A 56,299-nucleotide genomic window follows, 5' to 3' on the forward strand; every position below is an offset into this window, starting at 1 on the left:
TCGCGCTGGACCTCGTTGGTACCGCCGCCGAAGGTCAGGATCAGCGACGACCGGTGCATGCGCTCGACCCGGCCGCGCAGCAGCGTGCCCTTCGAGTCCTGCCGCAGATATGCGTTGGGGCCGAGGACCTCCATCAGCAGACGGTAGGCCTCGGTGGCGAACTCGGTGCCGTAGACCTTGCAGGCGGAGGCGTCGCCGGCGCTCGGCGCGTTCTCGACGCTCCAGGCGATCTCCCAGTTCATCAGCTTGAGGTACTCGACCTTGGCGTGCACGCGGGCCAGGTTCATCTGGACCCACTCCTGGTCGATGACCCGCCGGCCATCGCCTAGCTTGGTGTTCTGCGCCCACTCGATGACCTCGCGCAGGCAGCCCTGGATCGGCGCCGCCGACACCAGTGCGACGCGCTCGTGGTTGAGCTGGTTGGTCATCAGCGACCAGCCGCCGTTCTCCTCGCCGACGAGTGCCGACGTGGGAACGCGCACGTCCTGGTAGTAGGTCGCGCTGGTGTCGGGGCCGGCCATCGTGTGCACGGGGGTGTAGGAGAAGCCCTCGGCGGTCGTCGGCACGATGAGCATCGAGATGCCGCGGTGCTTCTTGGCATTCGGGTCGGTCCGGCAGGCCAGCCAGACGTAGTCGGCGTAGGCGATCAGCGAGGTCCACATCTTCTGACCGTTGATGACGTAGTCGTCTCCGTCGCGGACCGCGTGGGTGCGCAGACTGGCCAGGTCGGTGCCGGAACCCGGCTCGGAGTAGCCGATCGAGAAGTGCAACTCGCCCGCGGCGATCTTCGGCAGGAAGAACTTCTTCTGCTCCTCGGTTCCGAAGTGCATGATCGTCGGCGCGACCGAGTTGATCGTCAGGAACGGCACGGGCGCGCCGGCGATGGCGGCCTCGTCGGTGAAGATGAGCTGGTCGAGCGCCGAGCGTGCCTGGCCGCCGTATTCGGTCGGCCACCCCAGTGCGAGCCAGCCGTCGTGGCCCATCTCCCGCACGATGTCGCGGTAGACGGTTCCGGAGCCGTACTCGCCCGAGGTGCTGCTCAGTGCCTCGCGGCGCTCCGGCGTGATGAGTTTGGCGAAGTACGCGCGCAGTTCCTCGCGGAGTCCTTGTTGCTCCGGCGTGTACGTGATCCGCATGTGACCTCCTGGCGCTGCCCGGCGACCAGAATGGACAGTCCTGCAACGCGTTCTAGTGATGGAAGGGGGCTCGAGGGCGGTGGCGTCGAGGTCCGCGCCGCGGCGCGTGCGCGGCTGCCCGCCGTTCGCTGCTCCGATCATTGCATACGGGTGTAACGCGTTCTAGTCTTAATGCGGAATTTCCGGAGCCGCGTTTCGATGCCCGGCGAACGGTCGATCACGTTGATGGGAGTGTTCATGGAGGTCAGGGTCGACAGGGACCTGTGCGAGGCCAACGCGGTGTGCTGCGGACTGGCGCCGACGGTGTTCGAGCTGGACGACAACGAGGAGCTGCAGATCAAGGTCGAGCAGGTGCCGGCCGAGCTCGAGGCGCGGGTGCTCAAGGCGATCGACCGTTGCCCCAAGAATGCGCTGAGCGCGCACTGACATCCTTGCCTCAAACAGGAACAGGTTCTACAGTGATCCACATCATGCGCGAATTGATCTGTGCGCGAATTGATCCGAGAGGGCCTGTGACCGTTGAGCAGCAATGAAGTAGTGAGCCTGGAGGGCAAGACCGCGATCGTCACCGGCGCGGGCGCAGGGCTCGGACGGGCCGAAGCGGTCGGACTGGCACGGGCGGGCGCGTCGGTGGTGATCAACGACATCGCCGACGGCGACCATGTGGCGCAGACCCTCGCCGAGATCGAATCGGTCGGCTCGAAGGGCGCTTTCGTCGCGGGCGACGTCGGCGAGCGCTCCACCGCGGACGCGATGATGAACACCGCCCTCGAGCGCTTCGGCTCGGTGGACGTCGTCGTCAACAACGCGGGCATCTGCCGCGACAAGATGCTGTTCTCGATGAGCGACGAGGAATGGGACCTGGTGCTCAAGGTGCACCTGCGCGGCCACTTCCTGCTCAGTCGCAACGCGGCCACCTACTGGCGCAACAAGTCCAAGGAGGCGGGCGCACCGGTCTTCGGCCGCCTGATCAACACCTCCTCGGAGGCGGGCCTGCTCGGCCCCGCGGGGCAGCCCAACTACGGCGCCGCGAAGGCGGGCATCACTGCGCTGACGTTGTCGGCCGCGCGTGGCCTGTCGCGGTACGGCGTCACCGCCAACGCGATCTGCCCGCGGGCGCGGACCGACATGACGGCCGGCGTCTTCGGGGATGCTCCCGAGGGTGAGATCGATCCGCTGGCTCCCGAGCATGTCGCCAACTTGGTGTCCTACCTCGCCTCGCCGTCCGCGGCGGCGGTCAACGGGCAGGTCTTCGTGGTCTACGGGCCGATGGTCGCACTCATGGCGGCCCCGACCGTCGAGCGGCGTTTCGACGCGTCCGGAGTGAGCTGGTCGCCGGAGGCGTTGGCCGGCGAGATGGGCGGGTACTTCGCCGATCGCGATCCGGAGAAGACCTTCTCCGCGTCGCAGGCGCTCAAGCTGGACTGAGGCCGCTGCGGCCTCGGCGTTCTTCCGTGTCATCTCGCGCGATTCCACGCGCAGTCTTCAGGTACGACACCCCGCGCCCGGTGCGACCGGGCGCGGGGTGTCGTGCGACGATCATCTCGGTTTCCTGGGCCCGGATTGTGATCTACACAGTCTATTTGGCCGTGAAACTTGTATCTGTTATAGGCCGCAATCTGCGGTCTCAACTGCACTTTCTTGCATCTTTGACTCGCGAACACGTTCTAGTTACTATGGCCCGGATCACAAACCGGCGCACGGCGTCCGTGAAGTCGAACACACAACCTGTACGGTCTGAGCGGACCGCTGACGATTGGGAGGAGGGCTGGTGAAGAACCTCCTTGTCGTGCCGACTCGCGCCGTCGGTGGATTCTTCGCGTTGTCGCTGGACACCTTCCGGTTCACGTTCGCCCGGCCGTGGCAGGTACGGGAGTTCATCGAGCAGTCGTGGTTCATCGCGCGAGTGTCGATGATCCCCACGGTGCTGGTGGCCGTGCCGTTCACCGTGTTGGTCAGCTTCACGCTCAACATCCTGCTCCGGGAGATCGGCGCCGCCGACCTCAGCGGCGCGGGCGCGGCGTTCGGCACGATCAGCCAGGTGGGCCCGATGGTGACGGTGCTCATCGTCGCCGGCGCGGGTGCGACGGCGATCTGTGCGGACCTGGGTGCCAGAACGATTCGTGAAGAGATCGACGCGATGGAAGTCCTCGGCATCGACCCGGTCAAGAGACTGGTCGTGCCGCGCGTCTATGCGTCGATGATCGTGGCCCTGCTGCTCAACGCGATGGTGTCGACCATCGGCATCTTCGGTGGCTTCGTCTTCTCGGTGTTCCTCCAGGGTGTCAACCCCGGTGCGTTCGTCAACGGCATCACGCTGCTCACCCACCTGCCCGATCTGATCCTGTCCGAGGTGAAGGCCGGATTGTTCGGCCTGGTCGCCGGCCTGGTGGCCTGCTACAAGGGCCTGACCGTCAAGGGCGGACCGAAGAGTGTGGGCGACGCGGTCAACGAGACCGTCGTGTTCGCCTTCATGGCGCTGTTCGTCATCGACGTCATCCTCACCGCGGTCGGCATCAAGGTAACGGCGGGCTGACCTCATGGCATTGGCAATGAAGTTCCCGCGCACCCGGCGGCGGATTCAGCACACGTCGGACTGGGTCGACAGGCTCGGCGAGCAGGCACGCTTCTACTGGCAGGCGATCGCGCACGCGCCCCGCGCGGTCATGCACTACCGCCGCGAGACCCTGCGCCTGATCGCGGAGATCAGCATGGGCACAGGTGCGCTCGCGGTCATCGGTGGCACCGTCGTGATCGTCGGCTTCCTGACCCTGATGTCCGGCGGCGTCATCGCGATCCAGGGCTACAGCTCGCTCGGCAACATCGGTGTCGAAGCGCTGACGGGCTTCCTGTCCGCGTTCATCAACGTGCGCATCGCCGCGCCGGTCATCGCGGGTATCGGCCTGGCAGCCACTATCGGCGCCGGTTCGACCGCGCAACTCGGCGCCATGCGCGTGAGCGAGGAGATCGACGCGCTCGAGGCGATGGCGATCCACTCGGTCCGCTATCTGGTCAGCACCCGCGTGGTCGCCGGCATGATCGCCGTCATCCCGCTGTACTCGCTCGCGGTCATCGCCTCGTTCCTCGCCAGCCGGTTCGCGACCGTGCAGATCTACGGGCAGTCCGGCGGCGTGTACGACCACTACTTCTCCACGTTCCTGATCCCGACCGACATCCTCTGGTCGTTCTTCCAGGCGATCGCCATGGCGATCGTGGTGATGCTGGTGCACACGTACTACGGCTACACGGCCAGCGGCGGTCCTGCGGGAGTCGGTGTGGCCGTGGGCAATGCGGTACGAACATCACTGATCTGTGTCGTCACGGTGACACTGCTGATCTCGTTGGCCATCTACGGCACGTCCGGCAACTTCAACTTGTCGGGATAGGGGGAGACGTAGATGAGTGCACCCGCAGGTAAGCGGCAACACAACAAGCTGGCGGCCTTCATCTTGGTCGCCGGGATGGCCGGCATCGTCGCGATCGCCTTCACGATGTTCGCCGGGGGCTTCACCTCCACGGTGCCGGTCACCGTCACCGCTGACCGATCCGGCCTGGTGCTGGAGAAGGACGCGAAGGTCAAGATGCGCGGCGTCGTCGTCGGGCACGTCAAGGACGTCCGCCAGGACCTCGGCGGCGCGGTGCTCGACCTGGCGATGGATCCGTCGAAGCTCAGCCTGATCCCGTCGAACGCGAAGGTGGACATCGCCTCCACCACCGTGTTCGGCGCGAAGACCGTGAACTTCTCGGAGCCGAAGGATCCGTCCCCAGATCACCTGCAGCCGGGCGCGACCGTGGGCGCGAACAACGTCACGGTCGAGTTCAACACGCTGTTCCAGAACCTGCAGTCGGTGCTCACCGCGGTGCAACCGGAGAAGCTCAACGCGACCCTCGGCGCCATCTCGACCGCGCTGCAGGGGCAGGGCAAGCCGCTGGGCGAGACGCTGGTCAAGGCGGACAAATACCTGGCCGACATGAGCCCGAGCCTGCCGGCACTGGAGACGGACATCAGGAAGGCCGCCCGGGTCAGCGACATCTACGCCGGCGCCGCGCCGGACGTGATGAAGATCCTCGACAACGGCACCGCGTTCGGCAACACGATCACCGACGAGAAGGACAACTTCAACACGCTGCTGCTCAACGTGATCGGCTTGGCCAACACGGGCAGTGACCTGATGAACTCGAGCGGCCAGAAGCTGGTGTCGGCGACGAACCTGCTGACCCCGACGACCGGACTGGTGAGCCAGTACCACGAGGTACTGACCTGCTTCCTGGACGGTCTGAGCAACGCGTTGCCACAGGCGAACAAGGCGTTCGGTGGTTCGCAGCCGGGCCTGAACCTGGTGTCGGGCTTCCTGCTCGGTGCCCCGCCCTACAGCTACAAGACCAACCTGCCGAAGGTGAACGCCAAGAACGCGCCGAACTGCTACGGGCTGCCCTGGGTCGATCCGACCAAGAACGCCCCGTACGTGGTCACGGACTCCGGTGTGAACCCGACGGTGACCAAGCCGCGCGTGAACACCCCGTCGCTGTGGGCGTTCCTGCTCGGTCCGCCTCCTCCGGGATTCAGTTGGTGAGGACGACAATGCGCGCTACAACTATCAAACTGCTTGTCTTCGCCACCGTGATGGTGCTGATCTTCGCCGGGCTCGTCGTGGTGTTCAGCCAATACCGTTCCGGCGACACCAAGGGTTACCACGCAGTGTTCTCGGATGCCTCGGGACTCAAAAAGGGCGACAAGGTCCGGATCTCCGGGGTCGTCGTCGGCAGCGTCACCGGTGTCTCCATCAACGGGGTCGACCAGGCGGCCGTCAACTTCAACGCCGACGCCAAGTACCCACTGCTGCAGAGCACACACGCGGACGTGCGGTACGAGAACCTGACCGGCGACCGGTACCTGGAACTGACCCAGGCGCCCGGCTCGGCCAAGGAACTCGGGGCGGGCGGGACCATCCCGGCCTCGCAGACCGCACCGGCGCTCGATCTGGACGTGCTGCTCGGCGGGTTCAAGCCGCTGTTCAGCGCGCTCGACCCCGACCAGGTCAACAGGCTGGCCGCGTCGCTGCTGCAGGTGCTGCAGGGTCAGGGCAACACGTTGGTGTCGCTGCTCAGCGGCACCAGCGAGTTCACCAAGACGCTCGCCGACCGGGACCAGCTTATCGGTGAGGTCATCAACAACCTGAACACAGTGCTGGGCACCGTCGACAAGCACAACGACCAGTTCTCGGACATCATCAACAACCTGCAGCAGGTGATCAGCCAGCTGGCGGCGAGCCGGGACCCGGTGGCGAACTCGCTGACCGACATCGATCACGCGACGGGGACGTTGGCCTCGCTGCTGACCGACACCCGGCCGAACATCAAGGACGACGTCAATCAGTTGAACCGCACCATGAGTGTGCTCAACGCGGATTCGTCGCAGAAGGAACTGAACTGGGTGCTCGAGAACATGCCGGCCGCCTACCGGCAGCTGGTGCGGGTCGGTTCCTACGGATCGTTCTTCAACTTCTATGTCTGCAAGATGGCGTTCCAGTTCGACGGGCTCGGCGGCAAGCCGATGACGCTCGTGATGCATGAGCAGAAGACGGGGAGGTGTGCGCCATGAGTCGCTTGAGTCGTATCCGTGAGATGCCGCGCTTCCGCGACATGAACCCGGTTCCGATCGCGGTGGTCGGACTGGTGCTGACCTTCCTGGTCGTGCTCGCATCGCTGCAGTACGACCGGCTGCCGTTCCTCAACTCCAGCGCCACCTATCAGGCGGCCTTCACCGATGCGGCCGGGCTGGCCTCGGGTGACGACGTGGTGGTCGCCGGCATCAAGGTCGGCACGGTCCGCGGCATCGCGCTGGACGGCAATCAGGTGGTCGCCACCTTCACCGTCGACAAGGACATCAAGCTCGGCGACGACACCGCCGCCGACATCAAGACCGCCTCGCTGCTGGGCAAGCGCGAGTTGCGGGTCCGGCCCGAGGGACAGGGCAAGCTGACCAAGGACCAGGTGATCCCGACGACCCGGACCACCACTCCCTACTCGCTCAACAGCGCGCTCGGCGACCTGACCGACACGATCAGCGCGATCGACACGAAGACCGTGAACAAGTCGCTGTCGGCCTTCTCGGACTCGCTCAAGGACACGCCTCCGGAGCTGCGTTCCGCGCTCGACGGGGTCACCGCGCTCTCGGAGTCGCTGAACAAGCGCGACGAAAGCCTCAAGGAGCTGCTCAAGAACGCCAACGGCGTGACCGGGGTGCTCGCCAAGCGCAGCGACCAGCTCAACGCGCTCGTCGTCGACGGCAATTCGCTGTTCTCGCAACTCGACGACCGTAAGCAGGTGCTCAACGAGTTGATCGTCAACATCGGGGCGGTGTCCCGCCAGCTGACCGGCTTCGTGCAGGACAACGAGCAGCAGATGAAGCCGACGCTGGACAAGCTCAACAGCGTGCTGGCGATCCTGGAGAAGAACCGGGACAACATCGGCCAGTCACTCGACGGCGTGACCAAGTACGAGTACGCGCTGGGCGAGTCGGTGGGCAGTGGTCCGTACTTCCAGGCCTACGTGCAGAACCTGGTCAACCTCGGTCCCCAGGGACTACCCAACACCGATTGGCTCAAGCCGTTCCTGCGGGCCAACGCGAACAAGACACCGCCGGCGGCGAAGCCCGCGAACGGCACGGCGAAGCCGAAGCCGGCTTCCGGCAACGGTGCGGCGCCGAAGCCCGCGTCCGGTGACGGTGCGTCCGGTGGAACGGGAGGTCGCTGATGCGTAACCGCAAGAAGTTGCTGCAAGGCGGAATCGCGGCAGTGCTGGTCGTGCTGCTGGGTATCAGCATCTACTACGTCTGGCCCGGCAACCAGCAGAACAAGATCGTCGCCTATTTCCCGACCACGACCGGCATCTACAAGGGTGACGACGTGCGGGTGCTCGGGGTCAAGGTCGGGTCGATCGACTCGATCCAGCCGATGGGCACGCAGGTCAAAATGGTCATGAGCGTCGACAAGGACGTCAAGGTCCCGGCCGATGCCAACGCGATCATCGTGGCCCAGTCGCTGGTCTCGTCGCGGTTCGTGCAGTTGACCCCGACCTACAACTCCGGGCCGGCGCTCGCCGACGGCGGGACGATTCCCCTGAGCCGCACCGCGGTTCCGGTCGAGTGGGACGAGATCAAGAAGGAACTCGACAAGCTGTCGACTGCTCTCGGACCCGAGGGCGACGACCCGGGTGCGCTGAACAAGTTCATCGGTACGGCCGCGGAAAACCTGGACGGCAACGGCCAGCGCATCCGCGACACGCTCAAGCAGCTGTCGCAGACGATGAAGATCATGTCCGACGGCCGGACCGACCTGTTCTCGACGGTGCGCAACCTGCAGGCGTTCGTCAGCGCGCTGTCGGCGAGCAACGAGCAGATCGTGCAGTTCGGTGGGCACCTGGCCTCCGTGTCGCAGGTCCTGGCGAACAGCAACCAGCAGCTCGAGGGTTCGCTGAAGGACCTGAACGTGGCGGTCGCCAACGTGCAGCGCTTCGTGACGGACAACCGTGAGGGCCTGAGCAAGTCGGTGCAGCATCTGGCCGATGTGACCCAGGTGCTCGCCGACAAGAAGGGGCAGCTGGAGAAGATCCTGCACGCGGCCCCGACCTCGCTGGTCAACTTCTACAACATCTATCAGCCGGCCCAGGGCACCTTCACCGGTGCGATCGCGCTGAACAACCTGGCCAACCCGGTCGACATGATCTGCGGCGCGATGGCCGGCCAGGACGGCAAGACCGTGGACCAGGACGTGGACCTGTGCCGGCAGCAGCTCGGGCCGGTGCTGAACACCATCAAGATGAACTACCCGCCGATCGGGACGAACCCGCTCACCGGCGTCACGGCCCTGCCCAACCAGGTCGTGTACACGGATCCGAGCCTGAAGAACGTGCCGCACATCCCCGATCCGCAGTTGCCGCCCAACGGAACTCCGGCGTCGCAGGCGAACATCCAGCGGGTGCCGGCATCCGGACTGCCCGGACTGCTGGTGCCGTCAGGGGGGACGAAGTGATGAAGAGCGCCTTCGCCAAGGGCCGCCGGATCGCGCTGTGCGCCGCGGCCGTGGCCTCCACGCTGGCCATCAGCGCCTGCAACTGGAACGGGTTGAACTCGTTGCCGATGCCGGGCACGCAGGGCACCGGCGACGGCTCCTTCACCGTCACCGCGGTGATGCCGTCGGTCGGTACCCTGACGCAGAACTCGCCGGTCAAGATCCACGACGTGACGGTGGGTAGCATCCGCGACATCACGCTGGACAAGAACTGGCATGCGGTGGTCAAGGTGTCGCTGAACCCGGGCACGCAGTTGCCGGGCAACGCGACCGCGATGGTCGGTCAGGCGAGTCTGCTCGGGTCGCAATACCTCGAGCTGGCGCCGCCCGTCGGCATCGCGCCGCAGGGCACGCTCAAGGGCGGCGACCTGATCCCGCTGAACCGGTCGACCGCCGCGCCGACGACGGAGCAGACGCTGTCCTCGCTGTCGGTGGTGCTCAACGGTGGTGGGATCGCGCAGATCCACGACATCACCACGGAACTGAACGCGGCGCTGGACGGCAACCAGGGATCGATCCGAGACCTGTTGCCGCAGTTGAACAACATCGTGGGCAGTCTGGATCGGCAGCGTGGACAGATCGTCGCCGCGATGGACGGGCTCAACCGGCTCGGCGGCACCGTCGCGCAGCAGAACAACGTCCTGGACAAGGCGCTCACGGACCTCGCGCCGGCGACCGACGTACTGGCGCAGCAGAAGAAGAACCTGTCGGACGCGCTCGACAGTCTCGGGAACTTCAGCGGACTGGCCAACCAGGTGCTCACGCAGAGCCGGAGCGACCTCGAGGCGAACATCAAGAACCTCGGACCGATCCTGGATTCGCTGGCCAACGCCGGTAACGGCCTGGTGAACTCGCTCAGCGTGATCTTCACGTTCCCGTTCCCCATGCACGTGCTGTTCAACGCGCTCAAGGGCGACTACACGAACCTCTACGAGACTGCAGACCTGACGGTGAACCGGATCCAGAAGAGCATGTTCATGGGGACGCCGTTGGCGGCGAATCTCGGTGGCATGGACGGGATCATGGGCGCGTTCGGCGGCGCCAGCGGGCAGAAGGGCAATCCCTTCGAACCCAATGACCCGACGGCTGCGAAGCCCGGACAGCAGGACAACTACGGCCCGCCGGCGACAGGAGCAGGCAAATGATGCTCACTCGCTTCGTCCGCATCCAGCTGGCGATCTTCCTGGTGCTCACCATCATCGGTGTGTCGGTGATGGCGCTGAGTTACGTGCACCTGCCCGCGCTGTTCGGCGTCGGCCGCTACGAGGTGACCGTGCAGATGCCGCAGGCAGGCGGTCTGTACAAGTACGCGAACGTCGCCTACCGCGGTAACAACGTCGGCAAGGTGACCGCGGTCGACCTGACCGACAAGGGTGTGGACGCGAAGCTGTCGATCAACAGCGACGTGCACATCCCCAAGGACACGCTGGTACAGATCCGCAGTGTCTCGGCCATCGGCGAGCAGTACGTGGAGTTCCTGCCGAAGACCGACAGCAAGCCGTACCTGAAGGACGGCTCGGTCATCCCGCAGTCCGCGGTGCAGATGCCCGACGCGATCGGCCCGATCCTGGACCAGGCCAACGCGCTGCTGGCGAGCGTGCCGAAGGATCAGCTCAACACGGTCATCGACGAGTCGTTCCTGGCGTTCAACGGGGCCGGACCCGACCTGCACAAGCTGATCGAGTCGACCCACGCGTTCGTCGACGAGGCCACCAAGAGCGCCGATCCGACGAAGACCCTGCTGGCACAACTGGGCCCGCTGCTGAACACGCAGGAGGTGTCCAGCGACGCGATCCGGCAGTGGACGAAGAACCTCGCCTCGGTGACCGGGCAGCTGCGCAAGTCCGACCCGGACATCCGTTCGCTGATCGAGAAGTCGCCGGCGGCGATGCAGCAGGCGACCCAGCTGATGCAGGACATCAAGCCGACACTGCCGATCCTGCTGTCGAACCTGATCAGCGTCGGGCAGGTGGGCGTGACGTACAACGCCTCGATCCAGCAGTTGCTGGTGGTCTACCCGGCCCTGACCGCGGCGCTGCAGACGCTGGTGCAGTACTCGGCCACCCACGACAACATGCTGCCGCTCGACTTCCACCTCGAGCTCAACGCGCCGCCCGCCTGCACGACCGGCTACCTGCCGGCGGACCAGCGGCGGTCGCCGAGCGATCTGTCCGTGCCGAACACCCCGGATGGCCTGTATTGCAAGGCGCCGCAGAACGATCCGTCGGTGGTGCGTGGTGCACGTAACCTGCCGTGTATGGATCACCCGGGCAAGCGCGCCGCGACGCCCGCGGAGTGTGATGACCCGCGCGGATACGTGCCGGAGGGCACCAACCCGCCGTTCGGGCCGCCGCAGCCGGTCGCGGGTTCGGGTGCCGCCCCGGCGCAGCCGGCGTCGTCGACGACCAAGCCGACGTACGACACCGCAACCTATGACCCCGGCACGGGCCGGTACGTTGGACCTGACGGAAACATCTACGCGGATCGTGGACTGGTCCAGACCGCGTCCGGAGGCACGTCCTCCGAGAAGGGAATGTCGTGGCAGGCCATGATGACGAGCCCGACAGGGTAGTGCAGGACAGTCCGGACGCCGGTAGGTCCGACACCGGTAAGAAGACGCGGCGGCGTGCGGTCCGCAGGGCCGGTCCGCCGCCCGCGGATGCGAAGCAGTCAGCGGCAGAGGCGGCTCCGGTGAAGTCGGCTCCGGAGAAGTCTGCGGAGTCGGCCGGCGCAGCCGCGGAATCGCCCGGTGGGTCGCCGTGGCAGCGGGCCGCTTCGGCCCAGTCGGATGCGGCGCCGGTCGAGGCGCCCGCTCCGGCCGACGCGCCCGCGGTGTCGCTCGCCAAATCCGCGAGTGGGGAGTCCGGGGCGGCCGAGGCCGTGCCGGGGGAGTCGTCGCCGATGGAGTCCTTGCCGGCGGAGTCCGTCGACATCGAGGGTGCGGAAGGCGGGAATCCAGAAGGCGAGAGTCCCGACGGTGAGAGCGCAGACGGTGTGGCGAAGCCGTCGCGGATCCGCCGGATCTCCCGCGGTGCACGAGCATTCGTGTTCTCTCGTCGTGGTGGTGCGGCCGCTCTGGTGATCGTCGTGCTCGCAGTGCTGGGCACCGGCGGTTGGCTGTTGTGGGAGAACCACCAGCACAACCAGCTCGAGGCGAAACGCAACGCGTACATCGCCACGGCCACCCAGGAAGTGCTGAACACGCTCAACATCCAGAAGGACTCCGCGGATGCGGACGTCAAGCGGATCCTGGACAACGCCAGCGGCAGCTTCTACGACCAGTTCAACTCCAACCGCGATCAGTTCGTGAACATCGTCAAGGAGGCGGAGGTCAACTCGAAGGGCAACGTGATCCAGGCTGCGCTGCAGGACATCTCGGGTAACACTGCGCGCGTGCTGGTGGTCGGCTCGTCCGAGGTGACCAACAAGGCGTCGCCGCAGGCCTCTCAGCGCGACTACCGGTTGCGCGTGACGGTCACCGACGACGGCCACCGGATGACGGTGTCGGACATGGAATACGTGATGTCATGAGCGATGAGCAGCAGAAGACGGAGCAGGAATCGCCCGCGGACGGTGTGGTCGGTCCGGAAGCCGTGAACGCCGACGCCGCGAGTGCGGATGCCGTCGGCGGTGACACCGTGAGTGCCGATGACGTCGTGGTCGCCGATACCGCGCCCGCGGGCCGCAATCGTCGCAAGGTCCTCCTCGCGTCGGTCGTGGCGGTCCTGGTGCTCGCGCTCGCGGGCGGCGTGGCCTACCTCGGCTGGAACCACTACCAGGTCAACCAGGCCGAGCAGGCACGCACCGATGCCACGAGTGCGGCGAAGGCGCAGGCGGAGAAGATGTTCTCGTACGACTACGGGAACGTCGAGAAGGAGATGGCCGCCGCCAGCAACGGGCTGACCGGCGACTTCAAGAAGCAGTTCGACACCCTGGTCAAGCAACAGGTGGTGCCGGCGGCGAAGGAGAAGCAGCTCACGGTCAAGGCGATCGTGGTCGGTCAGGCACCGATCTCGACCACCCCGGACTCGGCGGTGGTGCTGTTGTTCGTCAACCAGATCGCCAACGGCAACACCGGACCCAACGCGTCGTTCACCCCGAGCCGGATCAAGATGGACATGAAGAAGGTCGACGGCAACTGGCTCGTCGGCGGGCTCGAGACCATCTAAGGACAGCTCGCACCATTCGGGCGCCTCACCCGGTTCCGTCAACGGACCGGGTGCGGCGCCCGAATGCGTCAGCGCCCGTTGCGAAGCGCGCTGAGGAACGACTGGGCCCAGCGGTCCACGTCGTAGGCGAGCACCTGGCGCCGCAGCGACCGCATCCGCCGGCGACCCTCCTCGCGGTCCTGGGTCAACGCCTCGATCATGGTGTTCTTCACACCGTCGAGATCGTGCGGGTTCACCAGATAGGCCTGGCGCAATTCCGCTGCCGCGCCGGTGAATTCGCTGAGCAGCAGGGCGCCGCCGAGGTCGCTGCGGCAGGCGACGTACTCCTTGGCCACCAGGTTCATGCCGTCGCGCAACGGGGTGACCAGCATGAGGTCGGCCGCGACGAAGAACGCGATGAGCTCGTGCCGGTCGATCGGACGGTGCAGGTAGTGCACGACCGGGTGCCCGACCTGTCCGTACTCGCCGTTGATGCGCCCGACCTGCTCCTCGATGGCGCTACGCATCCGCACGTAGTGCTCGACGCGTTCCCGGCTGGGGGTGGCCAACTGCACCATGATGTTCTGCGCGGGATCGAGCCGGTCCTCCTCGAGGAGTTCGCGGATCGCCCGCAGCCGGATGTCGATGCCCTTGGTGTAGTCGAGCCGGTCGACGCCGAGCATGATGCGCTCCGGGTTGCCCAGTTCGCGGCGGATCTCCGCGGCGCGGTTACGGACGGCCCGGCTGCGGGCGAGCTCGTCGAGACCGCTGGAGTCGATCGAGATGGGGAAGGCGCCGACGCGTACCGAGCGGAAACCGACGTTGATCTCACCGAAGCGCGAGCGGGTGCCGATCGAGGCGCGGGTGGTGTTCAAGCCCAGTAGATTGCGGGCGAGATACATGAAGTTCTCGGCCCCGCCGGGCAGGTGGAAGCCGATCAGGTCGGCGCCGAGCAGGCCCTCGATGATCTCCCGCCGCCACGGCAACTGCATGAACAGTTCCACCGGGGGGAACGGGATGTGCAGGAAGAAGCCGATGGTCACATCGGGCCGCAGCATCCGCAGCATCTTCGGGACCAGCTGGAGCTGGTAGTCCTGCACCCAGACGGTGGCGCCCTGCGCGGCGGTGGCCGCGGTGGCCTCGGCGAAGCGCCGGTTGACCTCGACATAGGTGTTCCACCAGTCGCGGTCGTACACGGGCTTGACCACCACGTCGTGGTAGAGCGGCCACAGGGTGGCGTTGGAGAAGCCCTCGTAGTAGTTCGACAGCTCTGCCGAACTCAGCGGCACCGGATGCAGCTGCAGCCCCTCCTCGACAATCGGCTCGACCTCGACGTCGGGCACGCCGGGCCAGCCCACCCAGGCGCCGCGGTTGCTACGCAGGATCGGTTCGAGGGCGGTGACCAGCCCACCGGGACTCCGCTTCCATCGGGTGCTGCCGTCTGGGAGCTTCTCGAGGTCTACGGGCAGCCGGTTGGCGACCACCACGAAGTCGGACGTGCCGGTGGGACTCACCGTCGCCGCTAGTTGATCTTGGGCGCGGGCGCGATGCCGAGCATCGACAGCAGCGTCCGGCACTCGTCGGCGTCGACGGCGTGGGCGGCGACGACGCGCTGGGCCTGTCGGGCGGTCTCGTCGGTAAGGGGTTCGAGTTCGTCGTCGGCGAGGACGTCGGCGTCGGTGGTCTTGCCAGGCATGGTGCTTCCTCCAGTGGTGTGTACTGCGACTCTAGGAGAGCACGGTCGGACTATGCCACTTGAGAGCCTCCTCCCGGCACCTGTTCCGATTCAGCTTTGGTCGCGGTGGCCAGCCAGGTGCGCATCCACGGACCGGTCCACCACATATGCCAGCCGAGGTCACGGACCCGCAGATCCCGCATGGGCGGGTCCCGGAGGGCATCGAGGTACCGGCGCGCGAAGGACAGGTCCATGATCGCCAGGGTGCCGCCGGGTCGCAGTACCCGTACCGCCTCCCGCACCGCGGTCGTGCGGTCCTGAGGGGCCGCGATGTTGTGGATCGCCAGGCTGGACACGATCAGGTCGAAGCTGTCGTCGGCGAAGGGGAGCGCCGTGATGTCGCCGGTGCACAGCTGCACCCGGTCCTCGACGCCCTCGACCTCGGCATTGTGTTCGGCCGCGGCAGGCGCGTTGCCGAACTGGTCGATGTTGTGCCACAGATCCACACCGACGGCGCGGCCGGGCGGCGCGATCCGATGGGCGAGCGCCATGAGCACCGCGCCCCGCCCGCAGCCCAGGTCGAGCACCCGGCAGCCCGGTTGCAGGTCGAGTTCGTCGAGTTGCTGTCGCCATGCCCGGCGCTTTCCGCGCAGCGAGGCGTGCAGGAACAGTGCGGCGCACACCAGCAGGGCCAGGCAGATGGCCAGCGGCGTCCACAGGGAGGCGCCCCAGCCACGCGCCACCGCGAAGGCGGCGACCACCAGAGCGACGACCGCGCCGAGTGCATAGCTCAGCGGGATCAGCGGCGCGTCGATGCCGTAGTGGCCGTGCGGGGCATGTCCATGGCCGGTGAAGCGGGCGCCTGCCGCGTTCATGGCTTCGATTGTGCGTCACCGGCCGGGCCTGCGGGGACTGATCGGGCGACGAAGGCCGGTGCGGTCGAGCATTCCGGGCCGCAGGATCTGCGGCCGGCGCAGCGTGCGGGCGACCCATTCGCCGAGCACGACGCCGGCGGCCAGCGCGGCACCGATGCCCGTAGCCGAGGCCAGCTCGGAGAACCCGGTCAGCGGTTGGTCGTTGATGAACGCGTAGAGCCCGCGGTAGACGGTCAGGCCGGGAAGCAGCGGGGTGATGCCGGCGACTGCGACGACGATCGGCGGGGTCAGCGCACGGCGGGCCATCAGACCGCCGGCCAAGCCGACCACGGTGGCCGCGCACGCCGATCCGAAAACCGGCCCCACGCCGAAGTGCAGCACGATGATCACGACCAGACTGCCGGTGGCGCCGGCCAGGCCCGCGACCAGCAGGGCGCGCCGTTCCGCGTAGCAGGCCAGCGCGTAGAACGCGGCCGCGAACGCGCCCGAGGCGACCTTCGGCAGCAGTTCGGTCAGGTTGCCGGTGAACTGTGACGGCGCGACGTTGGGCAGGGTGGTGCCGAGCCCGGATGCGACCCGCAGTGCGACCGCCACGCCGCCGATGATGCCCGCGGTCAGCACCATCACCTCGAAAAAGCGGGCGCCGGCGGTGACCGGCGCGCCGGTGATCGCGTCCTGCACCGAGCCGACCAGCGACAGGCCCGGCAACAGCACCACCACGCCGGCCGCGATGACCAGCGACGGCCGGATGTCCAGGTGCAGGGTGAACAGCAGCACCGCGGGCAGGCTCGCGATCACGCCACCGGTGAAGTGCTGGAAGAAGTAGGGCAGACCCAGCCGGTTGAGGCGGCGATTGGTCCGGTCGATGACGACCGTGGTCAGGAACGCGACGACGGCGACCAGCGCCCCGCCGCCCAGCAGCACGGCGATCGATCCGGCCATCGCCGCCCAGGCCGCGGTGGCGAGCCACCGTGCGTACGGGTGCGGGGCCCCGGTGATGGCGTCGAGGTGCTCATACGCCTCGGTGACGGTGAGCTCGCCGCGGCGCAACCGCCGGATCAGCCGGTCCACCTCGGCGAGCCGGGTGAAGTCGTGCGCGCGATAGTGCACGATCCGGATCGACGAAACCGGGGGCAGGACAGGCCCACGCCGGGCGCTGATCGAGATCGCGTTGTAGGTGACCTCGACATCGCACTGGGTCAGCCCGTAGGCGGCGGCGACCTGCGCGATCTGCGTCATCGTGTCCATCGCGCCGGTACCCGAGGCCAGCAACACCTCGCCGACCTTCATCGACAGCCGCAGCGCGGCGGTGACCTCCGCGTCGTCGGTGAGGTCGATCGGCCGCAGCGGAGACGGCGGCGGCGCAACCGTGTCCGCCGTCGCCCGGCTGGGTCTGCCGGTGCGGCGGAACGGGTTGCGCGGCAATCGCATCCCGGCCGAGATCAGCTGTCGACGAGGTCGCTGAGCTCGAGACCGGTGGCGGCCAGTGCGCCGTCGATGCTCGGGTGGACGAACACCGAGACCACATGGTCCTCGACGACGCGGAAGGCGATCGCCATGACTCCGCCCTCGCCCGCGGTGTCCGGCACCACCCCGCCCGTGGCGGTCTCCTCGCACACCACCACGCCGTGGTGGACGTACATCCTGCCCGGGGTCAGTGTGGTCTCGGCATCGTCGGCCCAGTCGCGCAGTGCGGCGAGTCCCTGGGCCGCGCCCTGCGGTGCGCCGATCTCGACGTCGTCGCTGGACAGTTGGAGCAGGGTGTCCAGGTCGCCGTCGTTGAGGGCGTCGTGCCATGCCAAGACGGTGGCGATCTCCGATGTGCTCATGCGGTCAACGCTAGTGGGTCGGCGTCCGGCCCACAGCCTGATGTGGGTGTGAGCGTCGGTGACGCGGCCGATAGGATGAGGCAGGTCCGCTCGCGGGCCGGTGCTGGAGTGGCGCAATTGGTAGCGCACCCGACTTGTAATCGGGCGGTTGAGGGTTCAAGTCCCTTCTCCAGCTCTCAATTCTTGATCCGATCGACATCATCCGCAGCTCCTCACCTGCAACGTGTTCCGCGATGGTCGAGGACGCCTGAACACCACGCCGGCAACCGCCGATCCTGCCCGGACCGATTGTTTCTGAAACACGTTCAGTCGGTCGAGGCCGGTGTTAGGTTGGCCGCCTCGTACATCGAATCGTCGCCCGGGGGTCCCATGCGTAAGTGGTATGTGTCCGTTGTCGTGGCCGCGTTGACGCTCGTCGCGTCGGCGCTGGCGGCGCCTGCGATCGCCGGGGCGGACCCGGCGCCGGCGCCCGTCCCGGTGCCGTACAACTTCTTCTCCGGCATCGGTCCGGAGCTGCTCCACCCGGGCGGATCGCTGCCCGGTGAGAACGACTGGAACTGCAAGCCGACCGCGGCGCATCCGGAGCCGGTCATCCTGTTGCACGGCACCGCCGGGGGAGTGCAGACCAACTGGGGCACCTACGTACCGCTGCTGAAGAACGCGGGCTACTGCGTGTTCGGCCTGACGTACGGAGCGCTGCCCGGCACCCCGTGGCCGGTCAGTGCGATCGGCGGCATGATGCCGATCGAGCAGAGCGCGCAGCAACTCTCGGTCTTCGTCGACAAGGTGCTCGCGGCGACGGGGGCGAGCAAGGTCGACTTCGTCGGCCACTCGCAGGGCACGCTGATGCCGAACTACTACGTGCGGTTCCTCGGTGGTGCGCCCAAGGTCGACAAGTACGTCTCGCTCGCGCCGCTGTGGGAGGGCACCGATGCGTTCGGCGCCGGCGAGATCCTGGCCGGGGTCAAGCAGTTCGGCCTGACCCCGGTGACCGATGCGACGATGGGCAAGCTGTGCCCGTCCTGTCTGGAGATGGCCTCGGGCTCGAACCTGATCAAGAAGATGAACGCCGACGGCGGCCCGTACGCGCCGGGCGTGACCTACACCAACATCTCCACCCGGTACGACGAGTTCGTGGTGCCGTACACGAGCGGTCAGGTCCCCGGTCCGCATACGACCAACATCGTCGTGCAGGACAACTGCAGCCAGGACTACTCCGACCACATGGCGATCGCCGGATCGCCGGTCGCCGCCGGATACGTGCTCAACGCGCTCGATCCGCAGCATCCGCAGCCCGTGCCATGCGTGTTCGTGCCGCGCTCACGGGTAGCGGTGGCGCGCCAGGTGCAGACCGTGGGGGTCGCCGTCGGGTCCGAGCGCCGCAAGCGCCGGCACCATCTCGCTGGTGACCAGCCCGTGCTCGGCGGTGAGCTCGTCGACCACGTCGAACACGGCGGCGATGTTCCCTGGGGTGTCGATGACCACCGTGGTCACCGGGACGTGCCTCCCCAGCGCGAAGAGCTTGTCGCCGTGCGGTCGGTCGTCGCCGTGAAATCCCCAGATCCCTCGCAGCGCGGTGGCGCCCCGCGCCGGGGAGATCTGCCGCAGCCGCCGGATCAGTGCGCGGTGGATCGGCATGCCCTGGTGCCGTGCGGACTCGTCGGTGTAGATCATCAGCTTCTGCCACAACGGAAGTCCGTGGGCGTCGGTCGCAGGTAAGGGGTGCGGGCGGTCGAACAGCGTGCCGTCGCGCTTGCAGACCCGTACCCGCTCGAGCGTGATCATCGGTTCGTGCAGCAGCGCCGCGACCTCAGGCAGCACCTCGGCCATCAGCGGTCCGGGGGCGATCGTGTGGACCATCAGCGGCACGTTCGCGTTGCCGGAGAAGAACCTCGCGCGTTCGCGGCGACCGGCGACCGTGCCGTCGACGCCGAGCAGGACGGTCGCCCCGGCGGCGCCGCGCCGATGCAGCAACTCGCAGACCTCGACGAACGTCGGCCGGCGCGAACACCGTTCGTGTCGGCCCAGGTAGATGGTCGCCTTGGCCGCCTCGTGGAGATCCTCGGGCAGCTCGATCGTCGCGGGTGCGCTGCGCAGCAGCCGGGAATGCTCCAGCGTGACCAGCCCGCGGTGTTCGAGCGCGCCGATCGCCGGCAGCAGCTTCTCGATGCGCGGGGTCGTGTCGACGGCGGCGGCGGCCATCGGCGGGTCTTCCGACAGGCTCAGCAACTGGTCGGTGCGCAGCCGATGCTTGACGCCGAAGCCCTCCACCCCGCGGAGCACCACCGACGCGGCGACCTGCTGTTCGGTGAACCTGCCGACGATCGCGTCGGCCAGGAATCCCTCCGAGGTCCGTTGCCGCTCACCGAAATACGCGGTCAGCTTCAACCCGTCGGTCAGGAGCGGTCCCGTCGCGCCGTGTCCGTCACTCACAACCGCCCTCCAATCCAGTGGCCCACGGCCGCGGCGGCGAGGCCGGCCGCGAGGCTGAGCACGACGTTGAGCGCCCCGGCGGCAAGCCGGCGTTCCTCGCTCATCCGCTGGGTCTCGAACATCCAGGTCGAGAACGTCGTATAGGCGCCGACCGCCGCGGTGCCCGCCAGCAGCGTGGCTGTGTGGCCGAGCGCGAGGCCGGTGACCAGACCCAGCGCGACCGCGCCGCTGATGTTGACCGCCAGTGTGCCGAAGGGGAATCCGCGCCCGGTGCGCCGGGACACCGTGGAGTCCACGAGGAAACGCAGCACCGCGCCGCAGCCGCCGATGACCATCACGCCCGCCCAGATTGCCACGCTCATGCCAGCACCCGCACGCGACGCGTCGCCGAACTCGCCAGGTGCACCGCGAGCAGTCCGCAGATCACGCTCGCCACCACATAGGACGAGGCCAGCAGGTACTCGCCGTGCTGCAGCATCAGCACCGTCTCGACCTGCATCGTCGAGAACGTGGTCAGGCCGCCGCAGACCCCGGTGCCCAGCATCGGCCGCCGGTAACTCGACAGCGGTAGGCGCTCCTGCAGCCTCGTCGAGAAATAGCCCAGCAGCGCCGCGCCGACGATGTTGACGACGAACGTCGACCAGGGCCAGCCGTGCGGATTGCTCACCAGCACCGTGCCCAGCGCGGCGCGGGCCGCGGTGCCCACGGCGCCGCCCACGAAGATCGCCGCCAGTTCCCGCCGGTCGTATCCGGCCATCGGTTCCTCCTGCCCATGCAACGAAACGCTTGGGTAGGGACCGTTGGCGGCGCGAGGACCGCGGTTGGTTCCGGCGAGCCCCACCGCCGGGTGTCCGAGTGACCGCATCAGGGTAACCGCCAGGGGTTTCCGCCGCCGATGTCGCCCCGCCGGTCACCGGTGACCGGCAGTTTCGGCAACGACGACTCTCAACATTTGCGCAGTGCAATACTTGTGCCATGTCTGCCGCGCACCAGCCCACCGACCCCGAGATCAACGCCTTCCAGACCGCCACTCGCGACCTGATCGGGGTGGCGCTGCACAGCTTGGAGATCCTCGACGGTGAGGTGTCGTTGCCGCAGTTCCGAATGATGCTCGCGCTCAACGATCTCGGCTGTGTGGCCTCGTCCCGGGTGGCCGAGGCGCTCGGCCTCGGTGCGTCGTCGGTGACCCGGCTCGCGGACCGCCTGCACGCCTCCGGGCACGTGCTGCGCGGCGAGGATCCGCGTAGCCGCAGCGTGGTGACCCTCGAGTTGAGTCCGCATGGTCATGACGTCGTCGACAAGGTGCTCGACTGGCGGCACCGGGAGTTGTCCCGGATCCTGTCCCGGCTCGCCCCGGGCGAACTGGCGCAGACGGTCGCCGGACTCGAGCACTTCCACCAGGTCGTCGGCGAGGAGTACACGGCTGACCTGCACGGGCCGGTTCCGTTGTGACCGGGGGCAGGGCCACCGCCGCGGCCGACGGCGGTCGCCACGAGAGCCGGGCGGCGTACCTGGGCGACTTCTCGGTCAAACCGCGGATGCTCATGGTGACGGCGTGGGCGCTGGTCGTCGGAGCCTTCGGCGGACTGGCGGCGTGGGCCCTGCTCAAACTGATCGGGCTGGTCACCAACCTCGTCTTCTATCAGCGGGTGGACACCGCGCTGGTCGCCCCCAGCGGCGCGCACGATCCGTGGTGGCTGATCCTCACGGCCCCGATCGTCGGCGGCCTGATCGTCGGGCTGATGGCGCGGTTCGGTTCCGAGAAGATCCGGGGCCACGGCATGCCCGAGGCCATCGAGGCGATTCTCACCGGCGGCAGCACCGTGCAGCCGAAGGTGGCTGTGCTCAAACCGATCTCGGCCGCGGTCAGCATCGGCACCGGTGGACCGTTCGGCGCCGAGGGCCCGATCATCATGACCGGCGGGGCGATCGGCTCGATCCTCGCGCAGAGCCTGCACCTGACCGCCGACGAACGCAAGACGCTGCTGGTCTCGGGCGCCGCGGCGGGGATGGCCGCGACCTTCAACTCGCCGATGGCCGCGGTGCTGCTGGCGGTCGAACTGCTGCTGTTCGAGTGGCGGCCGCGCAGCTTCACCCCGGTGGTCGCCGCGGTCGCGGTGGCCACCGTCGTCCGCGGCTACCTGATCGGCACCGGGCCGATCTTCCCCGTCGACGCGGCCGGCCTGCACGTGACCACCATCGCGAACCTGCTCGCCGTCGTCGTCGGCGTCAGTGGCGGCCTGCTCGCGGTGGTCGCCACCTGGCTGGTCTACAAGGCGGAGGACGGCTTCGGGCGGTTGCCGATCCACTGGATGTGGTGGCCCGCGATCGGCGGCGTGATCATCGGCATCGGCGGATTGATCGAACCGCGTGCACTCGGCGTCGGCTACGACGTCATCGACGAGCTGCTCACCGGCAAGGCCACCCTCGGCTTGATCCTCGGGATCCTGTTCGTCAAGACGATCATCTGGTCCGGGTCGCTGGGCTCGGGGACCTCCGGCGGCGTGCTGGCGCCGGTGTTCATGATCGGCGGCTCGCTCGGCGCCCTCGAGGGCATGCTCTTCCCGGCGATGATCCCCGGCTTCTGGGCGATGCTCGGCCTGGCCGCAGTGGTCGGCGGCGTGATGCGCTCCCCGCTGACCGGCGTCGTCTTCACCCTCGAGCTGACCCACGTGTGGGGCGCCGCGCTGCCGCTGCTGATCGCCTCCACCGCCGGTTACACGCTCTCGGTGCTGGTGCTCAAGCGGTCGGTGCTGACCGAGAAGATCTCGCGTCGCGGGCTGCACCTGACCCGCGAGTACTCCACCGACCCGCTGGAGACCTTCTTTGCCGAGGAGGTGATGAGCAGTGACCCCGACGCGGTGGTGCGGGCCCGGGGGCTGCTCGACGAGGACGGCACCGCCGCGCCGGCGGTGGTGGTCCGCACGAACGACACCCTGCGGCACGTGGCGTACGAGTTCGCCGAGCACCACGTGTCGGTCGCGCCGGTCGTCGAGGACGGGGAACCGGTCGGGATGATCACGCTGACGAACCTGCTGGAGGCCCGGCTGCACGATCTGACCGAGGAGCGCCACCGTGAGCGGCTGCTGATGCGGCCGGCCGGACTGCGGGGGACCGTCCCCGACCCCGGACCGCCCCCGCCGCGCCGCCACGAGACACGCGGTCACGAGGCGCCCGAACCGTTCGATCCTGCGTGAGCCGGCGACGACAGCGACGCTCAGGCCGAGGGGTCGTGCTCGATCTGGGTGTAGACCTCGCTGCCGCGGATCGGGCGCTTGCGGCGGGTGCCGGGGATGCGCGCGACCAGGTCGGTCAGTGGCTCGACCACCCGGTTCAGTGCCAGCACGGTCTCCTGCAGCGACAGCAGCGTCGGCTCGAGTTCCTTGAGCGACTCGAGGGTGTCGCCGAGCTCGAGCAGCTGGTCGAGGGTGCCGCCCTCGGCGGTGAGCTTCTCGAGGAAGCCGCCGTCCTCGAGAAGCTGCTGCGCGAGACCGTCCTCGCGCAGCACCCGCTCGAGCAGTCCGCCCTCCTCGGTGACCCGATCCAGAGCGCCGCCGCTGGCGAGCAGCCGGTCGACCGGACCGCCCTCGGCGAACAACTGCTGAAGCGGTCCGTTCTCGGCGAGAACGCGCTCGATCAGGCCGCCGGGCTCGGTGAACTTGTCGATCGGACCGTCCTTGGCGACCAGCCGGTCGATCAGGCCCTCGCGCTGGAGCAGCCGGTCCAGCGGGCCGCCGTCCTGCATGAGACGGTCCAGCGGGCCGCCCTCGGCGAGGATCCGGTCGACCGAGCCGCCCGGGCTGGTGAACCGCTCGACGACGCCGTCCTCGGCGAGGACCCGGTCGAGCGCCCCGCCGGGCGCCAGCGCGCGACCGAGCGGGCGGTCGTCGGAGGTGACCGCGGTGAGCCGCTGCAGCAGCACGACCGGGCCGTTCGGGTCGGCGAGCGTCCGGGTGAGCTGTTCGACGAGGCCGCCAGGGCCGAGCACCATCGCGAACTGGTCGGCGTATCCGCCCTTACGGCGGATCGGGCCGTCGGGCGCGACCAACTGCCCCATCCCGAGCGTCGCCTGCGTCGCGGCGACGGTCACCCGGACCGGGAGCGTGAACACGTCCATCAAACCCATGCGCAGACCTTATCGTCACCGCCGGTGTGGTCCCAGCCCTTCGGCCCGGGACCGGAGTGCTCGGGACGGGGTGATTCAGGACTGGGACACGAGGTGCAGGCCGGTCACGCAGACCACGATCCCCGCGACGAAGGCGATCTTGAGCGCGGACGCGGACTCGGAACCGGTGATCATGGCGTACGCGACGGTCAGCGACGCCCCGATCCCGACCCACACCGCGTATGCGGTGCTGGCCGGCAGGGTGCGGGTGGCGTGGGCGAGGCCCAGCATGCTCAGCACCAGTGCGACGACGAAGATCAGCGACGGCGCGAGCCGGGTGAAGCCGTGCGACTTGCCGAGCGCTGTCGCCCACACCGCTTCGAGGACTCCTGCCAACAACAAAGTGACCCAAGCCATGACGAGGCCGCCTCCTGAAGCGCCGTCTTTTCGCTGACCGGGTACGGCGCACCTCGTCCGGGGGTCGGGTCGACGTCTTCACCAGTACCGGCGGAGACGCTCCGAGTCAAGTCTGTGAGAATTCCCAGAGTACTCACAGGAAGTGACCAGGCCGGACACAGCGGAAGTCGGCAGAATGGAAAGCGTGACCTCAGCCAATGCCGCCGTAGTGAACCCTTCCACGGCCAAGGGCGCCAAGGTGCTCGTGGTCGACGACGAACCCAATATCGTCGAACTGCTCTCGGTCAGTCTGCAGTTCGTCGGGTACGACGTCGAGACCGCCGCCGATGGTCCGAGCGCCCTCGACAGGGCGCGAAGTTTCCGCCCCGACGTCGTCATCCTCGACGTGATGATGCCGGGCATGGACGGGTTCGGGCTGCTGCGTCGGCTCCGCGGCGACGGCATGGATGCGCCCGCCCTGTTCCTGACCGCGCGCGACTCAGTCGAGGACAAGGTCACCGGATTGACCCTCGGCGGGGACGACTACGTCACCAAGCCGTTCAGCCTCGAGGAGGTCATGGCGCGACTGGAGGCCATCCTGCGGCGCACTGGCAAGTCCTCGGCCGCTCCGGAGTCGTCCAAGCTGTGCTTCGCCGACATCGTCCTCGACGAGGACACCCACGAGGCGTGGAAGGACGGGGTGCAGGTCTCGCTGTCGCCGACCGAGTTCACCCTGCTGCGGTACTTCATGGTCAACGCGGGGACGGTGCTGAGCAAGCAGCGCATCCTCGATCACGTCTGGCACTACGACTTCGGCGGCGAGGTCAATGTCGTCGAGTCGTACGTCTCCTACCTGCGCCGCAAGATCGACACGGGGGACAAGCGGTTGATCCACACCCTGCGTGGCGTCGGGTACGTCCTGCGCGAGCCGCGATGACCCAGCGGGCGCACCGGTGGTCGCGCGGGATTCCGTTGCGGGTCACACTGGTCGCCACCCTGCTCGTGCTCGTCGGGCTGGGTCTGCTGGCCTCCGGGTTCGCGGTCACCTCTGCCCTGCGCAGTTCGCTGATCTCGCGCACCGATGCGCAGCTGCTCGGGGCGGCGGACGGCTGGGCCAAGCCGCATCGCGAGTTCCGGGTGATCCCGCCGGAGAGCCGGCCCGGTCCCGGGCGCCCGCCGACGCCGTTCTTCGTGCAGATCATCCCCACCGACGGTTCGCCGAAGCAGGTCGTCAACGACGGATCCGCCGAGCCGCTGCTGCCGGCGAACGGTGATGTCGGCCCGACCCCGGTAACGATCGGTTCGGCGGACGACTCGAACGCCCGCTGGCGTGCGGTCACCACCCGCTCGACTTACGGCATCGCCACGGTGGCCATCGAACTGACCGACGTCGACGACACCGTCACCCACCTGATCTGGCTGCAACTGCTCATCGGCAGCGCCGTCCTGGTCGTGCTCGGCGGTCTGGGCTACCTGGTGGTGCGGCGCAGCCTGGAACCGCTGACCGAGGTGGAGAAGACCGCCGCAGCCATCGCGGAGGGTGACCTGCACAGCCGAGTTCCCGAGGGCGACAGCGGAACCGAGGTCGGTCGGCTGTTCAAGTCGATCAATGGCATGCTCACCCAGATCCAGCGCGCGTTCGCCGCCACCGAGGAGTCGGAGGCGGCCGCGCGCCGGTCCGAGGAGAAGATGCGCCGGTTCATCACCGACGCCAGCCACGAATTGCGCACGCCGCTGACCACCATCCGCGGGTTCGCCGAGCTCTACCGACAGGGGGCCGCCCGCGACACCGGTCTGCTGATGAAGCGCATCGAGGGCGAGGCCTCGCGAATGGGCATCCTGGTCGAGGACCTGCTGATGCTCGCCCGGCTCGACGCGCAGCGGCCGCTCGAACGGCTGCCTGTCGACCTGCTGGTGCTGGCCACCGATGCCGTGCACGACGCGAAGGCCGTCGACCCGGTGCGCACCATCCGGCTCGAGGTGGTCGACGGGCCCGGCACCCCGGAGGTCCTCGGCGACGACGCCCGGCTGCGCCAGGTGCTCGGCAACCTGGTCAGCAACGCCCTGCGGTACACGCCGGTCTCGGCGACTGTGACAATCCGGGTGGGGACCGGCGCCACCGAGGCGTTCCTCGAGGTCGCCGACAACGGTCCGGGCCTGAGCGCCGAGGACGCCGAGCGCGTCTTCGAACGCTTCTACCGCGCCGACACGTCGCGGACCCGCGAGAGCGGCGGCACCGGGCTGGGGCTGTCGATCGTCGCGGCGCTGGTCGCCGCCCACGACGGCACGGTCACCCTCGACAGCGCACCCGGCCGCGGTGCGACGTTCCGGGTGACGCTGCCACGCCCGCACGGACCCGGACACCCGGACGCCGGCTCCGTCGGTCCGTCCGATTCGGACGGGGCCGATGAGGACGGGGCCGACGGGGACTGCGACGCGGTCAGCGGTGCCGGGCAAGCCTTTTCGTGACAGCCTTGCGCTGCTGTTCGGCGTAGCGCACGATCGCCTTCGTCATCGTCGGCGAGTAGGGCGTCGCGATGATCGAGGCCAGTGAGAACGGGAAGCCGTGCGCGGCGATGGGCCGCAGGTGCGAGAACGTGTCGAAGCCGAACTTGCCGTGGTACGAGCCCATCCCGGACCGTCCCACCCCGCCGAACGGCAGGTGGTGCATGGCGTTGACCAGCCCGAAGTCGTTGCGGTTGACGCTTCCCGAGCGGGTGCTGCGGAAGAAGCGCCGGAAGTCGTGGTCGTCGTCGCCGTACCAGTAGCTGCTCAGCGGGCTCGGCCGGCCGCCCAGGTAGTCGATGACCTCAGCGATGTCCTCGTAGCCGTGCACCGCCAGTACCGGCCCGAAGATCTCCTCGTCGGCGATGCGCATCGCGTCGGTGACCCCCGTGACCACGGTCGGCGCGATCTTGCGGGATGCCGCCGCCGGCAGCAGTTCGCCGTCCGGGGCTGCGGACCGGATGGTCGCGCCCTTCGCGGCGGCGTCGTCGAGCACGTCGAGCACACGCCGGTACTGCTGCTCGTCGATGATCGAGACGTACTGGTCGTTGTCGGCGACCCGCGGGTACCGGTCGCGCCAGCTGCCGATCAGCGCGTCGACGAAGCTCTCGACGTGGCCGACGGGGACGAAGGCCAGATCCGGCGACAGACAGGTCTGCCCGCTGTTGACCATCCGGGCCGCCCCGATGCGCGTTGCGGCGCGGTCGATGTCGGCGGTCGGTGCGACGACGGCGGGGTTCTTGCCGCCCAGTTCGAGGGTGACCGGTGTCAGGTTCTCCGCCGCGGCCCGTTGGATCTGCTTGCCGGTGGCGGTCGAGCCGGTGAAGAACAGGTGGTCGAAGGGCAGCGCGGCGAACTCGGCCCCGGACGCGATCTCCTTGGTGACCACCACCAGTTCGTCGGCCGAGAAGAACCGCGGCGCAAGCTCGGCAAGCACCTGCGTCATCCGCGGCGTCGTCGACGACGGGCGCAGCATGACGCGGTTGCCGGCAGCGAGCGCGGCGGCGGCCGGTTGGGCGACCAATTGCAGCGGGAAGTTCCACGGGCCGATGATGCCGACGACACCGAGTGGGACCGGATGGGCCTCCATGGTGACGCCGGCCAACCGCGCCAACGGCTTCGGGCGCTCCGGCCGCATCCAGCGCTCGAGGTTCTTCTGCATGTACGCCATCTCGTTCAGCCCGCTGATGACGTCGGCGACCAACGACAGCGCCTGTGGCCGGGTGCCGTAGTCGAGCGCGAGCGCATCGCAGAGACGCTCGCGCCCGTCGAGCAGCATCGCCTCGAGCCGGTCGATGCGCTCGCGTCGGATCGCGGCGTCGGGGAAGCCGTCGGCGACGAAGACCGAACGCTGGCGGGCGAACATCTGCTCGAGTTGATCGGTGCTCACCCGGCCAGCCTAACGATCAAGCATTTGCTCGGGAAGGTTCAGTCGGCGGGGACGAACTCGCCGTGTCCGGCCTCGCGCAGCGCTGCGCGCAGCTTGGTCAGGGCCTCGTCCATCACCTCGGCCGGCGTGTTCGGATCGGCCTTGGCCAGGTTGAACCCGGACATGTCCCAGGCGGGGAAGACGTGCAGGTGCACGTGCGCAACCTCGAACCCGGCGATGAGCATGCCGATGCGGGGCGCCTCGAAGGCCGACTGCACCGCTTGGCCGACATACTGGGCGACCTCGTTGCAGCGGGCGAACAGTGCCGGATCGATGGACTGCCACTGGTCGACCTCCTGCCGCGGCACCACGAGGGTGTGGCCCCCCGCGACCGGGGCGATGGTGAGGAACGCGACCACGTCGTCGTCCTGCCATACGAATCGGCCGGGCAGCTCGCCGGAGATGATCATGCTGAATACCGATGCCATGACCAAGAGCATCGACCATCCCGGGTGAATCCGCCAACGGGGACCGGACCCGGGTGGGCGGCCCTCTCACAGCAAGCTGCTAGGCAGAACCAAGGGCCGACAAATTTCCAGGTCCCAGGCTTGCAGCATGACGACGAACTCGTTGGAAGTAGCCGAGACGGCGCAGCCGCGCGCAGTCGCCGCGCCCACCCTGGACCTGGTGATCCCGGTGTACAACGAGGAGAAGGATCTCGAGCGGTGCGTGCGGCGGCTGCACGCGCACGTCCGCACGGAGATCCCGTACTCGGCGCGCATCACCATCGCGGACAACGCGAGCACCGACGCGACCATGACGGTCGCGCGCCGGCTCGAGGCCGAACTCGACGAGGTCCGGGTGGTGCACCTCGACGAGAAGGGCCGCGGCCGTGCGCTGCGCGCGGTGTGGGGCGCCTCGGATGCGACCGTCGTCGCGTACATGGACGTCGACCTGTCCACCGACCTCAACGCGCTGATGCCGCTGGTGGCGCCGCTGCTCTCGCGGCACTCGGACCTGGCGATCGGCACCCGGCTGTCCCGCGACTCGCGGGTGGTGCGCGGACCGAAGCGCGAATTCATCTCGCGCTGCTACAACCTGATCCTGCGCAGTGCGCTGCACGCCCGGTTCTCGGATGCCCAGTGCGGCTTCAAGGCCATCCGCACCGACGTTGCGCGGCGGCTGCTGCCGCTGGTGGAGGACACCGGATGGTTCTTCGACACCGAGCTGCTGGTGATCGCCGAACGGGCGGGCCTGCGCATCCACGAGGTGCCGGTCGACTGGGTCGACGACCCGGACAGCACGGTGGACATCGTTGCCACCGCGGTCGCGGACCTCAAGGGCGTGGTGCGGGTCGGACGGGCGTTGACGACCGGCGCGCTTCCGGTGGCGGAACTGCGGGCGGCGCTGGGACGCGAACCGGTCGCGGTGAGCGGTGTGCCGCGCGGCATGGTCGGGCAGCTGGTGCGGTTCGGCGTGGTCGGCGTGATCAGCACCCTCGCGTACGCGCTGCTGTACCTGGGCCTGCACCCGGTGATGGGTGCACAGGCCGCGAACTTCGTCGCGCTGCTGATCACCGCGATCGGCAACACGGCCGCCAACCGGGCGTTCACGTTCGGCGTGCGCGGCGCGCAGGGCGCGGCCAAACACCAACTGCAGGGGCTCGTCGTGTTCGGGCTCGGACTGTTGCTGACCAGCGGCTCGCTGTTCGTCCTGCACAGCGCGGTCCCGGGTGCGCCGAAGCACGTGGAACTGGCGGTGCTGGTGATCGCGAACCTGGTCGCCACCCTGATCCGGTTCATCGGACTTCGGTTCGTGTTCCGGCACGCGCCGGCGGAGACTGCCGCACAGGCTGATTCGCCGTCGTGACCGCGACCGTCCCGGTCGTGCCACCGCATCTCGCCGACCCGGCACCGGCGCAGCGCCGGGTCGGGTGGCAGCTCTGGGCCCTGACCGTGCTGCTGATCGGCACCGCGGTGGGGTACCTGTGGGATCTCGCGGCCTCCGGCTGGGCCAATGCCTTCTATTCGGCTGCGGCGCAGGCCGGATCGGTGAGCTGGAAGGCGATGCTGTTCGGCTCGTCCGATGCCGCCAACTCGATCACCGTCGACAAGCCGCCGATGTCGCTGTGGGTGATGGACCTGTCGGTCCGGTTGTTCGGGCTCAGCCCATGGAGCATCCTGGTCCCGCAGGCCCTGATCGGCGTCGCCTCCGTGGCGCTGCTGTGGGCCACCGTGCGACGGCAGTTCGGCGACGAGGCGGGCCTGCTCGCGGGGCTGTGCCTGGCGCTCACCCCGATCGCCGCGGTGATGTTCCGCTTCAACAACCCCGACGCGCTGCTGGTGCTGTTGATGATCGCGGGTGTGTGGGCCGTGCTGCGCGCCGTGGAGGACGGCCGCACCCGCTGGCTGGTGCTGTGCGGGATGTTCGTCGGATTCGGATTCCTGACCAAGCAACTGCAGGTGATGCTGGTCGTGCCGCCACTCGCCTGTACTTACTTGCTGGCGGGGCCGCCGAAGCTCGGTGCGCGGCTGTGGCAACTGCTGGCCGCGCTCGGCGCGATGATCGTCGCCGCGGGATGGTGGCTCACGGTGGTCGCGCTGTGGCCCGCATCGTCGCGTCCGTACATCGGCGGTTCCCAGAACAACTCGGTTCTCGACCTGACCCTGGGCTACAACGGTTTCGGCCGGCTCACCGGCGACGAGAAGGGGAGTGTCGGGGGTTTCGGCGGCAAGGGTCCCGGTGGTGGACCCGGCGGCGGCATGTGGGGCAGCTCCGGTCTGGGGCGGATGTTCGAGCCGGCGCAGGGCGGACAGATCGCGTGGCTGATCCCGGCCGCGCTGATCCTGCTCGTCGCCGGGATCGTGCTGTGCGGCCGGGCGCCCCGCACGCATCTGCCGCGGGCCGCGTTCGTGGCGTGGGGCGGTTGGTTGCTGGTGACCGGCCTGACGTTCAGCTTCATGTCCGGGATCTTCCACCCGTACTACACGGTCGCGCTGGCACCGGCGGTCGCCGCGCTCGTGGGCGCCGGGTCGGTCTGGCTCTGGCAGCGGCGTGCACGGCCGTGGGTGCGGGTGGTGCTGGCCGTGACGATCGTGGTCACCGCCGTGTGGTCGTGCGCACTGCTCGGGCGCACGCCGGACTTCGTTCCGTGGCTGCGCTGGCCGGTGGTGGTGATCGGCGTGCTCGCGGCGCTGATCGTGGCCGGGAGCTGGGCGGTGACCTCGCGGGTCGCTCTGATCGGGGTGCTGGCGGCGCTGGTCACCGGGCTGGCGGGCCCGGCGGCATATGCGGCCGACTCGATCGCCACGCCGCACGAGGGCTCGATGCCGTCCGCGGGACCGCAGGTCCGTGGCGAGTTCGGGTTCGGCGGTGGACACCACAGTCGGCCGCCGGGCTTCGGCGGCAGGGGTTTCGGCGGCAGGGGTTTCGGTGGCATGGGGTTCGGTGGCATGGGGTTCGGTCGCCCGCCGGGTGGGTTCGGTCCGGGTGGGTTCGGTCCGGGGGCGGCGGGTCGCGGCGGGCCGCCGATGGGCGGGGCAGCGGGCAGCCTGCTCGATGCGTCGAGGCCCAGCGCTCAGACGACCGCGCTGCTCGAGGCCGACGCCGGCCACTTCACCTGGGTCGCCGCCACCGTCGGATCGCAGGTCGCCTCCGGCTACCAATTGGCGACCCGACTGCCGGTGATGGCGGTCGGCGGTTTCAACGGCACCGACCCGTCACCGACGCTCGCGCAGTTCCAGCAGTACGTGCGCGCGGGCAAGATCCACTACTTCATCGGCGGCGGCATGCAGGGCATGCTCGAGATGTTCGGCGGAGGACAACGCGAGGGCTCTGATGCGTCGACGCAGATCACGGACTGGGTGCAGGCCCACTTCATCGAGCGCACCGTCGACGGGATCAGCGTGTACGACCTGATCGCGCCGCGGGGCTGACTCCGCAGTGTGGAGCCGACCGGATCAGTACGAGTACGCCTTCGAGATCGGCGTGTCCGCCGGCGCCGCCGCGCAGTAACCGGCGATCACCTCGACCCCGGAGCGGGTGGAGGCGTCGTCGCCCGGGCTGCCGCCGAGTTGCGCGCGGATCTGGCGCACGACGTCCATGCGCTGCGGGTCGGTCAGTGTGAGGAAGTGACCGCACGTGGTCCGCTCGATCGGTGCGCCGGCCGTCGTCGAGGTGGGCCGCGCCGAGCGGGTGGCCGAGGCGGGCACGGGGTGACCGGTCGCGGCGCCGGTGCTCGTCGCGGGTGTGCCGGTACCGGTGGACGGCGTGGCCGGTGACGAACTCGAGCAGCCCGCAGCGAACGCGGCACATGCGGTGAGGGCGAGCACTGCGGACAGTCGTTTCACGGATCACCTCTGCTGACGTGGACGGGCCGGTGCAGCGTAGCGGCCCGGACCCGTCGATCGGTCACGGTGCCTGCGCGGGCGGCGGTCGCGGCACCGTAGTCTGGACCCCGTGCGCGTACTCGTCATCGGATCCGGTGCCCGTGAACATGCCCTGCTATTGGCGCTGAGCCGGGACCCGTCGGTCACCGGCCTGTTCTGCGCGCCCGGCAACGCCGGTACCGCGCGGCTCGCCGAGCAGCATCAGGTCGACGTCGCCTCCGGCCCGGCCGTGGTGGCGCTGTCCCGCGATGTCGCTGCGGATCTCGTCGTCATCGGCCCCGAGGTGCCGCTGGTGGTCGGCGTGGCCGACGCCGTGCGCGCAGCCGGGATCGCCTGCTTCGGGCCGTCCGCGGCGGCCGCCCGGATCGAGGGCTCCAAGGCGTTCGCCAAGGACGTGATGGCCGCAGCCGGCGTGCGCACCGCGCACAGCGAGGTCGTCGACAACCCCGCCGAGCTCGATGCCGCGCTCGACCGCTTCGGCCCCAACTGGGTCGTCAAGGACGACGGCCTGGCCGCCGGCAAGGGCGTCGTCGTCACCACCGATCGCAGCGCTGCGCGCGACCACGCCGCCGAGCTGCTCGAGAACGGCCATCCGGTACTGCTGGAGTCCTTCCTCGACGGTCCCGAGGTGTCGCTGTTCTGCCTGGTCGACGGCGAGACGGTGGTGCCGCTGCTGCCGGCGCAGGACCACAAGCGCGTCGGCGACGGCGACGCCGGACCGAACACCGGTGGCATGGGCGCGTACACGCCGCTGCCGTGGCTGCCGTACGCGACGGTGCAGCAGATCGTGGACGAGGTCGTGCAGCCGGTGGCGACCGAGATGTCCCGCCGCGGCTGTCCGTTCAGCGGCCTGCTCTACGCGGGCCTGGCGATCGGACAGAACGGCCCGGCGGTCGTCGAGTTCAACTGCCGCTTCGGCGATCCCGAGACCCAGGCGGTGCTCGCGCTGCTGGAGTCGCCGCTCGGCGAACTGCTCAAGGCCACCGCGACCGGCACGCTCGCCGATGCGGAGCCGCTGCGCTGGCAGGACGGCGCGGCCGTGACCGTCGTGCTGGCCGCCGAGAACTACCCGGGCCGGCCCCGGCTGGGCGACGTGATCACCGGCGCCGACGCCGAGGGCGTGCTGCACGCCGGTACGACGCGAAACGACGAGGGGGCGTTGGTGTCCGCGGGCGGCCGGGTGCTCAGCGTCGTCGGGACCGGCACCGATCTGGCGGCTGCGCGGGCCCAGGCCTACGAGCGTCTGGCCGGGATCAAGCTGCCCGGTGGACACTTCCGTAGCGACATCGGTCTGGCCGCCGAGCAGGGCCGGATCAGCATCGCTGCACAGGGGTGAACACCACGTCCTCGAAGCATCTCCCGTCGACGACCGTGCCGATCATCCAGATCGACGCGTTCGCCGACGCGCTCTTCGAGGGCAATCCGGCCGCGGTCATGCCGCTGCCGCACTGGCCCGCGGACGAGTTGCTGCAGCGGATCGCCGCCGAGAAAAACCTGTCCGAGACCGCCTTCGTCGTCGCCGCACTGCCCGAGGGCGTCGAGGCCCCCGAACCGGGCTGTCCCGCTTACCACCTGCGCTGGTTCACGCCCGCGATCGAGGTCGACCTGTGCGGGCATGCGACGCTCGCCGCCGCGTCGTACCTGCTGGACAGCGTGCATCCGGACGCAACCCGGGTGCAGCTGTGGACCCGCAGCGGATGGCTGCACGTCGACCGTGCCGGCGAGGGTGGACCGCACGGCGGGTTCACGATGGACCTGCCGGCGGTCCCGTTGGCGGTCACCGACATCGACCCGGTGGTGACGGCCGCCCTGGGAGCCTCCGCCACCGAGGCCTATGCGGGCATGGACCTGGTGTACGTCCTCGAGGACGCGGCCACGGTGCGTGAGCTGGCACCGGACCTGGCGGTGCTCGCCGGGCTCGACACCCGGGGCGTCGTGGTCACGGCGGGCGGTCGAGGAAGCGAATTCGACTTCGTCTGCCGGTGGTTCGGCTCGCGCGCAGGGGTTTCCGAAGACCCGGTCACGGGTTCCGCGTTCGCCCAGATCGCGCCGCTGTGGGCGCAACGATCGGGCAAGGCCGAGCTGGTCGGCCGGCAGCTGTCCGCACGCGGCGGCACCGTGCGCTGCCGCGTGGTCGACGGGGCGCGAGTGGAGCTGACCGGCAACTGCATCCGCTTCTCCGAGGGCGTGGCGGCGGTCCCGGGCCTGACCTGACCGGTCGGACAACAAGTGTGGTTTGTCGTCGAAACCCGATGTGCGTCAAAGGAAACCGCCTGAACGGTTTGTTTACGGATTCAACTAGTGGTATCGCACGGTTTGGCCCCGCCGACCCAGTGACCGGGAACAGTACCGGCCGGTAGCCGACGGCGCGACGCCTTCACGCGCCTATAACGGAATCTCCATGCAGCACACAGCAACTTGAGAGGTCCCATGGGCAAGCGCATTTCATCTTCGGCGGGGGCATTCGGACCGGTTTCGCGCCGGCGGTTCTTGATCGGCACGGGGGCCGCGATGGGGGCGCTCGCCCTGCCGTCGCTGTGGACCGCTGCCGCGGCCGCGCCGCGAAAGATGCTCGCCACCGGTGATCGGGTGCCGGCGTTGGTGATCGGCAGCGGTTACGGCGGTGCGGTGACCGCGCTGCGACTGACCCAGGCCGGCATTCCGGTCACCATGGTCGAGATGGGTCAGAACTGGAACGCCCCGGGTTCTGACGGGAAAGTCTTCTGCAACATGATCAAGCCGGACGGCCGGTCGTTCTGGTTCCGCAGCAAGACAGACATGCCGACGGACTACTTCTCCGGCGGGTCGATCGACAAGGCCATTCCCAGCGACGCCGGGGTGCTGGCGTCCGAGCACTTCGCCAACATGCGCGTGTACCAGGGCCGCGGAGTGGGCGGCGGTTCGCTGGTCAACGGCGGGATGGCCGTGACCCCGCAGCAGAGCTACTTCCAGGAGATCCTGCCGTCGGTCGACGCGGGCCAGATGTACTCGACGTACTTTCCGCGGGCCAACCAGATGCTCGGGGTGAACAGCGTCGACCAGAGCTGGTGGTCGTCGGCCGCGTGCTACCAGTTCGCGCGGGTCGGAAAGAAGACCGCCGAGGCGTCCGGATACAAGACCGAGTTCATCCCGAACGTCTACGACTTCAACTACATGAAGCAGGAGCAGGCCAACACGGCGCCGCGGTCCGCGCTGGCCCAAGAGGTGATCTTCGGCAACAACTACGGCAAGAAGTCGCTCGACAAGACGTACCTGGCCGCCGCCGCGGCGACCGGCAAGCTGAGCATCTCGACACTGCACACCGTCACGAAGGTCGCGCCGGCGGCGACCGGCGGCGGCTACACCGTGCAGATGACGCAGAACGACGTCAACGGCAACGTGGTGGCGCAGAAGACCGTCACCGCCGACCGCGTCTTCTTCGCGGCCGGCAGCGTCGGGACCAGCAAGCTGCTGGTGTCCATGAAGGCTCAGGGCGCGCTGCCGAACCTGCCGTCCGCGGTCGGCGCCGGCTGGGGCAACAACGGCAACGTGATGGTGGCCCGCGCCAACCAGGGCTGGGATCCGACCGGCACGCTGCAGTCGGCCATCCCGACCCTCGGGATCAACAACTGGGCCGACCCGAACGGCCCGGTCTTCGCCGAGATCGCCCCGTTCCCCTCGGGTATCGAGACGTGGGTCAGTCTGTACCTGGCGATCACCAAGAACCCGAACCGCGGCACCTTCACCTTCGACCAGTCGAGCGGGGCGTCCGTGCTGAACTGGCAGTCGGGGTGGACCCAGCCGTCGATCGACGCGGCCAAGCGGGTATTCGACACGATCAACAAGAAGCAGGGCACGATCTACCGGACCGACCTGTTCGGCGTCTACAAGACCTGGGGCGACGACTTCTGCTACCACCCGCTCGGCGGATGCGTGCTCGGGCAGGCCACCGACAACTACGGCCGGCTGCCGGGCTATCCCGGGCTGTACGTGATCGACGGCTCGTTGATCCCGGGCAGCACCGGCGTCAACCCGTTCGTCACGATCACCGCGCTCGCCGAGCGCAACATCGAGAACATCATCGCGAACGACCTGCACTGACGTTCGCACGCCGCGGTGGTCGGGCAGTTCCCGACCACCGCGGCCTTCGCATGCATCCGCGCATCCAATACACCGCTGTATCGTGTAGTCGGCAGTGCAGGCAGCGCGGAGGTGAGTGGACGATGACGCCGAGAACCGACCAGCCCGGGGCCAAGCGGGTCACCCGCCGTCGCGCCGAGACCCGGCAGCGTCTGCTCGACGCCGCGCTGGACGTGTTCGCCGACAACGGTTTCGGCAGGTCCACCGTCGAGCAGGTCTGTGAGCGCGGCGGCTACACGCGCGGCGCCTTCTACTCGAACTTCGCCTCGCTCGACGAGATGTTCCTGGCCATGTGGGAGCAGCGCTCCCGGCAACTTGTGGAGGACTTCACCGCCGCCGCAGACCGCGTCGCCGCAGCCGGCGCCGCCGCCCAGGCGGACGACATGCTCGCCGCCGTGACCACGCAGATGGCCGACGCCGTGCCGGTCGACGACCGCTGGTATCGCGTCAATGCGGAGTTCACCGCGCACGCGCTGCGCACACCCTCGCTCAAGAAGGCGCTCGCGGCCCGCGAGCAGGCGATCACCGCTGCGCTGGTGCAGGTGGTGCGGCGCCTGCTGGCCGCGGGCGGGCGCCGCATCCTCGGCGACCCGGCGGATCTCGGTCGGGCACTGGTCGCCGTGCACGACGGCACGAGCGTGCAATGTCTCGTCGAACCCGACGACGCGCGGGTGTGGGACTTGCGGCGGGACCTGTTCGTCCGGGTTCTCACGTCGTACAGCGAACCGGTGGAAGGGGATCGGGAGTGAAGGTCGATGCGGAGGTCATCGTCGTCGGAGCGGGTCTGGCCGGTCTGGTCGCCACCCACGAATTGACCGCGGCCGGACGCCGGGTTCTGGTGGTGGACCAGGAGAACCCGGCGAACGTCGGCGGCCAGGCGTTCTGGTCGCTTGGCGGGCTGTTCCTGGTGGACAGCCCCGAGCAGCGGCGGATGGGCGTCAAGGACTCCTACGACCTGGCCATGCAGGACTGGCTCGGCAGCGCCGGCTTCGACCGCGACCGCGAGGACCTCTGGCCGCGCCGATGGGCGCAGGCCTATGTGGAATTCGCGGCGGGCGAGAAGCGACGCTACCTGCACGACCTCGGACTTCGCGTCATGCCGACGGTGGGCTGGGCCGAACGCGGTGCGGGAGCGGCTCTGGGACACGGCAACTCGGTGCCGCGCTTCCACATCACCTGGGGCACCGGGCCGGGGGTGGTCGAGGTGTTCCTGCGAAGGGTGCGCGATGCCGAGCGGCGTGGTCTGGTCAGGTTCGCGCACCGGCACCAGGTGGACGAGCTGGTGGTCGACGGTGGCGCGGTCACCGGTGTGCGCGGCACGGTGCTCGAGCAGTCCGACGCGGCCCGCGGCGTCGCCAGTTCACGGAAGGCCGTGGGGGAGTTCGAGTTCACGGCGCAGGCGGTGGTCGTGACGTCGGGCGGCATCGGCGGCGACTACGAACTGGTGAAGAGAAACTGGCCGGCGCGGCTGGGGACGCCGCCCGCGCACATGCTCACGGGCGTACCGGCCCACGTCGACGGGCGGATGCTCGGGATCGCCGAGGCGGCCGGCGGCAGCATCGTCAACCGCGACCGCATGTGGCACTACACCGAGGGCATCACCAACTGGGATCCGATCTGGCCCGGCCACGGCATCCGGATCATCCCCGGGCCGTCGTCGATGTGGTTCGACGCCGCCGGGACACGCCTGCCGTCGCCGAACTTCCCCGGATTCGACACCCTCGGCACCTTCGAGCACATCCTGCGCACCGGCCACGAGTACACCTGGTTCGTGCTCGACCAGCAGATCATCGAGAAGGAGTTCGCACTCTCCGGATCCGAACAGAACCCGGACTTCACCAACCGGGACCTCAAGCTGCTGCTGCAGCGAGTCAAGAAGGGTGCGCCCGGGCCGATCGAGGCGTTCAAGCGCCACGGGGTCGACTTCGTCGTGAAGGACAACCTGCGGGATCTGGTCGACGGGATGAACGCGCTGACCGATGAGCCGCTGCTGCGTTTCGAGGACATCGAGCGCGAACTGATCGCGCGCGACCGCGAGGTTCGCAACAACTACAGCAAGGACTTCCAGGTCGCGCAGATCCGCGCGGCGCGACAGTATCTGAGCGACAAGATCGTTCGAGTGGCCAAGCCGCACCGCATCCTCGATTCGCGCAACGGCCCGCTGATCGCGGTCAAGCTGCACCTGCTCACCCGCAAGACGCTCGGTGGTCTGGAGACCGACCTCGATTCGCAGGTGATCCGCCCCGACGGCACACCGTTCGACGGACTGTACGCGGCCGGTGAAGTGGCCGGGTTCGGCGGCGGCGGCGTGCACGGCTATCGGGCGCTGGAGGGCACGTTCCTGGGCGGATGCATCTTCTCGGGCCGCGCCGCCGGGCGGGCGCTGGCGCGCCGGCTCTGAGGGTGCCGTGATCGACTCGCCCCGGCGCCGGGGCGGGCGCTAGCGTCGAGGTCATGAGAACCGAGTCGTCCCGCGCGCGCATCGCCCCCTTCCACGTGATGGACGTGTGGAAAGCGGCGGCGCAGCGGCAACGACTCCACGGCGACGTGATCACGCTCGCGGCCGGACAGCCGTCGACCTCGGCGCCCGCCCCGGTGCTCGCCGCGGCCCGGGCGGCGCTGGACTCGCACCTGCTCGGTTACACCGAGACCCTCGGCATCCCCGCGCTGCGCGAGGCAATCGCGCAGTACCACAGCGACGAGTCGGGCGTGCCGGTCGATGCCGACGACGTGGTCGTCACCACCGGGTCCTCGGGCGCGTTCACCCTGATCTTCCTGGCCGCGTTCGAGGCCGGGGACACGGTGGCGGTCGCGCGGCCGGGCTATCCGGCGTACCGCAACACCCTTGCGGCGCTGGGCTGCCGGGTGCTCGAACTCGACTGCGGCCCGGACACCCGGTACCAGCCGACGGTGGCGATGCTCGAGGCGCTCGACCGGCCGCCCGCCGGCCTGATCGTCGCCAGCCCGGCCAACCCCACCGGTACGGTCATCGCGGCGGACGAACTGGCGGCGCTCGCGCACTGGTGCACGGAGCACGGCACGCTGCTGATCTCCGACGAGATCTACCACAGTATCGCCTTCGGCGACACGGTCACCGCGAGCGCGCGGGCGATCACCGACGACGCGGTGGTCGTCGGGTCGGTGTCCAAGTACTTCTCGATGACCGGATGGCGGCTCGGGTGGATGCTGGTGCCGCGGTCGCTGCACCGGGCGGTCGAGCGGCTGGCGTCGAACATGACCGTGTGTCCGCCCGCGATCTCCCAGATCGCCGCGGTCGAGGCCTTCACGGCCGAGTCTCGGACCGAACTCGACTCGCACGTGCGCCGGTATGCAGTCAACCGGGATCTGCTGTTGGCCGGTCTGCCCCGGCTCGGCGTCACCGAGGTCGCGCCCGCGGACGGGGCCTTCTACGTCTACGCCGGCATCGGGCACCTGACCGACGATTCGACCGCATGGTGTGCGGATATGTTGTCCCGCACCGGTGTTGCGCTGGCCCCGGGTATCGACTTCGACACCGTGCACGGCAGCACGACGGTGCGGATGTGCTTCGCGGGTGCGACCGATGAGGTGGAGACGGCACTGAATCGGCTCGCGTCGGGGATCATGGACCGGTGAGTGCGACAACGACATCGAAGGGCGAGCGGCGCCGCCGACAACTGATCGAAGCCGCGGCGGAATTGTTGCGCGAGGGAGGTTTCGAGGCGGTCCGGCATCGCGCTGTGGCCGAACGTGCCGGGGTTCCGCTGGCGTCGACCACCTACTACTTCGACTCGCTCGACGACCTGATCGCCGGAGCGGTGGAATCGAGTGCGGTCGCCGAACTGGCCGCGATCCGGGATCAGGTGGACTCGGTTTCCCGCCGGCGTCGCGGCGCGCGTGCCACCGTCGATCTGATCGTCACGGCGCTGATCGGCGCCGACGACGACCCGGACCGTGAGCCGATCGTCGCCCGGTGCGAACGCCTCGCGGCCAGCGCGCGCTATCCCGAAGTGCTTGCGGTGCATGCCCGTCTGGCCTCGCAGTTCCTCGACCTGATGGCCGACGTCATCCGCCGGTCGGGTCGCCGCGCGAGCCGGGAGGACCTGCGCAACCTGTTGCGTTTGGCGCAGGGGACCATGCTCGGCTCGATGATCGAAGCGGATGCGCACCCGCGCGAGTCTGTCCGGGACGCCTTGCTCTCGGTCATCGACGTGCTCGCCCCGCCGGTGGGGTAGTGGCGGGTTGCCGGGTTGCCGGACTGCCGGACCGCCGAACGACGACGAGGCCCGACCGCTGCGGCGGCCGGGCCTCGCTCCCTAAAAGTCGTTGCTAGCTGCCGGTCTGGTCCTTGATGACCTGGTCGATGATCCCGGCGAAGAAGCCCGACGGGTCGTTGATCGCGGACGATCCGGGGATCGGCGCGAACCCGTCGGCGGAGCCGAAGCCGAGTGCGGTCGACCCGGTACCGCTCGCCTCGCCCGGGCTGGAGTTGCGGACCGTGGTGAACACGCCCATCGGGTTCATGATCTGGCTGGTCGAGAACAGGTTCACGTCGAACGTGACGCCGCTGTCGTAGGTCTTGCCGATCTGCGCGTTCTGCGGCACGTAGTAGCTCACGCTCAGCGTCAGCGCCTTGTTGCTGATCGGCGAGATCAGCCACCCGCCGGAGTTCTGCACCAGGACGGTGCCGTCGTTGTCGAGCGTCACCGGCACCTTCTCGGTCTTCTGCCCGCCGATCGCGTGCCAGGCATCCACGGTCGCCGAGTCGGTGACGTACTGGAAACCGGTCGGCGGCACGTCACGGATCCTGGCGATGTAGCGGTCCGGGGTGCCCGTGGTCGTGAACGTCGTCGTGTAGGTGACCTTCTGCCCCGGCGCGACGAAACCGGCCGACACCGAGCGCTGGACCTTGATGTTGCTGGTCTGCTTGGTGGCGCTGGTGGGCTGGGTGGTCACCTCACCGGGGGTGCTGGTCGATCCGGTCCCGGGCATCGACGACCCGGCGGCGGAGGCGATGCCGGAGCCGGCGCCGACGGCGGCCAGTGCGAGCGCCGCGGTCGCGACGAGGGTGGCGGCGCGGCGCGTGACGAGATGGGTCATGTGCGGCAGTCCTTGTCAGATGTCGAACGGTCAGGGGCTGAACGATCCGGGGTTGAACGGTCCGGGTCGGAGCGATCCGAAGTTGAACACCGGTCCAGGTGATTGCAGCAGGCAGCGGCCGGAGAGGCGTGCGGATCACGTCGACTTCGTGGGGGTACACAGGCGCTTCTCGGACTTGTCACAATCGTCCGACAGATAGCCGGCGCCGGTGTGGGACCGCCGAGCGCCGCGGGTCCGAGGTGGTCCCGCATAATTGATGTCGTGCCCGCAGAGTCAGCCCCCCAGTCACAGTCCGCCTCCGCCCCGCAGGCCGGTGCCAAACCGCGCATCCCGAACGTGCTGGCCGGCCGCTACGCGAGCCCCGAACTGGTCCGGTTGTGGTCGCCGGAGTACAAGATCGTGCTGGAGCGTCAGCTGTGGCTGGCGGTCCTGCGCGCACAGTCGGAGCTGGGCATCGAGGTCCCGCCGCAGGCGTTGGCCGACTACGAGCGGGTGCTCGAGCAGGTCGACCTCGACTCCATCGCGGCGCGTGAGCGGGTCACCCGGCACGACGTCAAGGCGCGGATCGAGGAGTTCAACGCGCTCGCCGGTCACGAGCACATCCACAAGGGGATGACCAGCCGGGACCTGACCGAGAACGTCGAGCAGCTGCAGATCCTGCGTTCGCTCGCGCACGTACACGCGCGCGGTGTCGCGGTCGCGGCGCGCCTCGCGGACCGGGCCGCCCAATACCAGTCCATGGTGATGGCCGGGCGCAGTCACAACGTCGCCGCGCAGGCCACCACGCTGGGCAAGCGTTTCGCGTCGGCGGCAAACGAGCTGTTGGTCGCGCAGCAGCGGCTGCGTGAGCTCATCGACCGGTACCCGCTGCGGGGCATCAAGGGCCCGATGGGCACCTCGCAGGACATGCTCGACCTGCTCGGCGGGGACGCCGCCAAGCTGGACCGGCTCGAGTCGATCGTCGCCGAGCACCTGGGCTTTGCGCACGTGCTGACCAGTGTCGGGCAGGTGTACCCGCGGTCGCTCGACCACGACGTTCTCTCCGCGCTGGTCCAGACCGGTGCCGGGCCGTCGTCGTTCGCGCACACGATCCGGCTGATGGCCGGACACGAGCTGGTCACCGAGGGCTTCCAGCCCGGCCAGGTCGGCAGCTCGGCGATGCCGCACAAGATGAACACCCGCTCGTGCGAGCGCGTGAACGGACTGCAGGTCGTGCTGCGCGGCTACGCGTCGATGGCCGCGGAACTGGCCGGCGCGCAGTGGAACGAGGGCGACGTGTTCTGCTCGGTGGTGCGCCGGGTCGCGCTGCCCGACGCGTTCTTCGCGATCGACGGACAGTTCGAGACGTTCCTGACCGTGCTGGCCGAGTTCGGCGCCTACCCGGCGGTGATCGCCAACGAGCTGGACCGCTACCTGCCGTTCCTGGCGACGACCCGCATGCTGATGGCCGCGGTCCGCGCCGGCGTGGGCCGGGAGACCGCACACGAGGTCATCAAGGAGCATGCGGTCGGGGTCGCGCTGGCGATGCGCGAGGAAGGCCGCGAGCCGGATCTGCTGGACCGGCTGGCCGCCGACGAGCGGTTCCCGCTGGACCGTGCGCAGCTCGACACCGCCCTCGCCGACAAGTCGGCGTTCGTCGGCGCCGCGGAGGCGCAGGTCGCCGACGTGATCGCGCAGGTGCAGACGCTGGCCGAGCGTTACCCCGACGCGGCGAAGTACACGCCCGGCGCGATCCTGTAGCGGTCCGGGGCGGGTCACGGGGCCTCGTCGTCGGCTGTGGCCTTGCGGTTCTGTGTGCGGCGGAGTCGCTGACCGTCGAATCCGGCGTCCCACCGGTCCTGCCAGCGCTGTCGCTCGTCGGCACGGCGGGCGGCGATGAACCCGAGAAGCAGCCCGAAGAGCTCGTCGAGATGATGGCGGATGTTCACCTGTGGCGCCCGGTCCGGGTCGATGTGGGCCGGCGGGGTCCAGCGGGTTCGGCCCGGGTGTGGGGAGCCGGGCGGAGCGGTGTCGGTTCGCCAGCCGCCCGGGCCGTCGTGTATCAGCGCATGGCAGCTGTCGCAGGCCAGGTCGAGTTCGTCGATGTCGGTGCGGCCGCCTTTGGCCCAGTCGGTGACGTGGTGCACGGCGGCCATCGATGCGGGCGCGTCACACCCGGGACGGGTGCAGCCCCGCGACGCCGCGATGAGGGCGAGCCGCTGATCGGCGGACGCCAGCCGTCTGGTTCGTCCCAGATGAAGCGGCCGGCCGTTGTGGTCGAACAGCGCGAGCACGGGGTGGGCGTGTTCGGCCATCCCGAGCGCGTCGCGGATGGGCAGCAGCCCGCCGCCGGCCGTGGTGGCGACGCCGGTGGCCTCTTCGAGTTGCTGCAGCGTCATGGTGATGATGACGGTCGCGGGTAGCCCGCGGTGATTGCCGAGCGCGCCGGACCCGGCCAGCAGGCGTAGCCCGGCCTTGACGGCATCATGGTTGCGTTGCCCGACGGTGCGGGTGTCGCGGGCGGCGGCGTGAGCCAAGGCAGTGCGGTCCGGATCGGGGTTGCCGGGGTCGGATCCGGTGATGATGGGTGATTCGGGGTCGTCAGTGTTGTTCATGCCCGGTCGGGCCATCTTGGCGAGCAGCGGCTCGAGTAGCGCACGGGTCTCCGGGTCGAGCAACCCGGAGATCGGCGTCATGAGGTCGGCACGCTGGCGACCGATGTGCAGGCTGCGTTGCCGCTTGCGGTCGCGATCGGAGAAGACGCCGTCCGGGTTGAGGTACGCCAGCAGGTCGAGACCGGCGCGGGTGACGTACTTCGGGTCGGCGTGCCGGGCGAGCAGCGCCAGGATCTGTTCGGCAGCCTCGCGGTGGATGGTGTCGATGTGGGATGGGATCTGCCGCATGATGTCGCGGATGCCCTCGACGTGGGCCAGGCCGATCGCGCCGTCGTGCAAGGCGGCAGCGGTGTGCGGGTATTCGGGCGGCTGCTCGTCGCCCTGCAGGGTGTGCCAGACACCGATGTGTCTGGCCGAGCGGAGCCGCAGTTGCGCCTCGCCCTCGGAGATTCGCAGGGTCTTGACCAGGAACTCGGCCGCGGTGCGGATGTCGTGCGCCGAGTGCAGCGACCGTTCGGAGGACTCGGTGACCACCTGCTGGTCGGCGGCGGTGAGCTTGCGTAGCGCGGTCTCGGTGCGCTGGAGCACCTCGACGATCTCGTCGGTGGACAGGCCGCCGAGCCGGTCGCCGAGCAGGCCCTCGATGGCGGCGTCGAGCGCCGCCAGGTGTGCGTCCACCTGGCGCGAGTCACTCGACTTCGAATGCATGTGCGAATTGTAGATTGGGTCACCGACAAGTTCGGATGATCGACTAGGTTTCCCGCCATGCACCTGCGGACCAAACGGACGTGGATCAACCCGTGCTCGGCATTACTGCCGGCCGTAGCAGCCCTGATCGTTTGTACCGGTTGTGCGGGGCAGCATTTTCCCGCCCCCGACGAATTCGTCCAACGCGCCGACCTGCCGAGTTGTGGTGCGGTCGAGCATCATCCCGGATCGAGAGCGGCGGAGCTGGTCCCACGGTCCGCCGTGGACTGTCTGTCGAATGCGCGGGATGTGCGTGGCGGCGAGTTCGTGCTCACCATCTTCACGACCGAGGGTGACCCCATCGTGTACTACTTCCGAGTCGGAGCGGATTCGAGCGACGTGGAGTTGTGGACCGACAGTTCGCGGGACGAATTCGGCGGTGGCGGTTCCCGGTGGCGCCACTCCATCTGCGCGGCTCCGCAGTTGTCGGCCGAGTCGCTCACCGGGTGCATGTCTGCGGGTTGAACCCGAGGAGGGTCCGAGCTCCCACGAAGGCCGGTGCGGGCCGACGCCTCCCGCGTCGGTCCGCACCGATTCGGCAGCCGAGGTCAGCCGGCCGCGGCGGCCACGCCCGCGCGGCGCCCGAAGAACGTGCCGTCGCCGAGCGAGGTGCCGCTGATGTAGCCCCACGAGTGCAGGCCCGACGTCGCGCGGCCCGCGGCGAACAGTCCGGGGATCGCGTTGCCGTCGAGGTTCAGGACGTTGCCGTCGACGGTCGTGTGCAGGCCGCCGATCGTGAACACCGCGGCGCCGCCGCCACCCTCGGTACCGCCGTCGCTGGGCGCCGACATGCCGCGTCGGACGTCGACCGCCGCGAACGGCGACCGCAACGGACGCACCCAACGGGATGCCTTGTGGAAGTACGGATCCTCGCCGCGCTCGGCGTGCCGGTTGTACTCGCCGACGGTGGACTGCAAGGCGCCGGCAGGCATCCCGATCTCGTGCTCGAGTTCCGCCAGCGTCTCGGCGACGAAATGCGGCCTAACGCCCCACCTCTCGTCGACCGGGATCTCCTCGTACGCCTGCTCGTCGAGGATCACCCACACGTGCAGACCGTGCTTGAACAACGCAGCCTGACCGATCAGTCCGGGATAGACGTCCTCGTTGATGAACCGCCGACCAAGGTTGTCGACGACCATGCCGCGCACCATCATTCCGGGAACGGCGCTGATCCCTACCTGTCCGGCGGACATGTGCCTGACGGCAGCGCCGACCGCCTGCGCAATGACGATGCCCCGGCCGTCGTCGCCGCCGTCGCTGTTGACGCCCAGGCCGACGAGCTGCGGCGCATGCTCCGCGACCAGTTCGGCGTTGTCGGCGAAGCCGCCGGTTGTGATGATCACGCCGCGGCGGGCGCGGTAGGTGACGATGTCGTTGAAATGCCGTGCGACGAGGCCGACGATGCGGTTGCCGTCGGACCTGTCGATGATCAGCCGGAGTGCGGTGGTGTCGGTGTGGACCGTGACACCGGAGGCCTCGACCGCCTCGCTCAGCACCGCCATGAGAACCTTGCCGCCGAAGCCGTCGGAGGTGACCCGATGGCCGCGCGGCGCGGGCTCCGCGATGCGGCAGAACGGATAGGCGTTCTCGCCCATCCACATCAGGCCGTCGTCGGTCGGCGGCACCCACGTGGGGGAGTCCCACAGCGACGGCTTGAACGGCACCCCGCGGTCGACCAGCCACTGGTAGTGGCCGAGGCTTTCGCGGCTGTACAGGCCCACCTTGTCCACGTCGGCGTCGGGTCCGAGTGCGGCCAGCAGGAACTTCTCCATGTCCTCGGCGGTGTCGGTGAAACCGCAGGCCTCCTGGACCGCGGTGCCGCCGCCGAGGTACATCTCGCCGCCCGAGAGGGCCGAGGAGCCGCCCCCGCCGCTCTGCCGCTCGAGCAGGACGACGTCGGAACCGGCCTCGGCCGCCTCGAGGGCCGCGGAGGCGCCCGCGCAGCCGTACCCGACGATCAGTACATCGGTCTCGTGGTCGTACCCGCCGATCTCGGCGGCGTCGACAGGTGTGACGGAGAATCGTGTGCCCATGTGTGCTCCTGCTCCTCGCTCAACGACCGCTACTGTGGTGTGCGTCACGCTAGGTCGGGTGTCGGGGCGGGAGTGCGTTCGCGACCGGTCAGCGGGAGCCTTCATGCGCACGGCTAGCATCAACGGGCATGGGTCACTGCATCTTCTGCTCGATCATCGACCGTGAGGCCGAGGCCAGCATCGTCTACGAGGACGACCGCACCGCCGCGTTCATGGACATCCGCCCCTTCACGCCAGGGCATCTGCTGGTCGTCCCCAAGACCCACGCCGCGAACCTCGCCGAACTCGCCCCCGCGGACGGCGGTGCGATGTTCCAGGTCGGGCAGCGTCTCGCGGAGGCGCTGCGGTCCAGTGAGGTCGCGGCCGAGGGCGTGAACCTGTTCCTCGCCGACGGAGTCGTCGCCGGGCAGGAGGTGTTCCACGTACACCTGCACGTCATCCCGCGCACGGCCGGTGACGGCTTCGGTCTGCGCGGGCGCCCGACCAACCCGCCGCGCGAGGACCTCGACTACCTCGCGGCATCGGTGCGGGGCCGGCTCGGTTGAAGTGTGCCGCGCCCCCGGCGGGTGCGCGGATTCAGTGCCGACGGTCGGCGTGCCCCAGATCGCGGTCGGGGAAGGCGAGGTCGCGCACCCGCTGTTTGAGCGTCACAATGTCGGGAAAGCCGCCGTCGCGCTTGCGATCCCAGACCTGAGTGTCGCCGACCGCGATCCGGAACACGCCGCCGGTACCCGGGATCAGCGCGACCTCGCCGATCCCGGTGCCGAACGTGCTGAGCAGTTCCTGCGCCATCCACCCGGCGCGCAGCAGCCAGTTGCACTGCGTGCAGTAGACGATCGAGATGCGGGGTGTGGCAGGGGCGGCCTCCGGGGACTCCATCACCTCAGCCTGCCAAACGATCAGCCTCGGCGTGCGCCCCGCCACTGCTCGACCGCACGTCCACCGACGAGATGCTCGTCGACGAATCGGTCGACGCGGTCGGCGGTCAGCCCCGCGTACCAGGTGTCGTCCGGGTACACCGCGACCACCGGGGCCTGCGAGCACGGGAACATGCACCCGGTCAGGGTGATCAGCACATCGTCATCGCCGAGGCCGCGCTCGGTGAGCGCCTCGTCGATCGCGCGTCCGGTCTCGGCGCCGCCTTGCGCCGAACATCGCGGGCCGCGGCACACCAGCACGTGCCGGGCAAAGCCGGGCACCTCGTCCCACAGCGGCGAGGTGATAGGTGCCGTGGTGGTGCGCGCCGCGGTGGTCGGGCCACCGATCGCCGCGTCGAGCAGGTCGGTGTAGCCGGGCGCGTCGGTGAGTGATCCGGCGATGCGCACGTCCGGGGCCGCCGTGCCGTCCTGCTCGCGCAGCCAGTGCCCGACGACCCGGGCGAACCACGCGTCCATCTTGCGGTCGGGCACCGTCTGCGCGCTGACGATCACGACCTCCGCGGCGCCGGACTGCGCGGCCTCGTCGAGCGCCTCGGTGATCGTCGGGCCGGAGCCGCCCAGCACCGCGGTGCGGAACACCGTGTCCGGGTGACGCTTTCGCAGTGCCGCCAGCGCGCCGCCGACGCGGTCGCGGGGGTCCTCGCCACGGTCGGTGGGCGCGGTGACGACGACCCAGCGCTCGTTCATGCGCGCGACCAATCCGTGGAAACGCGCACGTCGTGGTCATCCGCGCACGTTGCAGCGTGGTCGGATGGGCGCATCGTGCGCGGATCTGCGGCGGCGGCTGTGGTGGTGCCGCACAGCACGACCATCGGCCGGCCGGTCTGCGGATGCGGCTGCACGAGCGCGTCGAGTCCGTAGACGTCGGCGAGCAACTCGGCCGTCAGCACCACCTCGGGTGCGCCCTCGGTGACCACGCGGCCGCGCTGCAACACCACCAGGTGATCGCAGTACATCGCGGCGAGGTTCAGGTCGTGCATCGCCGCCACCGTCGTCAGGCCGCGGTTGCGGACCAGGTCGAGCAGCTCGAGGGCCGCGGAGACGTCGAGGTGATTGGTGGGCTCGTCGAGCAGCAGCACACACGGCCGCTGCGCGAACGCGCGCGCCAGCTGGGTCTTCTGCCTCTCGCCGCCGGACAGGCTGTGCCAGAAGCGGTACCGCAACGCGGTGATTCCCGCGGCGGCGAGGGCCTCGGTGACGGCGTCACGGTCGGTCACCGACGCCGGCCGGGCCCAGCCGCCCCGGTGCGGGATCACCCCGAGCTCGACGATCTGCTCGACGGTCAGCTCGAGTTCGGTCGCCGAATGCTGTTCGAGCAGTGCGACGGTCCGGGCGAACTCGCGGCGGTGGATCGTCGCCACCGGATCGTCGCCGAGCAGCACCCGCCCGCTGTCGGGCCGGATCAGCCGGGCGACCGTCGACAGCAGCGAGGTCTTCCCGGAGCCGTTGGGGCCGATCAGCCCGGTGAACCTGCGCGACGGCGCGCGGAAGCTCACGCCGTCGAGAATGGTCGCTCCGCCGGCCGACCACGACACGTTCTCGGCCCGGATCTCGGGGGAGTGGTGGCTCATCCGCGAGCTCCCCGCCGGCGCAGCAGCACGACGAACACCGGCACGCCGACGATCGCGGTGACCACGCTGATCGGCAATTCGCGGCCCGCCATGACCGTGCGCGCGGCGATGTCGGCCCACACCAGCAGCAGCGCGCCGACGAGCGCGACCACCGGCAGCAATCGGGAGTGCAGTGGCCCCACCAGCATCCGCGCCGCGTGCGGGACGACGAGGCCGACGAACCCGATCACACCCGCCTGTGCGACCAACGCGGCCGTGCACAGCGACGCCACCCCGTACAACACCCAACGCGAGCGCTCGACGTGCGTGCCAAGGCTCGCGGCCGCCCGCTCACCGAACGCGAACGAGTCCAGCACCCGGGCGTGCGCCGCGACCACGACCGCGGTGATCGCGACGACCACGAGCATCGGCCCCAGGCCCGACCAGCGGACCCCGGCGACCGAGCCGAGCGTCCACTGCAGCACCCGCTGCGCCAGCTCCCGGTCGCCGAGCAGCACCACCGCCGAGGTCAGCGCCGCGCAGAACTGCCCGACCGCGATGCCGCCGAGGATCAGCCGCCCGGGCGACAGCACGCCCGACCGGCCGGTCGCGATGAGGAACACCAGCAGCAGTCCCGCGACCGCGGCGACGAACGCCCCCGCCGACACCGCGCTCAGCCCCAGCGCCCCGATCGTGCCCGCACCCGCGGTGATCGCCAGGACCGCGCCGAACGACGCGGCGCCCGACATGCCCAGCAGGTACGGGTCGGCGAGCGGGTTGCCGGTCAGCGACTGCAGCACCGTGCCGCACAGGGCCAGGCCCGCCCCGACCAGCGCGGCAGCCAGCACCCGCGGCAGCCGTAGGTCGACGACGATGTGGGTGGTCAGCAGGTCGGTGCCCGAACCGATGCCGAGGCGTCCGGCGACCGACCGCACGACCGTGCCCAGTGACAGGTCCGCGCTGCCGATCGCGACGCCGGCCGCGCAACTGAGAACCAGCGCCACGGCCAGCACCGCGAACCATCCGGCCCAGCCGACCCGTGCGCGCGAGCGGGCCCGGGCCGGCGTCGCGGTCGGCGCGCTCATCCGCGCAGGCCGCCCAGCTGTTTCGCGACCGACGCCGCGCCGTCGATCAGTCGCGGTCCGGGCGTGGTCTCGGAGAACGGCAGCACGACGAACGCGCCGTCGCGGACCGCCTTGAGGTCGCGCAGCGCCGGGTCGCCGCGCAGGTACTGTTTCTTCGCCTCGGCGGTGTCCCAGGAGGCGTCGGCCAGCACGATCACATCCGGGTCCGCCTCGAGTACGGTCTCCCAGTTGCCGTCCGCCCAGGCGCCGTCGAGTCCGGCGAACACGTTCCGGCCGCCGACCGCGTCGATGATCAGCTGCGGTCCGCCCGCGTTGCCGCCGACGTACGGGACGTCGGTGTTGCTGTCGTACCAGAGGATCGTCCTGCCATCGGCCGGCTTCGCGGACTCGATGCCCGCCAGCGTCGTGCGCAGTTGCGCGACCTGCGAGTCCGCCTCGGCGGTGCGGCCGAACATCGTCCCGTAGTCGCGGATCTCCGCGCCGATGGTGTCCCAGGCGACCGGCGCGCGCTTCGACTTGTCCGCGCACGCGAACGGGTCGACGTAGCTCGCGATGCCGAGCCGGGCGAGCGAATCCTGCGACCCGACCGCCTTGTCGTCGAACGCGCTCGGATACGACGCCAGCACCAGGTCCGGCCGGGCCTCGAGCACCTGTTCGCGGCTCGGGAACTTCTCCGCGAGCACCGGGATCTGCCGGTACGCCTGCTGCCACTGCGGGGCGATGGTGTCGTCGAGGTAGGCGGTGCCGACCAGCTGCGGCCCGGCTCCGAGCGACAGTGCGGTCTCGGTCGCGCCCTGGTTGAGGGTGACCGCCCGGCTCGCGGGCTCGGTGAGGGTGACGGTGCGACCGCAGTTGGTCAGCGTGACGGCCGACGCGGACTGCTCCGTCGTCGAGGAGTTGTCGCCGCAGGCGGTGAGCGTCACCGCGGTGACGAACGACACGGCCAGCGCCGGGAGGGCCCGGCGGGTGATGAGGGTACGCAAAGCGTCCCGCCTTCCATGACTCGTGGAATGCGTGCAGGTACGTGTCGTGGCCGGTCTCCTGGCTCGGCAGGGTCGACCGCCGACCACGCCTTCCCGGGGAATGCCCAGTGGCCGGGCTCAGGGCCCGAGTGGTCGACGTACCTGCTCACAGTGGCGAGTACCGCGCCGGATTCGCACCGGCTTCCCGTTCACCACGACAGCAACCGCAGGATAGCCGAGAGCCGCGCGGGCAGGTCGGGCGCAGCGCGGGTCGGCCGCCCCGCGGGCCGATAGGCTGAGCGGGTGCGCCCAACCCTCTCGTCATACACCCACCTGTCCGCCGGCAAGGTCCGTGAGCTCTACGCGATCGACGACGACCACCTGCTCATGGTCGCCACCGACCGCATCTCCGCCTACGACCATGTGCTGAGCACCCCGATCCCGGACAAGGGGCGGGTGCTCACGGCGATGAGCGTGTTCTTCTTCGACCTGCTCGGCGGCGCGAACCACCTGGCCGGCGCGCCCGACGACGAGCGGATCCCGGAAGAGGTGCTGGGCCGGGCCCTGGTCGTCCGCAAGCTGGACATGGTGCAGGTCGAGTGCGTGGCGCGCGGCTACCTGACCGGCTCGGGGCTGCTCGACTACCAGCGCAGCGGCTCGGTCTGCGGGGTGGCGCTGCCCGAGGGGCTGGTCGAAGCCGCCAAGCTGCCCGAGCCGATCTTCACCCCGGCCACCAAGGCGGAGATCGGTGCGCACGACGAGAACATCGCGTTCGACGCCGTCGTCGAGCAGGTCGGCGCCGACCTCGCGGGCCGGTTGCGCGACGCGACGCTCGACATCTACACGCGCGCCGCCGATTTCGCCGCATCCAAGGGAATCATCCTGGCGGACACCAAGTTCGAGTTCGGCCTCGACGGTTCGGGCACGCTCGTGCTGGCAGACGAGGTGCTCACCCCCGACTCGTCGCGGTACTGGCCGGTCGACGGCTACCAGGCCGGCAAGGTGCAGCCCAGCTTCGACAAGCAGTATGTGCGCAACTGGCTCACAGGACCCGAATCCGGTTGGGACCGTGCCTCGGACACACCGCCGCCGGCGCTGCCGCAGGACGTCATCGCGGCCACCCGGGCCCGCTACGTGGAGGCATACGAGCGGATCTCGGGCCTGTCCTTCGACGACTGGCTGGGCTGAGTGATGAGCGAGCCGACCCCACCGGTCGCCAAGCGCGCCCCGGTCCACCGCACCCACCACGACGACGTTTTCGTCGACGACTACGAGTGGCTGCGCGACAAGTCCGACCCCGAGGTGCTCGCGTACCTCGAGGCCGAGAACGCCTACACGGAGGCGCGCACCGGCCACCTCGAGCCGCTGCGCGAGCGCATCTTCGGCGAGATCAAGTCCCGCACCCAGGAGACCGACCTGTCGGTGCCGGTGCGGGACGGGCAGTGGTGGTACTACACCCGCACGGTCGAGGGCAGCCAGTATCCGCTGCAGTGCCGTTGCCCGGCTGTCGCCGACGACCGGACGCCGCCGGAGCTGGCGGCCGATCGCGAGGTCCCCGGCGAGCAGGTGCTGCTCGACGGCAACGCCGAGGCCGAGGGCCACGAGTTCTTCGCGCTGGGCAGCTTCTCGGTGACCGACGACGGGAACCTGCTGGCCTACGCGATCGACACCAGCGGCGACGAGCGGTACATGCTGCGGATCAAGGACCTGCGCACCGGTGAACTGCTGTCCGACGAGATCCCGGACACCTTCCCCGGCGCGACCTGGGCCGGCGACGGACTGCACCTGTTCTATCCGACCGTCGACGACTCGTGGCGTCCGGACACGATCTGGCGACACCGCCTCGGCACAGCCAAGGGCGAGGACGTCGTGGTGTTCAACGAGCCGGACGAGCGGTACTGGATCGGGGTGGGCCTGACCCGCAGCCGCCGGTACCTGGTCGTCGAACTCGGCTCGAAGATAACTTCCGAGTCCTGGGTGCTCGACGCGAACGATCCCACCGGGGACTTCGCCGTCGTGATTCCGCGGCGGGAGGGCGTCGAGTACTCGCTCGACCACGCGGTCGTCGGCGGCCGGGACCGCTTCCTGATCCTGCACAACGGGGACATCCCCGGCGACGGTCCGTCGGAGGTCCGCACGGCGGAGAACTTCACACTCGTCGAGTGCCCGGTGACCGACCCGACCGACCTGACCGTCCTGATCGAGCACCGTGACGACGTCCGGCTCGAGGAGGTCGAGGCCTTCGCCGGGCACCTCGTCGTCAGCTATCGGCGCGAGGCGCTGACCCGACTGGCCGTGTGGCCGTTGACCGCCGACGGTTACGGCGAGCTGCGCGAGATCGAGTTCGACGAGCCGCTCTTCTCGGTCGGCTCGTCGAACAACCCCGAGTGGGACACGCCGCTGCTGCGGCTGGCGTACACCTCGTTCGTGACTCCCATGCGGGTGTACGACTACGAGATCGCCGCCGGCGCACTGCATCTGCGCAAGTCGCAGCCGGTGCTCGGCGGGTACGACCCGGCCGGCTACGAGCAGCTGCGCGAGTGGGCGGTGGCCGAGGACGGCACTCGCGTGCCGATCTCGATCGTGCGTCGCAAGCAGTCCGGCGATGCCGTGGCGGCCGCGCCCACTCCGGCTCCGCTGCTGCTGTACGGCTACGGCTCCTACGAGTCCAGCAGCGACCCGGGCTTCTCGGTCGCGCGGCTGTCGCTGCTCGACCGCGGCATGGTGTACGCCGTCGCGCACGTGCGCGGCGGCGGCGAGATGGGCCGGGCCTGGTACGAGAACGGCAAGACGCTGCGCAAGCGCAACACCTTCACCGACTTCGTCTGCTGCGCAAAGCATCTGGTCGACAGTGGGTGGACCACGCCGGCGCAGATGGTCGCCGAGGGCGGCAGTGCGGGTGGGTTGCTGATGGGTGCGGTCGCGAACCTGGCACCCGAACTGTTCGCGGGGATCCTGGCGGTCGTGCCGTTCGTCGACCCGCTCACCTCGATCCTCGACCCGTCACTGCCGCTGACGGTCATCGAATGGGATGAGTGGGGCGATCCGCTGCACGACCCCGACGTGTACGGGTACATGAAGTCCTACAGCCCGTACGAGAACGTCGAGGCCAAGCGGTATCCACCGATCCTGGCGATCACCAGTCTCAACGACACCCGCGTGCTCTACGTCGAACCCGCCAAGTGGGTGGCGCGTCTGCGGGCGGTCGCGCAGTCCGACACGCCGCCGCTGCTCAAGACCGAGATGAGCGCGGGCCACGGCGGGGTGAGCGGCCGCTACGAGAAGTGGCGCGAGGCGGCGTTCGAACTGGCCTGGATGCTCGACACCGCGGGCGCCGTCTGAGCGGTCAGCGCGGGGTGACGCCGCCGATCAGGATGTCCGCCATCCGCCGGGTCAACGCGGTGTCGCCGCCGCCGGTCGGCATCATCCGCAGCACCATCGAGGCGCCGACGACGAGCAGCATGGTGATCTGCGCGTCGATCACCGCGTGCTCGTCCCCGAGCCGGGCCAGTTTGTCGGCGAACAGGCCGGTGCCCGGCGCGCCGAAGTCGGTCCACAGCGCGGTCGCGAGCTCCGGGTGATCCTGGAACGCGCCGAGCAGGCCCGGCAGCGAGGCGCGGACCTCGGGGCGGCCGAACAGTTCGAGGGTGTTGTGGCAGAGCTCGCGGACCCAGGCGTCCGGGTCGAGGTCGGTGGGGATCTGCGGGTTCCGCTCCGTCCAGTCGAACACCGCCTCGAAGACCAACTGCGCCTTCGACGGCCAGCGACGGTAGAGCGCGGGCTTCCCGACGCCGGCGCGCTCGGCGATGCTCACCATCGTGGTGCGGTCCCATCCGACCTCGGCCAGGAGCTCGCGGGTCGCGACCAGCGCGGCGTCGTCGATCGCCGGATCGCGAGGTCTGCCGCGGGTGCGGGCATGGTCGGTCAAGGGGTCCTCCCGGGGCCGTGGTCGGCGGTGGTCTACGGCCGAAGTGAGAAAACGTAACGTATCGGCACGAAATGATCTGTATCACATGACTCGCCGGTAGGGAACCGCCCGCGACCGGTTCTGTGGCGTCTCCCGATCATCGCGGTGGTTCCGCGTACGGTGTGGGACATGACGAACCCCGAACTGCTCGACATCGAGATCAACACGCTGCGCGGCGAGCCGACCCGGCTCGGATCCTTCGGCGGCAACGCGCTTTTGGTGGTCAACGTGGCCTCCAAGTGTGGTCTGACCCCGCAGTACACGGCGCTCGAGCAGCTCGCGAAGACGTACGCG

Annotated in this window: 53 protein-coding genes, 1 tRNA gene, 1 pseudogene and 2 riboswitches (2 of these 57 only partly in view); of the genes and pseudogenes, 32 read left to right on the forward strand and 23 right to left on the reverse strand. The window is 69.1% G+C overall.

The features are described 5' to 3' along the window. Window positions 1–1,136 carry the 5' portion of an acyl-CoA dehydrogenase family protein gene (locus G4X40_RS15420; protein ID WP_277833717.1) on the reverse strand. It extends 46 nt beyond the left edge of the window, so only the first 1,136 of its 1,182 coding nucleotides appear in the window; its start codon is at window positions 1,134–1,136; the stop codon falls past the left edge of the window. 198 nt (window positions 1,137–1,334) lie between these two features. On the opposite strand from G4X40_RS15420, the gene G4X40_RS15425 reads away from it, so the two are divergent. The 12 genes from G4X40_RS15425 (at window position 1,335) to G4X40_RS15480 (ending at window position 13,377) form a co-directional block, all read left to right on the forward strand. Continuing rightward, window positions 1,335–1,562 carry a ferredoxin gene (locus G4X40_RS15425; protein ID WP_408642221.1) on the forward strand — a complete coding sequence of 76 codons (228 nt, stop codon included), beginning with the start codon at window positions 1,335–1,337 and terminating at the stop codon, window positions 1,560–1,562. Between the two features lie 93 nt (window positions 1,563–1,655). Next, window positions 1,656–2,564, forward strand: coding sequence for a 3-oxoacyl-ACP reductase (locus G4X40_RS15430; RefSeq protein ID WP_277833719.1), 909 nt, complete (start codon window positions 1,656–1,658; stop codon window positions 2,562–2,564). 343 nt (window positions 2,565–2,907) lie between these two features. Beyond that, window positions 2,908–3,672, forward strand: a complete 765-nt coding sequence (locus tag G4X40_RS15435) for an MlaE family ABC transporter permease (protein WP_277833721.1) — start codon at window positions 2,908–2,910, stop codon at window positions 3,670–3,672. Between the two features lie 4 nt (window positions 3,673–3,676). Then, window positions 3,677–4,522, forward strand: a complete 846-nt coding sequence (locus tag G4X40_RS15440; RefSeq protein ID WP_277833722.1) for an MlaE family ABC transporter permease — start codon at window positions 3,677–3,679, stop codon at window positions 4,520–4,522. Between the two features lie 12 nt (window positions 4,523–4,534). Continuing rightward, window positions 4,535–5,710 carry an MCE family protein gene (locus G4X40_RS15445; protein ID WP_277833723.1) on the forward strand — a complete coding sequence of 392 codons (1,176 nt, stop codon included), beginning with the start codon at window positions 4,535–4,537 and terminating at the stop codon, window positions 5,708–5,710. Window positions 5,711–5,718: 8 nt separating this feature from the next. Beyond that, a complete protein-coding gene (locus tag G4X40_RS15450) occupies window positions 5,719–6,738 on the forward strand; it encodes an MCE family protein (RefSeq protein WP_277833725.1) in 1,020 nt (339 codons plus the stop codon). Beyond that, entirely contained in the window at window positions 6,735–7,892 is a 1,158-nt protein-coding gene (locus tag G4X40_RS15455; protein ID WP_277833727.1) for an MCE family protein, read from the forward strand. Before G4X40_RS15450 ends, G4X40_RS15455 begins: the two co-directional genes overlap by 4 nt. Further along, a complete protein-coding gene (locus G4X40_RS15460; RefSeq protein ID WP_277833729.1) occupies window positions 7,892–9,169 on the forward strand; it encodes an MCE family protein in 1,278 nt (425 codons plus the stop codon). The genes G4X40_RS15455 and G4X40_RS15460 overlap by 1 nt, the downstream gene beginning before the upstream one ends. Next, a complete protein-coding gene (locus tag G4X40_RS15465) occupies window positions 9,169–10,353 on the forward strand; it encodes an MCE family protein (protein ID WP_277833731.1) in 1,185 nt (394 codons plus the stop codon). Before G4X40_RS15460 ends, G4X40_RS15465 begins: the two co-directional genes overlap by 1 nt. After that, window positions 10,350–11,780: an MCE family protein gene (locus tag G4X40_RS15470; RefSeq protein ID WP_277833733.1), complete on the forward strand. Its 1,431-nt coding sequence runs from the start codon at window positions 10,350–10,352 to the stop codon at window positions 11,778–11,780. The genes G4X40_RS15465 and G4X40_RS15470 overlap by 4 nt, the downstream gene beginning before the upstream one ends. A gap of 119 nt (window positions 11,781–11,899) precedes the next feature. Further along, the gene (locus G4X40_RS15475) at window positions 11,900–12,739 is read left to right on the forward strand and encodes a tetratricopeptide repeat protein (protein ID WP_277833734.1); all 840 of its coding nucleotides are present in this window, start codon (window positions 11,900–11,902) and stop codon (window positions 12,737–12,739) included. Beyond that, the gene (locus G4X40_RS15480; protein WP_277833735.1) at window positions 12,736–13,377 is read left to right on the forward strand and encodes a h domain protein; all 642 of its coding nucleotides are present in this window, start codon (window positions 12,736–12,738) and stop codon (window positions 13,375–13,377) included. The genes G4X40_RS15475 and G4X40_RS15480 overlap by 4 nt, the downstream gene beginning before the upstream one ends. A 68-nt stretch (window positions 13,378–13,445) precedes the next feature. On the opposite strand, the gene G4X40_RS15485 is transcribed toward G4X40_RS15480, so the two are convergent. From G4X40_RS15485 to G4X40_RS15505, 5 genes are read right to left on the reverse strand one after another with little or no spacing between them, the layout of a single operon-like run. Further along, window positions 13,446–14,870 carry an alpha,alpha-trehalose-phosphate synthase (UDP-forming) gene (locus tag G4X40_RS15485; RefSeq protein WP_277833737.1) on the reverse strand — a complete coding sequence of 475 codons (1,425 nt, stop codon included), beginning with the start codon at window positions 14,868–14,870 and terminating at the stop codon, window positions 13,446–13,448. Between the two features lie 8 nt (window positions 14,871–14,878). Next, window positions 14,879–15,052: a hypothetical protein gene (locus G4X40_RS15490; RefSeq protein ID WP_277833739.1), complete on the reverse strand. Its 174-nt coding sequence runs from the start codon at window positions 15,050–15,052 to the stop codon at window positions 14,879–14,881. Between the two features lie 50 nt (window positions 15,053–15,102). Continuing rightward, on the reverse strand, window positions 15,103–15,906 hold the full coding sequence (locus tag G4X40_RS15495; RefSeq protein WP_277833741.1) for a class I SAM-dependent methyltransferase: 804 nt from the start codon (window positions 15,904–15,906) through the stop codon (window positions 15,103–15,105). 15 nt (window positions 15,907–15,921) lie between these two features. Next, the gene (locus tag G4X40_RS15500; RefSeq protein ID WP_277833743.1) at window positions 15,922–17,337 is read right to left on the reverse strand and encodes a threonine/serine exporter family protein; all 1,416 of its coding nucleotides are present in this window, start codon (window positions 17,335–17,337) and stop codon (window positions 15,922–15,924) included. An 11-nt stretch (window positions 17,338–17,348) separates the two neighbouring features. Then, window positions 17,349–17,735 (reverse strand): nuclear transport factor 2 family protein, encoded by a 387-nt coding sequence (locus tag G4X40_RS15505; protein ID WP_277833745.1) that lies wholly within the window; start codon window positions 17,733–17,735, stop codon window positions 17,349–17,351. A gap of 102 nt (window positions 17,736–17,837) precedes the next feature. Here G4X40_RS15505 and G4X40_RS15510 point away from each other — a divergent pair. Beyond that, window positions 17,838–17,910: transfer RNA gene (locus tag G4X40_RS15510), tRNA-Thr, on the forward strand. A gap of 194 nt (window positions 17,911–18,104) precedes the next feature. After that, window positions 18,105–18,971: pseudogene (locus G4X40_RS15515) on the forward strand (esterase/lipase family protein); the annotation flags it as partial. 84 nt (window positions 18,972–19,055) lie between these two features. Here the strand turns inward: G4X40_RS15515 and G4X40_RS15520 are convergent. The 3 genes from G4X40_RS15520 to crcB (G4X40_RS15530) are packed head-to-tail and all read right to left on the reverse strand — an operon-like array spanning window position 19,056 to window position 20,925. Further along, a complete protein-coding gene (locus G4X40_RS15520) occupies window positions 19,056–20,168 on the reverse strand; it encodes a DUF190 domain-containing protein (protein WP_277833746.1) in 1,113 nt (370 codons plus the stop codon). After that, window positions 20,165–20,530 (reverse strand): fluoride efflux transporter CrcB, encoded by a 366-nt coding sequence (crcB, locus tag G4X40_RS15525; protein ID WP_277833747.1) that lies wholly within the window; start codon window positions 20,528–20,530, stop codon window positions 20,165–20,167. The genes G4X40_RS15520 and crcB (G4X40_RS15525) overlap by 4 nt, the downstream gene beginning before the upstream one ends. Further along, window positions 20,527–20,925 carry a fluoride efflux transporter CrcB gene (gene crcB, locus G4X40_RS15530; protein WP_277833749.1) on the reverse strand — a complete coding sequence of 133 codons (399 nt, stop codon included), beginning with the start codon at window positions 20,923–20,925 and terminating at the stop codon, window positions 20,527–20,529. The genes crcB (G4X40_RS15525) and crcB (G4X40_RS15530) overlap by 4 nt, the downstream gene beginning before the upstream one ends. Window positions 20,926–21,143: 218 nt before the next feature. Here crcB (G4X40_RS15530) and G4X40_RS15535 point away from each other — a divergent pair, with 218 nt between their 5' ends. Both G4X40_RS15535 and G4X40_RS15540 read left to right on the forward strand, forming a co-directional pair. Continuing rightward, window positions 21,144–21,620 carry a MarR family winged helix-turn-helix transcriptional regulator gene (locus G4X40_RS15535; protein WP_277833751.1) on the forward strand — a complete coding sequence of 159 codons (477 nt, stop codon included), beginning with the start codon at window positions 21,144–21,146 and terminating at the stop codon, window positions 21,618–21,620. After that, window positions 21,617–23,365, forward strand: a complete 1,749-nt coding sequence (locus tag G4X40_RS15540; RefSeq protein WP_277833753.1) for a chloride channel protein — start codon at window positions 21,617–21,619, stop codon at window positions 23,363–23,365. The genes G4X40_RS15535 and G4X40_RS15540 overlap by 4 nt, the downstream gene beginning before the upstream one ends. A 20-nt stretch (window positions 23,366–23,385) precedes the next feature. Here G4X40_RS15540 and G4X40_RS15545 read toward each other — a convergent pair whose 3' ends face one another. Continuing rightward, complete coding sequence (locus G4X40_RS15545) at window positions 23,386–24,294, reverse strand: ABC transporter (protein ID WP_277833755.1); 909 nt, start codon at window positions 24,292–24,294, stop codon at window positions 23,386–23,388. A gap of 75 nt (window positions 24,295–24,369) precedes the next feature. Further along, the gene (locus G4X40_RS15550; protein WP_277833756.1) at window positions 24,370–24,690 is read right to left on the reverse strand and encodes a DMT family transporter; all 321 of its coding nucleotides are present in this window, start codon (window positions 24,688–24,690) and stop codon (window positions 24,370–24,372) included. A gap of 16 nt (window positions 24,691–24,706) precedes the next feature. Further along, window positions 24,707–24,769, reverse strand: a riboswitch (guanidine-III (ykkC-III) riboswitch). Between the two features lie 129 nt (window positions 24,770–24,898). Between G4X40_RS15550 and G4X40_RS15555 the strand changes: the two genes are divergently transcribed. Further along, window positions 24,899–25,606, forward strand: coding sequence for a response regulator transcription factor (locus tag G4X40_RS15555; RefSeq protein ID WP_277834155.1), 708 nt, complete (start codon window positions 24,899–24,901; stop codon window positions 25,604–25,606). Next, entirely contained in the window at window positions 25,603–27,138 is a 1,536-nt protein-coding gene (locus G4X40_RS15560; protein ID WP_277833758.1) for a sensor histidine kinase, read from the forward strand. Before G4X40_RS15555 ends, G4X40_RS15560 begins: the two co-directional genes overlap by 4 nt. Here the strand turns inward: G4X40_RS15560 and G4X40_RS15565 are convergent. Together G4X40_RS15565 and G4X40_RS15570 are read right to left on the reverse strand one after the other, a co-directional pair. Then, window positions 27,110–28,540: an aldehyde dehydrogenase family protein gene (locus G4X40_RS15565; protein ID WP_408642229.1), complete on the reverse strand. Its 1,431-nt coding sequence runs from the start codon at window positions 28,538–28,540 to the stop codon at window positions 27,110–27,112. The genes G4X40_RS15560 and G4X40_RS15565 overlap by 29 nt on opposite strands. 62 nt (window positions 28,541–28,602) lie before the next feature. Next, window positions 28,603–29,031: an HIT family protein gene (locus tag G4X40_RS15570; RefSeq protein ID WP_277833761.1), complete on the reverse strand. Its 429-nt coding sequence runs from the start codon at window positions 29,029–29,031 to the stop codon at window positions 28,603–28,605. 127 nt (window positions 29,032–29,158) lie between these two features. On the opposite strand from G4X40_RS15570, the gene G4X40_RS15575 reads away from it, so the two are divergent. Both G4X40_RS15575 and G4X40_RS15580 read left to right on the forward strand, forming a co-directional pair. Further along, entirely contained in the window at window positions 29,159–30,412 is a 1,254-nt protein-coding gene (locus tag G4X40_RS15575) for a dolichyl-phosphate beta-glucosyltransferase (RefSeq protein ID WP_277833762.1), read from the forward strand. Further along, window positions 30,409–32,478 carry a glycosyltransferase family 39 protein gene (locus G4X40_RS15580; RefSeq protein ID WP_277833763.1) on the forward strand — a complete coding sequence of 690 codons (2,070 nt, stop codon included), beginning with the start codon at window positions 30,409–30,411 and terminating at the stop codon, window positions 32,476–32,478. Before G4X40_RS15575 ends, G4X40_RS15580 begins: the two co-directional genes overlap by 4 nt. 24 nt (window positions 32,479–32,502) lie before the next feature. Here G4X40_RS15580 and G4X40_RS15585 read toward each other — a convergent pair whose 3' ends face one another. After that, the gene (locus G4X40_RS15585) at window positions 32,503–32,892 is read right to left on the reverse strand and encodes a hypothetical protein (protein WP_277833765.1); all 390 of its coding nucleotides are present in this window, start codon (window positions 32,890–32,892) and stop codon (window positions 32,503–32,505) included. 109 nt (window positions 32,893–33,001) lie between these two features. On the opposite strand from G4X40_RS15585, the gene purD reads away from it, so the two are divergent. The 7 genes from purD (at window position 33,002) to G4X40_RS15620 (ending at window position 41,264) form a co-directional block, all read left to right on the forward strand. Then, window positions 33,002–34,267, forward strand: coding sequence for a phosphoribosylamine--glycine ligase (gene purD, locus G4X40_RS15590; protein ID WP_277833767.1), 1,266 nt, complete (start codon window positions 33,002–33,004; stop codon window positions 34,265–34,267). Further along, a complete protein-coding gene (locus G4X40_RS15595) occupies window positions 34,264–35,145 on the forward strand; it encodes a PhzF family phenazine biosynthesis protein (protein ID WP_277833769.1) in 882 nt (293 codons plus the stop codon). Before purD ends, G4X40_RS15595 begins: the two co-directional genes overlap by 4 nt. A gap of 297 nt (window positions 35,146–35,442) precedes the next feature. Continuing rightward, complete coding sequence (locus tag G4X40_RS15600; RefSeq protein ID WP_277833771.1) at window positions 35,443–37,011, forward strand: GMC oxidoreductase; 1,569 nt, start codon at window positions 35,443–35,445, stop codon at window positions 37,009–37,011. 122 nt (window positions 37,012–37,133) lie between these two features. Next, complete coding sequence (locus G4X40_RS15605) at window positions 37,134–37,799, forward strand: TetR/AcrR family transcriptional regulator (protein WP_277833773.1); 666 nt, start codon at window positions 37,134–37,136, stop codon at window positions 37,797–37,799. Continuing rightward, window positions 37,796–39,451 (forward strand): FAD-binding dehydrogenase, encoded by a 1,656-nt coding sequence (locus tag G4X40_RS15610; RefSeq protein ID WP_277833774.1) that lies wholly within the window; start codon window positions 37,796–37,798, stop codon window positions 39,449–39,451. Before G4X40_RS15605 ends, G4X40_RS15610 begins: the two co-directional genes overlap by 4 nt. 53 nt (window positions 39,452–39,504) lie before the next feature. Continuing rightward, a complete protein-coding gene (locus G4X40_RS15615) occupies window positions 39,505–40,665 on the forward strand; it encodes an aminotransferase class I/II-fold pyridoxal phosphate-dependent enzyme (RefSeq protein WP_277833776.1) in 1,161 nt (386 codons plus the stop codon). Continuing rightward, window positions 40,662–41,264: a TetR/AcrR family transcriptional regulator gene (locus tag G4X40_RS15620; RefSeq protein WP_277833777.1), complete on the forward strand. Its 603-nt coding sequence runs from the start codon at window positions 40,662–40,664 to the stop codon at window positions 41,262–41,264. The genes G4X40_RS15615 and G4X40_RS15620 overlap by 4 nt, the downstream gene beginning before the upstream one ends. 94 nt (window positions 41,265–41,358) lie before the next feature. On the opposite strand, the gene G4X40_RS15625 is transcribed toward G4X40_RS15620, so the two are convergent. Beyond that, window positions 41,359–42,129, reverse strand: coding sequence for a hypothetical protein (locus G4X40_RS15625; protein ID WP_277833778.1), 771 nt, complete (start codon window positions 42,127–42,129; stop codon window positions 41,359–41,361). A 327-nt stretch (window positions 42,130–42,456) separates the two neighbouring features. Between G4X40_RS15625 and purB the strand changes: the two genes are divergently transcribed. Continuing rightward, window positions 42,457–43,869, forward strand: coding sequence for an adenylosuccinate lyase (gene purB, locus G4X40_RS15630; protein ID WP_277834156.1), 1,413 nt, complete (start codon window positions 42,457–42,459; stop codon window positions 43,867–43,869). Window positions 43,870–43,883: 14 nt separating this feature from the next. Here purB and G4X40_RS15635 read toward each other — a convergent pair whose 3' ends face one another. Next, complete coding sequence (locus G4X40_RS15635; RefSeq protein ID WP_277833779.1) at window positions 43,884–45,431, reverse strand: HNH endonuclease signature motif containing protein; 1,548 nt, start codon at window positions 45,429–45,431, stop codon at window positions 43,884–43,886. Window positions 45,432–46,018: 587 nt separating this feature from the next. Continuing rightward, the gene (locus tag G4X40_RS15640; protein WP_277833780.1) at window positions 46,019–47,503 is read right to left on the reverse strand and encodes an FAD-dependent oxidoreductase; all 1,485 of its coding nucleotides are present in this window, start codon (window positions 47,501–47,503) and stop codon (window positions 46,019–46,021) included. 128 nt (window positions 47,504–47,631) lie between these two features. Here G4X40_RS15640 and G4X40_RS15645 point away from each other — a divergent pair, with 128 nt between their 5' ends. After that, window positions 47,632–48,048, forward strand: coding sequence for an HIT family protein (locus G4X40_RS15645; RefSeq protein ID WP_277833782.1), 417 nt, complete (start codon window positions 47,632–47,634; stop codon window positions 48,046–48,048). A 31-nt stretch (window positions 48,049–48,079) separates the two neighbouring features. On the opposite strand, the gene G4X40_RS15650 is transcribed toward G4X40_RS15645, so the two are convergent. Genes G4X40_RS15650 through G4X40_RS15670 form a run of 5 tightly spaced genes read right to left on the reverse strand, consistent with a single transcriptional unit; the run spans window position 48,080 to window position 52,059 of the window. After that, the gene (locus G4X40_RS15650) at window positions 48,080–48,382 is read right to left on the reverse strand and encodes a SelT/SelW/SelH family protein (protein WP_277833783.1); all 303 of its coding nucleotides are present in this window, start codon (window positions 48,380–48,382) and stop codon (window positions 48,080–48,082) included. Window positions 48,383–48,402: 20 nt separating this feature from the next. Beyond that, complete coding sequence (locus tag G4X40_RS15655; protein WP_277833785.1) at window positions 48,403–49,128, reverse strand: (2Fe-2S) ferredoxin domain-containing protein; 726 nt, start codon at window positions 49,126–49,128, stop codon at window positions 48,403–48,405. After that, window positions 49,125–50,012 carry an ABC transporter ATP-binding protein gene (locus G4X40_RS15660; protein ID WP_277833787.1) on the reverse strand — a complete coding sequence of 296 codons (888 nt, stop codon included), beginning with the start codon at window positions 50,010–50,012 and terminating at the stop codon, window positions 49,125–49,127. The genes G4X40_RS15655 and G4X40_RS15660 overlap by 4 nt, the downstream gene beginning before the upstream one ends. Further along, window positions 50,009–51,076 (reverse strand): FecCD family ABC transporter permease, encoded by a 1,068-nt coding sequence (locus tag G4X40_RS15665; protein WP_277833788.1) that lies wholly within the window; start codon window positions 51,074–51,076, stop codon window positions 50,009–50,011. The genes G4X40_RS15660 and G4X40_RS15665 overlap by 4 nt, the downstream gene beginning before the upstream one ends. Next, window positions 51,073–52,059, reverse strand: coding sequence for an ABC transporter substrate-binding protein (locus tag G4X40_RS15670; protein ID WP_277833790.1), 987 nt, complete (start codon window positions 52,057–52,059; stop codon window positions 51,073–51,075). Before G4X40_RS15670 ends, G4X40_RS15665 begins: the two co-directional genes overlap by 4 nt. A gap of 31 nt (window positions 52,060–52,090) precedes the next feature. Then, window positions 52,091–52,270, reverse strand: a riboswitch (cobalamin riboswitch). A 71-nt stretch (window positions 52,271–52,341) separates the two neighbouring features. Between G4X40_RS15670 and G4X40_RS15675 the strand changes: the two genes are divergently transcribed. Next, window positions 52,342–53,226, forward strand: coding sequence for a phosphoribosylaminoimidazolesuccinocarboxamide synthase (locus tag G4X40_RS15675; RefSeq protein WP_277833791.1), 885 nt, complete (start codon window positions 52,342–52,344; stop codon window positions 53,224–53,226). A 3-nt stretch (window positions 53,227–53,229) separates the two neighbouring features. Then, window positions 53,230–55,380 (forward strand): S9 family peptidase, encoded by a 2,151-nt coding sequence (locus G4X40_RS15680; RefSeq protein ID WP_277833793.1) that lies wholly within the window; start codon window positions 53,230–53,232, stop codon window positions 55,378–55,380. A 4-nt stretch (window positions 55,381–55,384) separates the two neighbouring features. Here the strand turns inward: G4X40_RS15680 and G4X40_RS15685 are convergent, their stop codons facing one another. Further along, a complete protein-coding gene (locus tag G4X40_RS15685) occupies window positions 55,385–55,966 on the reverse strand; it encodes a TetR/AcrR family transcriptional regulator (RefSeq protein ID WP_277833794.1) in 582 nt (193 codons plus the stop codon). Window positions 55,967–56,134: 168 nt separating this feature from the next. Between G4X40_RS15685 and G4X40_RS15690 the strand changes: the two genes are divergently transcribed. Further along, a protein-coding gene (locus G4X40_RS15690) for a glutathione peroxidase (protein WP_277833796.1) crosses the window boundary here: on the forward strand, window positions 56,135–56,299 show its 5' end (the start). Its footprint extends 333 nt past the window's final position; only the first 165 of its 498 coding nucleotides appear in the window; its start codon is at window positions 56,135–56,137; its stop codon lies beyond the right edge, outside the window.

The sequence above is a fragment of the Speluncibacter jeojiensis genome, from assembly GCF_029589495.1.
Classification (GTDB): Bacteria; Actinomycetota; Actinomycetes; order Mycobacteriales; family Mycobacteriaceae; genus Speluncibacter; species Speluncibacter jeojiensis.

What these genes read in the sequence shown, in the direction of transcription:
- G4X40_RS15425 (WP_408642221.1), top strand. Translation starts at nt 1,335, where the DNA reads ATGCCCGGCGAACGGTCGATCACGTTGATGGGAGTGTTCATGGAGGTC.
- G4X40_RS15440 (WP_277833722.1), top strand. Translation starts at nt 3,677, where the DNA reads ATGGCATTGGCAATGAAGTTCCCGCGCACCCGGCGGCGGATTCAGCAC.
- G4X40_RS15445 (WP_277833723.1), top strand. Translation starts at nt 4,535, where the DNA reads ATGAGTGCACCCGCAGGTAAGCGGCAACACAACAAGCTGGCGGCCTTC.
- G4X40_RS15450 (WP_277833725.1), top strand. Translation starts at nt 5,719, where the DNA reads ATGCGCGCTACAACTATCAAACTGCTTGTCTTCGCCACCGTGATGGTG.
- G4X40_RS15455 (WP_277833727.1), top strand. Translation starts at nt 6,735, where the DNA reads ATGAGTCGCTTGAGTCGTATCCGTGAGATGCCGCGCTTCCGCGACATG.
- G4X40_RS15460 (WP_277833729.1), top strand. Translation starts at nt 7,892, where the DNA reads ATGCGTAACCGCAAGAAGTTGCTGCAAGGCGGAATCGCGGCAGTGCTG.
- G4X40_RS15465 (WP_277833731.1), top strand. Translation starts at nt 9,169, where the DNA reads ATGAAGAGCGCCTTCGCCAAGGGCCGCCGGATCGCGCTGTGCGCCGCG.
- G4X40_RS15470 (WP_277833733.1), top strand. Translation starts at nt 10,350, where the DNA reads ATGATGCTCACTCGCTTCGTCCGCATCCAGCTGGCGATCTTCCTGGTG.
- G4X40_RS15480 (WP_277833735.1), top strand. Translation starts at nt 12,736, where the DNA reads ATGAGCGATGAGCAGCAGAAGACGGAGCAGGAATCGCCCGCGGACGGT.
- G4X40_RS15490 (WP_277833739.1), bottom strand. Translation starts at nt 15,052, where the DNA reads ATGCCTGGCAAGACCACCGACGCCGACGTCCTCGCCGACGACGAACTC.
- G4X40_RS15495 (WP_277833741.1), bottom strand. Translation starts at nt 15,906, where the DNA reads ATGAACGCGGCAGGCGCCCGCTTCACCGGCCATGGACATGCCCCGCAC.
- G4X40_RS15500 (WP_277833743.1), bottom strand. Translation starts at nt 17,337, where the DNA reads ATGCGATTGCCGCGCAACCCGTTCCGCCGCACCGGCAGACCCAGCCGG.
- G4X40_RS15505 (WP_277833745.1), bottom strand. Translation starts at nt 17,735, where the DNA reads ATGAGCACATCGGAGATCGCCACCGTCTTGGCATGGCACGACGCCCTC.
- crcB (WP_277833747.1), bottom strand. Translation starts at nt 20,530, where the DNA reads ATGAGCGTGGCAATCTGGGCGGGCGTGATGGTCATCGGCGGCTGCGGC.
- crcB (WP_277833749.1), bottom strand. Translation starts at nt 20,925, where the DNA reads ATGGCCGGATACGACCGGCGGGAACTGGCGGCGATCTTCGTGGGCGGC.
- G4X40_RS15535 (WP_277833751.1), top strand. Translation starts at nt 21,144, where the DNA reads ATGTCTGCCGCGCACCAGCCCACCGACCCCGAGATCAACGCCTTCCAG.
- G4X40_RS15545 (WP_277833755.1), bottom strand. Translation starts at nt 24,294, where the DNA reads ATGGGTTTGATGGACGTGTTCACGCTCCCGGTCCGGGTGACCGTCGCC.
- G4X40_RS15550 (WP_277833756.1), bottom strand. Translation starts at nt 24,690, where the DNA reads ATGGCTTGGGTCACTTTGTTGTTGGCAGGAGTCCTCGAAGCGGTGTGG.
- G4X40_RS15560 (WP_277833758.1), top strand. Translation starts at nt 25,603, where the DNA reads ATGACCCAGCGGGCGCACCGGTGGTCGCGCGGGATTCCGTTGCGGGTC.
- G4X40_RS15565 (WP_408642229.1), bottom strand. Translation starts at nt 28,540, where the DNA reads ATGTTCGCCCGCCAGCGTTCGGTCTTCGTCGCCGACGGCTTCCCCGAC.
- G4X40_RS15570 (WP_277833761.1), bottom strand. Translation starts at nt 29,031, where the DNA reads ATGGCATCGGTATTCAGCATGATCATCTCCGGCGAGCTGCCCGGCCGA.
- G4X40_RS15575 (WP_277833762.1), top strand. Translation starts at nt 29,159, where the DNA reads ATGACGACGAACTCGTTGGAAGTAGCCGAGACGGCGCAGCCGCGCGCA.
- G4X40_RS15600 (WP_277833771.1), top strand. Translation starts at nt 35,443, where the DNA reads ATGGGGGCGCTCGCCCTGCCGTCGCTGTGGACCGCTGCCGCGGCCGCG.
- G4X40_RS15605 (WP_277833773.1), top strand. Translation starts at nt 37,134, where the DNA reads ATGACGCCGAGAACCGACCAGCCCGGGGCCAAGCGGGTCACCCGCCGT.
- G4X40_RS15615 (WP_277833776.1), top strand. Translation starts at nt 39,505, where the DNA reads ATGAGAACCGAGTCGTCCCGCGCGCGCATCGCCCCCTTCCACGTGATG.
- G4X40_RS15625 (WP_277833778.1), bottom strand. Translation starts at nt 42,129, where the DNA reads ATGACCCATCTCGTCACGCGCCGCGCCGCCACCCTCGTCGCGACCGCG.
- G4X40_RS15635 (WP_277833779.1), bottom strand. Translation starts at nt 45,431, where the DNA reads ATGCATTCGAAGTCGAGTGACTCGCGCCAGGTGGACGCACACCTGGCG.
- G4X40_RS15640 (WP_277833780.1), bottom strand. Translation starts at nt 47,503, where the DNA reads ATGGGCACACGATTCTCCGTCACACCTGTCGACGCCGCCGAGATCGGC.
- G4X40_RS15645 (WP_277833782.1), top strand. Translation starts at nt 47,632, where the DNA reads ATGGGTCACTGCATCTTCTGCTCGATCATCGACCGTGAGGCCGAGGCC.
- G4X40_RS15650 (WP_277833783.1), bottom strand. Translation starts at nt 48,382, where the DNA reads ATGGAGTCCCCGGAGGCCGCCCCTGCCACACCCCGCATCTCGATCGTC.
- G4X40_RS15655 (WP_277833785.1), bottom strand. Translation starts at nt 49,128, where the DNA reads ATGAACGAGCGCTGGGTCGTCGTCACCGCGCCCACCGACCGTGGCGAG.
- G4X40_RS15660 (WP_277833787.1), bottom strand. Translation starts at nt 50,012, where the DNA reads ATGAGCCACCACTCCCCCGAGATCCGGGCCGAGAACGTGTCGTGGTCG.
- G4X40_RS15665 (WP_277833788.1), bottom strand. Translation starts at nt 51,076, where the DNA reads ATGAGCGCGCCGACCGCGACGCCGGCCCGGGCCCGCTCGCGCGCACGG.
- G4X40_RS15680 (WP_277833793.1), top strand. Translation starts at nt 53,230, where the DNA reads ATGAGCGAGCCGACCCCACCGGTCGCCAAGCGCGCCCCGGTCCACCGC.